We start from the raw sequence: 56,662 nt of genomic DNA, 5'->3' as shown, positions 1-56,662 counted from the left end.
GAGCGTTGTTTTCGGTTACGTTCGGTTTTATCGTACGTACGTAACGACACCCATCATCTTTATCGCGTACGTACATGTCAACGATCAAACGAGACAAAAGCCCTAAAGGAACCGGTTGGTCCCCTACCTTTCAGATTCGGATTACCCCGGAGCTGAAAGCGCAGTTTGAAGAGGCTGCCAAAGCGCAGGGCATGAGCCTTGGCAACTGGTTTAAAAATCTTGGGCGGGAAGAGCTGAAGAAATTAGGTATTGAGCCGAAAGGGTAATGCAGGCACTTAATAAATTCTGGTAGCCGTCAGTCTGGGTACTTTTATATATATGGCTTTTACCAGGTCATGGCGGTTTTCGCTATGATGAAATGCTCTGTGGCAATTCGGGCATACGGCTATGCAGTTCTCCGTTGTATCTGCGCCCCCGTCAGCCAGTGGGACTACATGATGAACTTCAAGAAAAGGAATACCGTCAGGTGTTTTAAACGGAGCAAAAGAACCACAACATTCGCACTTTCCCTCACTCTTTTTTAAGACCCATGCTTTTACTTTTGGATCACGATAATAAGTAGTTTGGTTGATAAATTTCTTTTCAGGACTAATGAAACCTTCCGGTTTTTCAACTCCCTTAACATATAAGGCAGCCACCTCTTTCTCATAATCCCTGTCTGCGTTTAGATAAATATTTTTTTCATTAAGTACAATAGACTCCCAAAACAGGCGATTAGCATTTTTGCAAACAAAAAGGATTCTTTTAGTTCTGTTGCCTGTTGGCTTTTCATTCATCAGGTTGTTTCCACTTCCAAACATCCCCTGAACTCTTCCTATTGCCGCACGCACTTCTTTTCCTGAAAAATATTCTATATTTATAGACTTATTATTATCAATTATTATTCTTCTGGCTTCAATGTCCGGCATTATTTTCTGTAGAAGAGATGTCACTAAATATGCTTCGATAGTTTTTACGCCGGACTCTTTTAAACGCTCGATTATAAGCTCTACAGCTCTATTATAGTCCCTGTTACGATCTTTCGGCCCCCAGGACTCGATCACTAAACCAAACATCCCTTCTTCAGTTAAAATTTTAACTTCTGAATTCAGCTCATTCCCAAAATCATCAATAACGTTCATTATAATCTCTTTTATTACCATCAACGAAAATAGATTATAATTTAAATAAACAGCATTTTAAATAAAAGATATTTCAATGTTGTCTTGCTTTTTGTTCTATAAGCGACCTTCTGACATTACCGGCCAATACAGCTTCATTCTTTTATTCAAAACCACTTTACTGTTTTATGCTTTGCCTGGACCCTTCACATCATTCCCCGTCCCCTGACTTTCCCCGGCTCATCAAAACTTCTCGTCACAAGAAAGCAAAAGGGCTGCCAGCCTGAACTGACAGCCCGTTTAAAGGCGCTCGCGGTATGCTGACCCATCCTGTAAAAGCGGGGTCGCCCCCGCTTTCGGGTTGCTACTTACCGGATTCGTAAGCCATAAGCGCAACAACCTCCCTGAATCCGTCCTTATAGCGAACGCCGCAGAGCGGGTTTCGCAGCATGAAAACGAGTAATAACAGCGTTACACAGACCATTAATGCTCGTAAGATCCGGGGGTTATGCGGCAGCTTCATAGCGTTGTCTCCTTGCCTTTCGGCTGGTAAGAGGCTACTCTGGATGTGTCGAGCATTCAGAGTGGGCCTCGTTGGTTAATAAAATGACCTTCGGGGCTTTCTTCTTTCTGCCTCAACACTATCCGCACTTCTGCCGACGGCCTGAAGCAAAAAGCCTCAAGCGCCGCCGCTATCATACTCTCCCGGCTCGTTGATACCTTACACAAAACCGCCCTGTTCACCCGCTGCTTTTTCTGAAAAATATCTATTACAGCAATAAGTTACAGGCAATAAAAAAGGAGACCGCAGCCTCCTTTTGTTTATATGAACCGCTCAATCAGAAGCTGTAGGTGCCGCTGACGGAGAAGTTGCGCGGCGCGCCGTATACACCATAGGTGCCCAGGTAGTTGTAATACTCTTTGTCGAACAGGTTATTGAGGTTCGCCTGCAGCGCAAAGTTTTTGGTGACCTGGTAGCGGCTGAAGAGATCGACCACCGCGTAGCTGCCCTGGGTGATGCGCTCATCGCCGTTCGGGCCGGCGACGTCACGCCAGGTTTTGTTCTGCCAGTTCACCCCGCCGCCCACGGCCAGCGCCGGCAGCATCGGCAGCTGATAACGGGTGAAGAGCTTCAGCGTGGTGCGCGGCTGGTCCGGGTTGACCGCCGTGCCGTTGTTCTCTTCCGCCACGTAGCGGGTGGCGCCGAAGGTGAGCTGCCAGTTGTCGGTGAGTGCGCCGTTCAGCTCGAACTCCACCCCGCGGCTGACCGCATCCACAGACTCATACGCTTCCTGACCACCGCTGTTCGGGATGTACTCGCCGGTGCCGACCGGCACCCCTTTCTGCTCGGTGCGGAAGACCGCAAGCGTGGTGGTCAACGCCGTGTTGTTCCAGTCCGCCTTCAGCCCCGCTTCGTAGCTGCGGCCTTTGGTCGGGTCAAGGAATTCGCTGTTGATGTCGCGCTGTTCCGTTGGCTGGAAGATAGAGGTATAGCTGGCGTAGGCCGACCAGGTGTCGTTGATATCGTAAACCAGGCCCGCGTACGGGGTTACGTCATCGAACTGACTGTTGCGGATCTCATCCGGTTTGCGCTCGAGGTTGTACTGCGCGCTCCAGTCGGTATAACGCGCGCCGACGATCAGGTGCAGCGGGTCGGCAAGCGAAAAGCGCGCAGAAGCGTAAAGCGATTTCTGACGAATGGTGTCGCGGCTGTAGAGCGCCCAGTCGGTCCACTGCGGGTCCGCCAGTTGGCTGCCGTCGTTGTAAGCGTTGCCAATCGGAATGATGCCCGCGCTCGGGTAAGAGTTATCATAGTTGTTGCGCTGACGGCTGTAGCTGCCGCCGACCATGATTTCATGCTGACGCTCAAACAGCTCAAAGCCGCCGCGTATGAAGGCATCCACCGCATCCTGTTTGCGGTTGCCGCGGTTCCAGCCGCCCCACGCGCCCTGATACGCCGCCGGGTCCATATAGCCGGTGGAGCGTTCCGGGTAACCGTCCCAGTACATCAGCTTGCTGTCGAAGTTGGTTTCGGTATGCATCGCGTTAACGCGCGCTTCCCAGCCGTCGCCGAAGCGCTGCACCAGGTTGGCGAAGACTTTGCGGGAATCGTTATCGGAATAGGCCCAGTCCGCCGCCGGGTTGAACTCGCGGTCATAATGGGTGCGGCTGCCGTCGCTGTACCAGGTCGGCCAGCCGCCCCAGGTCGGGCTGTCTTCGCTGCTTTCCTGATAGTCGTAACCGAGCGAGAGCGTGGTGGTGTCGGTCAGGTCCGCATCTACGATGCCGTAGAGGAATTTTTTGCGGTAGTGGTTGCGGTCAAGCCAGGTGTCGTTGTCCTGGTAGCCGGCAATGACGCGCCCGCGCACGTTGCCCGATTCGGTCAGCGGCGACTGCAGGTCCAGCACATAGCGCTGCTTATCCCAGCTGCCGTACGTGGCGGAGGCCGAGCCCTGGAACTCTCGGCTGTCGGCGTGCTTGCGCACGAGATTGATGTAGGCGGACGGGTTGCCGGTGCCGCTCATCAGCCCCGCCGCGCCGCGCACCACTTCCACGCGGTCATAAATGGCGGAATCAAGCGCGGTATCGCCGAAGTTCCAGCGGTCGCTGACCGTGGTCGGCAAGTCTTCGTAAGCGTAGTTGTTGATGAAGAAACCGCGCGCGTAGAAGGTGGTGCGGTTGCTGTCGATGGTATTGGTGGTAATGCCTGTGGTGTTGCTCAACACCTCGCCCACCGAGTCGAGATCCTGGTCCTTGATGCGTTGCTGGCTGATAACGCTGACGGACTGCGGAATATCGCGCGGCACCAGCAACAGCTTAGTGCCGGTGGTGGTAGTTTTCACGCTGTAATCGGTTGAGCCGTCGTCGGCGGCGGCCGGGGCGCTGCTTTCCACCACGACGGTGTCTTCGGTTTTGGTTTCAGCGGCCATCGTGGCTGCAGGCAGCAGCGCTAAAGCGATGCTGGCCGCCAGTAGCGAGGGCGCAACGGCAGGCTGAGCCTGCACCTTCCTGGAGCGAATAGTGAAAGACATCATTAACCTTTTTAGTATTTGAAATGATGACGCACCGCCAGCGCAACGGCGATAAGCGCGTGTGTGGTCGTTTTTATGCAAAGATTGCGCATGAAAATAAGAATGAGAAATATACTCATTTGGTTTAATGATGTAAATGTGCGAGACAGAATGTGTACAGCGAAACGCAAACGTTCACAAAAATCGGTAAGCAAGGAGTATCGAGAAAGAAGCGTTGCCGGGCGGCCTGATGTCGCATTTGATGATGCCCGGCGGCGTACCGCCAGGCCAGCGCGTTTAATGGTGCAGCGATAAGCCCTTAATGGCTTTATCTACCGCTTTTTTCGGCCCGCGCAGGGCCAGCCCCACCAGGTTTAAGTTGTCGGCGTCTTCCGCCATAAAGACCTCCCGGTTGGCGGCGTCATGGCCCGTTGAAAACATGGCGAAAACATAAGGCACCAGCGTCAGCTCCCGCTCAACCCCTACCCGGTGCGCCTTTTGCAGGCCCGCAAGGTCGCCTTCAAACACCAGCACGGGTTGCCCAAGCATATTGCCGTACTGGCGGCCTTTGGCATCGACATAGGGCTCTCCCATGGCGTCGGGCGCGGCGCAAGCAACGCCGGTCGCCAGAAAGGCCACGACGTTCAGGCGCTGCCAGACGGCCAGATCGTCACGGACAATAATCGCTACTTTGGTATCAAACATCAGGTTCTCCGGATTCATGGACGGCAAAAGCCCATCATCGGCATTCTGACAGGGTGAAATCTAGAACGTTTGTGCAGGAAGAAAACCGCAGCGCTTGCGCAGAGCGCAGAGGTTCACTGCGCGTTCGCACACTGGCGCTGATAGGCCGCAGGCGTTAGCCGGTAAGCGCGCTGGAACCAGCGACCCAGATGGCTCTGGTCGGCAAAGCCCACCTGCGTCGCCACCAGCGCAGGCTTAAAACCCTGCGCCAGCAGCGTGCGCGCCGTACGCAGCCTTAAGCGCACAAGGTACGTGTGAGGCGATAAGCCGAACGCTTTTTTAAACTCGCGGGTCAGCCGAAAGCGGTCGACGCCTGCGTAGCGGGAAAGCTCGTCAAGGCCGATATCCAGCGCCATGCCGTCATGCAGATAGTCGCGCACCCGCAGCATCTGGCTGGCGGCATCACTGTAAACTGACTGCGGCCGGGTACAGATGTGTTTTGAGAGCAGCGCCAGCAGGTGATCGAGCGTCTGGTCGCGGGCGAGCCGCCCTTCGCCATGGTGGATAGCCGAAAAAGCCTGCACGATGGCGTTATTGAGAAAGCTGTCGTCGGTAAGGGTATGTTTAAACGCCGCCTGTAGCGCAGACACGTCGCCCAGCCCGCGCCGGGCCAGTTTTTCCGCCACCCACGCCTGCGGCAGGTAGAGCATCAGATAAGTGAAGCCTTCCGCGTGCGGGGCGTGGCCGTCATGCACCGCGCCAGGCTCGATGAGAATCGCCCTGCCCGGCGTGCTGGTGTGCAGCGAGCGGTTGCAGTTAAAGCGTTGAAGCCCCTGCTGCGTAACGCCGACCAGAATTTCATCGTGGTCGTGCGGGTCGTACGCGTGGCCGCAAAAATGAGCATGCACGCTCTCTATTCCGGTTTCCCCGTCGCGCTGCAGGTGGATCCAGTCCCGGCTTGCGCCCTGTTGCCCGCCCGTTTTCATACGCCGTGCTCCGCCTTTTAAAAAACGCTGAACAGGAAGTATCCGCATTTGTGGGGCTTCATGCAAAACAGGAGTGGAAAAAAGCGCGGAAGCGGTTCCGCGCTCTGAGGGATTATCGCTGCGCCTGTTTCATGACCTCTTCGAATTTCTCCCACGGGCAGAAGCCGTTAGCGTCGGCCGGGCAGCCGTTCAGCTCAAGCGTCACGCGCTGAGGCGGGCTTGCCAGCGAAAGCGGCGCGGCGTTGCGAAGCTGTTCGGTGCTCTGGTAGACGTACTCCACCTTCATCAGGTTCTGGTTGGTTTTTTCGTCATGCCAGCGCTGGAAAACAATCTTCCCGCCAATCGGCGTGCGCTCGTACTGGTCGTGAAGTTGATAAGGCTTGAAATCGAGCGCCGTCAGCAGCGAGGCGATATTGGAGTCATGCCCCACCAGCACCGTCACCGGCGCGCGCGTTTTGTTCTCCACCAGCGCGCCGTCGATATATTTCACCAGCGGCGCCGCCACGTTGCGCGCCACCTCGGGCGAGGTGAAAAGCGTATCCTGGTAGCCGTTTTTCAGGGCGGAAAGCTGCCGCCACTGTTCTGGCGTTTTGATCTCGCCCCACGCCACCTGGTCTTGCGGGAAGCCTTCGTAATACTGCAGCGTAAAGGCGTCCGCCAGCGAGTTGCCCACCTTCAGCGGCCCGGAAACGCCCGGCTCTTCGCCCGCATTGGCTTTAAAACTGTCTTTGCCGTGAGCCAGGTCGCACTGCTGCTTCTCCTTGCAGGAGGCGGAGTCTTTGTAGTCGGTCACCTGCTCCAGCAGCTTATAGCTTTCGTCCAGCGCATAATTTGCGCGCTGCTTTTCCATCGCCTGCACGGCCTGCTGGCTAAAGGCGCTCTCTTTGTTAGTAATAACCGGGTTAAAGGTCGGGTCCATCTTGCCCATCGCCGCCTGATGATGAACGGTAATGTCGCAGCCGGGGAAGGCGCCGTTAGTAAAGAACTGCGCGGTGGCGACGGTACGCTGAAGGCTGTTGGCGTACACGTAAACGCTCGCCGGCAGCGGGCATTCGTTCTCTTTAATAAGCCCCTGCTGCGCCAGCCATTCGCGCATATAGTGGCCCATATAGACTTCGAGCACGCCGCCTTTGGTGGTCAGCTCGCCGCCCGGCACGTCCCACTGCGGCCATTGCCGGGTAGTGGACTGCTCCAGCACGCTGCCGTTATTGGCAAGCGGCGCGCGCAGGTTGTGGCGGCTCATCATCAGCACCTGTTTAAGCTGGTATCCCTGCGGCGCGTCCTGCGCCTGCGCCAGTGCGCTGGCGGATAAAGCGCTGATAAGCAAAGCGAGTGTTAAACGGGTCATGCAGGCTCCTTTTTTATAAGTAAAGTCACCCGAGAGTATGACGTTTTTGTGACACCCCGCCGTTACCGCGCTCCCATTTAGCCAGACGAAGATCGTATTGATGCGAAATAAGGGCTTAGCGTTGATAAATATCCGGTCGCGCAATTTGCCAGACAAAGTCCGGCGTGTTTACCGCCTTATACCCGACCTTTTCATAGAGCCAGGCGGCGGTGGAGGTCACGAGCATGATGCGTCGCAGTTTCGCCATCAGCGGATGGGACTGGCAGCATTCAATCAGCCACAACCCCAAGCCGCCGCCCTGGTGCTCCTCCAGCACATACACGTCGCACAGATAGCCGAAGGTGGCGAAGTCGGTCACAATCCTTGCAAAACCTATTTGCGCCTCGTCAGCAAACAGGCCAAAGCAGAGGCTGTTCGCCACCGACAGCCGCACGGTCTCTTTATCAATGCCCTCCGCCCAGGAGGAGCGGGTGAGATAAGCGTGGATAGCGTCAATATCGAGCCGCGTTTTATCGGTCGTGATGCAAAAACGCTCGCGGCGCCAGTTAAGCGGTGTGGTCATGTTAATCCTCAGGTTGCTTATCGTTGCAGTTCCGCCACCGTCATGGTGAAGCTCAGCGGCTCGTTGTTTTCATTGGCATATTCATGGGGAACGTCGGTACGCGCCACCGCCGCGCTCCCCTGCGTAAGCGCTGTGCGAACGCCGTCGACAATCAGCGTCAGCGTGCCCTGCTCCACGTGAAAGAGCTCAAACGTGCCCTGCGGGTGGCCTGGCGAAGCGAACCGCTCGCCGGGCGGCAGGCTCCAGCGCCAAAGCTCAACCATATCCGGCCCGCTGCTCCCTGCCAGCAGCCGCGCCGCGCCGCCCTTCTCGCCCGTCCACAGCACCGGAATATCCGCCTCGTCGATCACGTGCACGTGCGGTTTGCTGGCGACATCCACCATCTCTGCCACCGAAACGCCCATCGCCGCCGCCACTTTACAAAGAATGGCGATACTGGGATTGGCCATTCCCTTTTCCAGCTCCACCAGCATCCCTTTGCTGACGCCCGCACGGTGTGAGAGCGCATCCAGGGTGAGTTTCTGCTGTTTGCGCCAGGCTTTAATGCGCAGGGCCACCGCCTCGCTGACCGACTGCACGTCGGCGCCGCTTTCAGTCAGTATATTGACTTTATTGGTCACTAGTCACTACCATGAAATAAATTAGTCATTACAGGATTATCAAATGGTCGCCATTACGCCGTCAATCGATCCCCGTGTTACCGCTCTGGCGCCCGGCTTTCGCGCGTTGAGTATTGCTGTGCAGGCCGCGCCTGTGGTTAACCCGCAGGCAGGCGAAGCCGCGCTTGCCCTGGCCTGCCGGCAGGTGCTGGCCAACGACGCCGCGTGGGCGCAGGCGCACCTGGATGCCTGGGCCCACGTGTTCCGCCAGTTTGGCGCAAAACCGAACCGCACCCCCTGCTCCGCCGAAGCGCTGCGCAAACGCGTGTTAAAAGAGGGCTCGCTGCCCGCTATCGATCCGGTTGTCGATTTATACAACGCCGTCAGCCTTCGCTACGCCATCCCGGTGGGCGGAGAGAACGCCGCCGCCTACGTCGGACAGCCGCGCCTGACCCTCGCCGATGGTCGCGAGCGCTTCGACACCCTGAAAGCCGGCGAGCCCGTTTTTGAATCGCCGGAGCCGGGCGAGGTTATCTGGCGCGATGACGAAGGGGTGACCTGCCGCCGCTGGAACTGGCGCCAGGGCGTGCGTACCCGCCTCGGCGTGGAAGCTCAACAGATGTGGTTTATTCTGGAAAGCCTGCCCGCAATGCCGTTGGAAGCGCTTCATGAGGCTGGCGACGCGCTCACCGAAGGGCTGCGGCAGATGATGCCAGGCGCGCAAATCACTACCACGCTGATTGAAAGCTAAGCAACGCCGCGCGGTGGCGCTGAGTCCTTTTTGGCGGCTATACTCGCCCTGCCCCTGAATACGCTCATTAAAAGGACTGATAATGCTGACAAAAGGTGTAGTACGGCTGCTGGCCGCCGCCGCGGCGTTAGGGAGCGCCACGCTCAGCCACGCCGTCGATTTATCACAGCTAACCGCCGCCGCGCAGCAGGAAGAGAAAACGCTTAACGCCCGCCTCGGCGTGACGGTGCTGGACACCGCCACCGGCAAAACCGCCAGCTACCGGGGCGATGAACGCTTCCCGTTGAACAGCACCCATAAGGCGCTGCTGTGCGGCGCGCTGCTAAAGCAGGCGGACGAGAAAAAAGTCAGCCTCACCGAGGCGGTACGGTTCGATAAATCCCGGCTGGTGGAATACTCGCCGGTGACCGAAAAGCACACCGCCCCGCAATTCATGAACTGGCTGCAATTGTGCAGCGCGGCGGTCAGCTACAGCGACAACACCGCCGCCAACCTCATCAGCCAGAAAGCGGGCGGGCCGCAGGGGGTCAACGCGTTTTTACGCGCCAACGGCGACAAGACAACGCGCCTTGACCGCCTTGAGCCAGCGCTGAACGAAGCCCGCCCCGGCGACGAGCGCGACACCACCACCCCGCAAGCGATAAGCCGGACGCTGCAAACGCTGCTGCTTGGCGATGCGCTGTCCGAAGCGTCGCGTAAACAGCTCATCCGCTGGATGATGGACGATAAAGTCGCCGACGCGCTGCTGCGCAAATCGCTGCCGAAGGGCTGGACCATCGCCGATAAAACCGGCGCGGGCGGCTACGGCTCGCGCTCGATTATCAGCATGGTCTGGCCGGAAAAAGGCGCGCCGCTGGTGGTCGCCATTTATATCACCCAAACTGACGCTTCGCTCTCGCAGAGCAACGCCGCCATCGCCCGCCTCGGCCGCGTCATTTTCCAGCAACATTAAGGCCCTTGCGGGCCTGTTGCCGCCCAGCGCACCGCCCGTCAGAACCGGGGCCCCTTTAATAATCGGTGCGCTTAATCAGCGTGGTGTGGTTTTCGCCATCCTGCCGCGCAATGTTGAATTCATCCACGCTCAGCAGAATAAGCATCACGCCCCGGCCGCTTTCCAGATCCATCTCGCTGTCGCTGCCGATTTTGTTCCACGCCTTCTGGATGGCGCCTTCCGGCATCGGCGCGCCGCCATCGGTAAAATGTACGCGCACTTCGTCAGGCTGGCGCTCAAAAGTCGCGGTAAACGCGCAGTCGCTCTGCTCGTTCAGCGCGTGACGAATGATGTTCGCCGCCGCTTCGCACACGGCGAGATCGAGCGCATAGCGCCACGCGTCGTCCACCGGTAAAGGCGCCATGTGTTGCGCTAACCACTGCGCGATGTCAGGCAGCGAGCTTAGGGCTGCCGGAAACGTCACAGAACCGTTCATAACGTTACGGGTTAAAACGGGACAGCGCCGAGGCGCGGTCGGGACTGATGGTGAATATCCGGTCCATTCTGGTCAGCGCGAACATATTTTTAATGCCGGGATTCAACGCGCAGACCACCAGTTCGCCTTTGCCGTTCATCATCTTGAGCAGCGAAACCAGCGTGCCGAGGCAGCTGCTGTCGATAAAATCGACCCGGGTAAAGTCGATAATCATCGATTTCGGCTCTGCGTTGATTTCCCGCGCCACGCCTTCCCGAAACGCGGCGGAAACCGAGGCGTCAAGGCGTCTTACCGCTGGCGTCAACACGTTAACGGCGGGATGGCGTTCGATTTCGATATTCATTGGGCAACTCCTCTGCGTTCAATAATCAGCAATGACACATCGTCGGTCATCGTTCCGCTGTGGCGGCCCGCGTCGCTGCGCCAGTGGACCAGCTGCTCGCCAAAGCGCGACAGCAGCGCCTCTACCGTAAATCCGGCATGCTGCTGCAGCCACGCTTGCAGCCGGGCCTGGCCAAACTGCTCGCCCGCCGGGTTTTCACATTCGGTAATGCCGTCGCTGAACAGGCATAGCCGCTCGCCCTCATGAAGGGTAAAGGCGGTATCCTCCCACGCCAGATGCGAAAGCAGCCCCACCGGCGCGCCGCCGCCGCCGGTCTCTTTCACTTCGCCGGCCGGGGTCACGATAAAGGGGGTGGGATGCCCCGCCTGACACAGCCGCCCTACCCCGCTGCGCAGGTCGATGACGCCGTAAATCATGGTGAAATAGCTAACGATGTCCGGCTCTTCGCTACAGAACCTCTCGTTCAGCATGCGCACCACTTCCGCAGGTGACGTCACGCCGCCCTGCTCGTCAAACAGAAAACGCTCCACCACGCGCCCGTGTAAAAATTGCCGCGCCACCGCGAGCGACATCATCGCCGCGCCAACGCCATGCCCCGCCACGTCGACAAAATAGAACCCCAGATGGTTATCGAGCGGAAACAGGTTAAAGATATCGCCCGACACCCAGGCGGAGGGCAAAAACAGCCAGTCGGCGAAATAGTCCTGATAGCGCAGCCGATGCGACGGCAGCACCGACTGCTGCAGCCGCGCGGCGGCCTGCAAATCCTGCTCTATCTGCCCCAGCGCTTCGCTTAACCGCGTGTTATGCGCGGCGAGGCTCGCTTCAAGCTCAAGAATGCGGATGCCCGCGTGCAGCCGCGCCCGCAGTTCGCTCTGGTTCACCGGCTTGCTGAGGAAATCGTCGGCGCCCGCGTCAAAGCCTTCGGTCAGATCGTCGGCGCTCTCGCGGGCGGTGAGCAGAATAACGTAAACATAGTGGCCGAATTGCCGCTCGCGAATGGCGCGACAGAGCGTCAGCCCGTCCATCACCGGCATCTCCCAGTCGCTGATGACCATATTGACGGCGGTCTGCGCAAGGATGTTCAGCGCCGCTTCGCCATTTTCCGCCTCGCTGACCTGATAGCCCCATTGCGCCAGCATTTTCGCCAGCAGGCGGCGGTAGACCAGCGAGTCATCCACAATCAGTACATGTTGCGACATCGCGACTCCTTAAAGCGGTAAATACCAGATAAGGCTGACCGTGCCTTCGCGGAATCTGGCGTTGCCATTCTGATGGCCCGGAAAGCGCGTGCCGGCATAATTGGCGTACTGAATGGAGAACGAGCCGGGCGTATAGCCCGCGTAGCCGAAGCTGTAGCTGTAGTCGCCGTTCCAGGGCTGCTGCTGGCTGCGGTCGGGATACCAGAAGGCGGTGGCGCGGATAAAAAAGTGCTGCTTAAAGGTGTAGCCGCAGCCGCCCAGCAAGACGTTTTTATTTTTCTTCAGTCCGTTGCTTTCAACGTCATAGTAGCGAGGCACCCAGCTGTAGCCCGCCTGGCAGATAAGGGAATCGCCTTTGTTAATCAGCAGATGCTTTTCCAGCGGCTTCGGCAGCGAAAATTTATAAGCGAGCGTGACTGCGCCCTGCTCAAAGTAAGTGCGCCTGTCGTTGCCGGAAGGCCAGAAGTGGTTATCGCCATAGTTGCTGTAAACCAGGCTTACCGTGTTGGCGTGCCAGTCGTCATAGCCGAAGCTGTAGCGAAAATCCGTGGTGTAGCGGCTGGTATCGGTGACCGGCATTCGCGTGGTGATATTGGCGAACCAGTAGCTGTAAGGCGAATATTGCAGGCTCAGGTTCAGGGTCTGATTGATCTTCTTTTTCTGTTCGGCGCTTTGTGAGCTGTTCGGAATGGTGACCCACTGCTCTTTCAGGCCCGAACTGAAGCTTAACGCGCCGGAAAACGGCTTATCATTGCCGGAAAAAAGCCGTCCCCAGCGGCTGGTGAAGACCCCCGCCTGCACCGGCTCGCCCTGGCTGTCCCGCAGGGTTTCGTCATGGTTTGTCTGCGTTTGCGCCGCATACGCGGCGGGCGTCGCACTCAGCAAAACGCCTGCCAGCAAGACCTTTTCCCGCATCCTCTTTTCCCTCAGTTGGGTATCCAGCGCGCGCCGACGTCATATTTCGCCATTAACCACAGCACGCCCAGCGCCACAGCATGCACCAGCGTGTTGGTGAACCAGGCTTCGCGCCATAAATCAAAAGTGACCACCTGGCTTACCGCCAGTACCACGTACACATGCAAAATAAAGGTGTAAAGCGAATGCTGCCCCAGCGGGATAAAGAACCAGCCGGCAGCGCGCCAGAGGGGCGTCCAGCAATAAGTGAGCAGCAGGTAGACCGCCACCATCAGGCTGATGTCGTTCAGCACCCGCACCGGGCCAAGGCCGTTTTTCGCAGCCCAGGTGTGGTAAAACGCGTTGAAATCCGCAGGCGAAATAACGTGCATCAGCAAAGCGGGCGGCATAAACGGGTTGGTATGGTTTTGCGCCACGAATGCGAGCGCCAGGGCGATAACCACCAGCACGCCCACCGTGATTTTGCCCGGCGGCGTGCGGGCAAGAGAGAGCAACTCCGCCTTGTACCAGCCGCAGGTCATGCCGATAACGTAGATAAACTGCCAGGCGAGCAGCGGAAAGGCGAACTCAAACTCTGAAACGGTGACGCGCACCGGCCAGCGCTGCCAGAGACAATAGACCGCCAGCGACCCGGCGAGCAGCCAGGCCGCTTTACGCTTAATCAATAGCCATAAAAAGAGCGGGCTGACCAACAGCAGGCAAATATAGAGCCCCAGAATTTGCGTCTGGTGTGGGCCGATTTGCAAATAAAGCACGATGTTAAACCACGTCTCTTTAATTTGCGGCGTGGTGGGAAAAAGCGCCCAGGCGGCGCCGGAGTAGCGGTCGGTAAAATGGGTGACCTCAAAAGTATTAATAAACGGCAGGTGCGTTAACAGATAAATGGAAAGTATGATGATGATATTTACCTGATATATTTTCCACGCCCGCTGCCAGAGCCCCCAGGATACCGTTAATAAATACGCTTTCTGCAAACGCTGGCGGTTTAGCATTCCCAACATAAAGCCTGAAAGAATGACAAACCCTTCCGCCCCGGTGGTTAAACCAAAACGTTCCCAGGTAAATATATTAAATACCGACATCACCTCGGTATGCGCCACCACCATCATCACCAGCGCGATGCCGCGCATAAAATCGATGCGCAAATCGCGTTTGTCCGCCAGGGAATAGCGCCATGGCGTTGATTTCATCAGCCTTTCTTTCGCAAGCGAAGGTGCAGTCTGGCTTATGGACATGGCGATCAGCAGGCCTCAAAAAAACGATGCGGGATATAATTTAATAGCTCAGTTCGCTTTTAACGGCAAAATTCACGCTGTTTTAAAAAGAAAAAAATATATCCTTTAGCGCTGCTAACCATTAAATAAAGCAAAACTGAAAATTCAAATTGATTAGCGTTTCTGGAAAGTTAACGGCAGCCATCTACACTCACTATTAGGTTTATTTTCATCAGTTTTATTAAACACGGACAGGATGAACATTTGCTCTGGCAAATTATTTCTCCATGAATTATTAAAACATCAGGACACCGGTGGCTATGGGGTTTTATTTCTCGCGATTTGAATCACGCTTGCCGCCTGAACCATTGCAAACGCCGCGCTGGGTGAAAATCGCCTGGCAAATACTCGCAGTGGCCGGGCTTATTCTTGGCGCTAACTATATTCGCTGGCGCTGGATGTCCTCTTTGAATATGGACGCCCTCTGGTACGCCATTCCGCTGGCGCTGGCGGAAACCCTCGCCTGGATTGGCACGCTGCTTTTTACTATCAACCTGTGGAAAGAGGTGGACCCGCCGCAGCTCGCGCCGCCCGCCGATATCAACGAGTGCCTCGCGGAGCAGGACCATACCGAGCCGCGCCCGGTGAAGGTTGATCTCTTTATCGCCACCTACTCCGAAGATGTAGAGCTGGTGCGGCTCTCCATTCGCGACGCGCTGAAAATGGCTTATCCCTTTCCGCTGGATTATCGCATACACGTGCTGGATGACGGCCGCAGGCCGGAGATGAAAGCGGTCTGCGACGAAGAGGGGGTGAATTACATCACCCGGCAAACCAACATCGGCTACAAAGCGGGTAACCTGCGAAACGGCCTGGAGCAGACCGATGGCGACTTTCTGGTTATCTGCGACGCCGACACCCGCGTTTTTCCTACCCTGCTCAGCCATACGCTGGGTTACTTCCGCGACCCGGATGTCGCGTGGGTGCAGACGCCGCAGTGGTTCTTCGACCTGCCGGAAGGCGAACGCCTGCCGCGCTGGCTGGCCCGTCGGACGGGCAAACCGGGCTACGCGCTGGGCTGGACGCTGGAGAAAATCGTCGGCCCCGTCACGCTCGGACGCGACCCGTTTTTTAACGATCCGCGCATGTTCTACGACGTTATCCTGCGCCGCCGCAACTGGGCGAACGCCGCCTTCTGCTGCGGCGCGGCCTCTGTCCACCGTCGCGAGGCGGTGATGCAGGCGGCGCTCAGAAGCTATGTGTGGAATGTGGAAGAGGAGATTGAGCGCCACACCCGCGACATCCAGGACCCGGCGATGCGCGAAGCGCTGCAGGAGGCCATGCGCCCGCACGTGGCGTTTGACACCGAGCTGACGCCCTATAAATTTCACGTTTCGGAAGATATTTATACCTCCATCGTGCTGCACGGCGACGACGCGCGCCGCTGGCGCTCGGTCATGCACCCGCGCATTGAATCGAAGATGCTCTCGCCGCAGGATATGCTGACCTGGATAATCCAGCGCTTCAAATATGCCGCAGGCTCGCTGGATATTCTGTTTCACGACAACATCTTCAGCCGCCGCCGCTTTAAGCTTTCGCTGCCGCAAACGCTGATGTACGGCACCACCTTCTGGTCCTATCTCGCCTGCGTCTGGAACACGGTGTTTCTGATCTCGCCGATCGTCTACCTCTTTACCGGGATCCCGCCGGTTTCCGCCTGGTCGACGCCGTTTTACCTTCACTTTCTGCCCTTTTTTATTGTTTCCGAACTGGCGTTTATGTTCGGCACATGGGGGATCTCCGCCTGGGATGGGCGCGCCTCGTACCTGGCTTTTTTCTCCATGAACCTGCGGGCGTTGAACACCGTGCTCAAGGGGGAGCAGATCAAGTTCCACGTAACGCCGAAAGAGCGGCAGACCGGGCGGTTTCTCTACCTGGTGAAGCCGCAAATCGCCATCGTGGCGCTGACGCTCGCCGGGCTTATCTGGGGCGGCGTTCAGGTGGCGCGCGGCCAGGTGGATGACCCGTCGGGCTATGTGATTAACATCTTCTGGGGCGCGGTGAATATCGCCGCCATGCTGCCGCTTATTCTCGCGGCGATGTGGACGCCTGCCGACGAGGAGGCCTCGTCATGAAAACCCGGGAGGCGCTGCTGAGCGCCCGCAGCTATATCACTATTCTGCTCGGCTTTTTGCTTGGCTTCGCCATTGTGGTCTGGGTGGAGCGGCAGATGCCGACTCGCGTGGAGAGCAGCGCGGGCATGACGCTGAGCGAAGATTTCCCGCCGCTGCCGGCGCCGCGCGAACTGAACTTCAACGAAGCGGTCTGGGCGCGGGTCGCCTGGCAATACTTCGTCAACAACACGCAGCCCAATGGCCTCGCCAACGCCCATGACGGCGAACCCTGGCTGAACCTCTGGAGCACCGGCAGCTACCTGTTCGCCGCGCTCGCCGCCCGCCAGCTTGATGTCATCACGCAGGCGGAATTTGACGAACGCATCACCGCCGCGCTGTTCGCGCTGGGCCAGTTGCCGCTGAACGCGCAGGGCCTGCCCGCCGCCTATTACCACGCCGACACGCTTACGATCCTCGGCAAGCCCGACAGCTCCGCCATCGGCATGGGCCGCCTGCTGATGGCGCTGGAAACGCTGCTCTGGCGCTATCCGGGCCATGCGGCGGAGGTGCGGGATCTCTTCAGCCAGTGGCAAACCGGCGCGCTCATCACCACCAGCGCAACCACCCGCGACTCCCTGCCGGTGCGCCACTGGACGCTGGCGACGGACGAACCGCGCAACAGCTTCGGCTACAGGCTTTACGCCAGCCATACGCTGCGGCTTATCGACAGCGCGGCGGGGCTTGCCGTCACCAACCCGCCCGAGGGCCAGCAGATGATGGATATCGACGGCATCATGGTGCCGGACGAGGGGCTGCGCACGCCGTGGGGGCGTCAGCCATCGCTGGTGAGCCTGCCTTATCTGCTCACCGGCCTTGAGCGCGGCTTTGACGCGCAGAGCGGCGAAATCGCCTGGCGCATTATGCAGATTCAGCAGCGCCGCCACAGCCTGCGGGTGCGTAAGCCGCCCATCAGCACCGACTATGCCGAACCGGCGCCCGATTACACCCGCGATCGGCCCAATCAGCCACCGGTTAACGAGCCGCTGCTAAGCGACATGCCGCCGGAGCAGCGCGCCATCACCTCAACCCGCTCCGCCTTCGCCTGGTATGCGCTGTTTCGCAACGACTGGAGCGAGGCGCTGCGCCAGCAGGTGCAGGCGCTGCAGGTGCCGGGCAAAGGCTGGCAGCGCGGGCTGAACCTGAATAACAGCACAAATAACGTCATTGATGCGGATACGAACGCGGTGGTGCTGGAGAGCCTCTCCTTCATCGCGCATGGCCAATTGCTGTGCCTGGCCTGCCTGAACGACACCCCGCCCCGCCCCTCTTCTCTTGCAGGAGCTACGCCATGAAGCTGAACTGTTTGTCCCTGTTTCGCCGGTGGGTCGGCTATGCGGCGCTCGGTCTGTTGTTAAGCAGCGCCCAGGCCGCAACGGAGCTGCCCGCCTCCGGCTATCCGGTGCGCAGCGGCGAGCTCACCGCCCAGGAGATGACGATGGCGAAAAACGCCTGGCAATATTTCGTCGCCAACTATCAGCCGACTACCGGGCTTGTGAACGCGGTAAACAAATACCCGTCCACCACCATGTGGGACAGCGCCTCGTATCTTGCCGCCATGACCGCAGCTCGCGAGCTCGGCATTATTGATAAAGCGGAGTTCGACCGTCGCATGCTGAAAATTCTCGCCACGCTCAACACCATCCAGCTCTATAACAACGAGCTGCCGAACAAAGCCTACAACACCATCAACGGGCAAAAGGTGAACTACCTGAACAAGCCCGGCGATATCGGCTTTTCGGCGCTGGATATCGGCCGCATGCTCTTGTGGCTGAAAATCATCAAAGAGCGCTACCCGGAATATGGCAACAGCGTGGATAACATCGTGCTCGGCTGGGACTTCTCCCACGTCGTCGACCCCTGCGGCACGCTCTACGGCGCGGTAGTTGAAAACGGCAAACCGAAATATGTGCAGGAGGGACGGCTGGGGTATGAAGAGTACGCCTCGGCGGGCTACCAGCTCTGGGGCTTCAACACCTGCCAGGCTAACCGCCCGGAGCCTTACGATCTGGCGGAAATCTATTGCGTGATGGTGCCCTATGACTCGCGCGACCCGCGCCAGACCTATCAGCATAACTATGTCGTTACCGAATCTTATCTGCTGCACGGGCTGGAGCTTGGGTTTGATAACCCCACCGACCGCGACGACAGCCCGCGTAACTTTACCCACCCCTGGATGAAAAACTTCGCCGATCGCGTTTATCAGGCGCAGGAGAACCGTTACGCCATTACCGGGATTTTAACCGCCCGTTCCGAGCACCAGCTCGATAAATCGCCCTACTTTGTCTACGACACGGTTTTCAGCGACGGCTTTAACTGGAACACCATTACCGATAAAGGCCAGTACGTGCCCAATTCGGCGGCGGTGTCGCTGAAAGCGGCGCTGGGCATGTGGGCGCTGTGGGACTCGCCCTACACCGATCGCCTGCTGACCACCATTGAAAACGCCAGCCAGCAAGGGCTTGGCTACTACGAAGGGCTGTATGAAAACGGCGACGGCCCAATCAAGGAGTTCACCGCCAACAACAACGGCATCATGATGGAGGCGCTGCTGTTCAAAAAAGAGGGCAAGCTGCTGCGCTTTAACACCAACCAGCCCAAAAACAAAGATTTCGCCCCGTCGCTGTGGGAGAAAAAGCTGGTCAACCTGTTTGAGGAGAACAACACCCGCCGCAACCGTCCCTTTATCGACCCGACGCCGGGCGTGAAGAACTGGTGCGAGCAGACCGGCACCGCGCTGCGCGCAGCCCCCTCCTGCCAGGCGTGCCAGTGCGCCTCCTGTAAGGACGACGCGCCTGTCAAATTGCCTCCGGTGACCGCCTCATGCTTAAAACAGTAAGCCGCCTGCTGCTGCTGGCGCTCCTGATAGCCCTGCTCGCTTTTGCGTTCGCCGCAAGAGACGGCGCGGGCTGGCGCTGGCTCACCAAAGGAGGCTGGCACACCACGGCGCGCATCAGCGCCCTGACGCCGCAGGAGCGCGAGTGGGCCGCGGTTGCCTGGCGCTACTTCGTCAATAACACCCAGCCGCAGACGGGGCTGGTGAACGGCAGCGACCAGCAGCCGCGCGTTACCCTCTGGCAGATGGGCGATACGCTGATTGCGCTGCTCGCCGCCCGTGAGCTGGGGCTGGTGAAAGAGGCGGAGTTTGACGACCGTCTGACGCGCCTGCTCGGCACGCTCAACCGCCTGATGCTCTCAGACAGCCGCACGCCGGGGCGAATGTACTCCACCCAGTCCGCCACCCTGGTCGATTTCGCCGGCAAGCCGGTGAAAAGCGGCTGGTCGGCCCGCGATATGGCCCGCCTGCTGCTGGCGCTGCGCCTTACCGCCGACTGGGCGCCGCAGTATCAGGAGTACCTTGAGCGCATCGTACTGCGCTGGAATTTCTGCCCGGTTGTCGATAAGCACGGGGAGCTGTGGTCATCGATGCTGGTGGAAGGCGCGCCGACGCTTCGCGAAGAGCTGCGTCTTGGCGAAAGCGAGTATGCCGCCAGCGCGTTTCGCCTCTGGGGATTCGACCCGCAAAAAGCGCTGAACCCACCTTCGCAGAACGTCATCATTTACCAGCGCGCGCTGGCGGTAGACGCCCGCGACCCGCGCACCACCTGGCAGCCTTCGCTTATCTCCACCCTGCCTTACATGCTGCCGGGCCTGGAGTTCGGCTGGCAGCCGCCCGGCATCAACGACGAAATCAGTCAGTCGCTGCGCGAGCGGGCGAACCGGGTCTATCTCACCCAGCAAACCCGCTGGGAAAAAGAAAAGGTGCTGACCGCCCGCGCCGACTATTTTGTCGGCGAAGCGCCCTGGCACGTTGCCGACACCGTCTGGGGCAACGGCTTTGCCTGGAATACGCTTGGCGACGACGGCAAGTATTACCCGCGCCGGGCGCAGGTCACCACCAAAGCGGTGTTCGCGCTGTGGGCGCTCTGGGAAACCCCTTATACCGACGCCCTGATGCGCGTCACGCAGCGGATGTTCGACGACAAGCGCGGCTGGTACGAAGGCCGGGTGGAAGCGACCGGCGATTACAACCGCATGGTGACGCTCTCCACCAACGCCACGGTGCTGGAAGCGCTCTTCTATAAGGCGCACGGCGGCCCTTTGCTGCGCAGCGGGCTTATCGAAAGCGACAGCTACTTCAGCCTGCGGGCGCAGGACACGTTTACTTCGCCGGGCCTCTGCCTGCCGGGCGAGCGCCGTACGGAGGCCAGAAAATGAAATTCTACCGCGACCTGTTTGACGCAAGCCTGAGCCGGGTCTTTCCGCAGGATGACAAAACGCCCTTTTTCAACGCCTTTTACGAGAAATTCATCCATATGTCGCCGGAAACGGAGCGCCATTTCCAGGCGGTGAACGCTGATGACCTGCGCCGCCTTATCCATAAAAGCTTTTTCGCCATGCTGGCGGTGGACGGCTCGCTGTTCGTGCCAGACTTTCTCGAAAGCCTGGCCCGCGACCAGGGCAGCGGCGGGATTGGCCTACCGCCGGGCTTCTTCGCGCTGTGGCGCCAGGCGATGCTCAATACCGTGCGTGAACGCGACCCGCTGTGCGACGAAGAGGTGCTGACCGCCTGGGCGATGTCGATTGCGCCAGGGCTTGAGTATCTGCGCCGCCAGGCGGAGCTGCACTACCAGGCGGGAGCGCGGCCATGAACACCCCGTCGCTGTTCGATCTCAACGCCCTGCCAGCGGCGGTGATGATTTATGACGCCGAAGAACGGCTGGCGGCGTGGAATGAAAACATCACGCGCTTTTACCCGACTATCGCGCCGCATTTGCAAAAAGGGGCCACGCTCTCAGAACTGGCGGTCCGCTTTATTGACGCCGCCTACGATACCGAGCCGGGACGTCGCCAGGCGCTGGCGGCCTCCATCGTCGCCAACTGTCGCCAGGATAACCATTGCGAAGTGCGCCAGACGAGCGAGCGCCGCGTCTTTGTGCAACACCAGCGGTTGCCGGATGGCGGCATCGTCAGCCTGCACACCGACATTACGCGGCTCGACATGGCCCAGAACTCCCGCCAGTTGCTGCATGACGATTTTCTGCTGGCGGCGGAATCCATTCATATCGGCATCTGGGACTGGCAGGTCACGCCCGATATTTTGCAAGTTAACGACGCGCTGCTGATGCTCACAGGCCAGCCGCGCGGCGAGTGGCATTACAGCGCCCGCTTCCTGCTGGGGCTGGTACATGAAGAGGACCGTCCCGTGCTGCGTGAAGCGATGCAGAAGGCGCGCAAACACCACCAGCCGGTGTTTGAGTGTGAGATCCGGGTGCGGCATGCGCAGGGGCACTGGCGCTGGATGCTGCTCTCCGGCCAGGTGATCACGCTCACGATGGACGGCGAAATGGAGCGCGTTATCGGCACGCTGCAGGATATAACCCGGCGTAAAGAGGCGGAGCTTATCGCCATTGACGCCGCGAAAGCCGCCCGCCAGGCAAACGAGGCGAAGAGCGCCTTTCTCGCCAATATGAGTCACGAAATTCGCACGCCGATGAACGGCATTCTGGGGATGACGCAGCTGTGCCTGGAAACAGACCTCAACGCCGAGCAGCGCGACTATTTGACCCTTGTCATGAGTTCGGCGCAGTCGCTTTTGCACATCATCAACGACATCCTGGATTTCTCAAAAATCGAGGCGGGGAAAATTGAGCTGGAGGAGGAGGCGCTGGCTATTCGCCCCTTTATTCAGACGCTCATCCGCCCGCAGATGCCCGCCGCCAGTGAAAAAGGAGTGGAACTGCTGGTGGATATCGCCCCGCAGGTGCCGGACGTGCTGCGGTTCGACAGCGTGCGGCTGCGCCAGATCCTCACCAATCTCTTAAGCAACGCGCTGAAGTTTACGCATCAGGGCGAAGTGCTGCTGGCGATAGAGCCGGATAAACGGGCGGGCCGCTGGCGTTTTCGCGTGCGTGACAGCGGCATCGGCATTCCCGCTGAGAAGCAGCAGCTGATATTTGAAGCCTTCAGCCAGGCGGACAGCTCCACCACCCGGCGCTATGGCGGCACCGGGCTTGGGCTGACCATCTCCGCGCGGCTTGTCGGCATGATGGGCGGCCTGCTTGAGGTGACCAGCGCGCCGGGCCTTGGCAGCGAATTTTCGTTCTCGCTGGCGCTGGAAAGCGCCCTTTCCGTCAGCGACAACCGCAAAGAGCAGCGTTTCAGCGGTGAGCGCGTACTGGTGGTGGACGATAACGCCACCAACCTGCGGCTGCTGAACGCGATGCTGACAGCCATGGGCCTCGCGCCCCAGTGCGTGGATAACCCCCGGGAGGCGCTGGTTCAGGTGTCGCAGCAGCCCCCTTTCCCGGTGATTTTGCTGGATGCGCAAATGCCCGACATGGACGGCGTTTCGCTGGCGCTGGAGCTCTCCGTGCTGCCGCAGGCGCGACAGAGCCGCATCATCATGCTGAGCTCCATGAACCGTCATTTCGACATGAACACGCTTAAGCGCATCGGCATCGCCCATTACCTCCACAAGCCGGTGGATCAGAGCGAACTGCATCAGGCGCTCAGTGCGCTGCTGCGTCCCGCCGCGCCCGCCGCGTTGCCCGCCGCTTCGCCCCAGCCCGCGCCAGGTGAGACGCCACAGCGCCCGCTGCGCATTCTGCTGGCGGAAGACAATCTGGTGAACCAGCGGCTGGCGAACCGGCTGCTGGAGCAACTGGGGCACCATTGCGAGACGGTGGGCGACGGCGCGGCGGCGCTGCGGCTGTGGCAGGAAGCGCGCTGGGATGTGGTGCTGATGGATTTGCAAATGCCCCACATGGACGGCGAAACCGCCATCGCGCTGCTGCGCGAAAAAGAGCCCGCGGGCGCGCGCCAGCCGGTCATCGCCATGACCGCCCACGCCATGCAGGGCGATAAAGAGCGCTGTCTGGCGATGGGCTTCGATGGCTATATCGCCAAACCCATAACGCGGGAAGCGCTGACCGCTGAGCTTAACCGCGTGACGGCGACCGCGGCGCCTGCGTGCGCGCCGAACGCGCAAACGACGCCTGCGGACGAAGGGCTGCCGGAGGAAGCCGCGCTGCTTGAACAGTGCGGCGGCGACCCGCAACTGGTCACCGAGCTGATGGCGATTTTTCGTAGCGAAATAGCCTTGCTGGTGGCGGAAATAGAACTGGCTATCGCCGGTCAGGATCGGGAAGCGCTGCGCCGCGCCGCCCATAAGCTGCGCGGCGAAGCCATCACCCTTGATTTTAACCGGCTGGGCGAGCTGCTGCGCCAGCTGGAAACCGGCGCGAAAACCCTGAGCGAGACACACCTTAACCAGCTGTTACAGGCTTTGCGCCAGGAGCAAACCCGCGTCGTCGCCTGGCTGCAACGAAGAGAGGAGAAGCGATGAGACGTTACGCGCTTGCGCTGTGGTGTTGTGTTACCGCTTTCGCTCAGGCGACCGCGCTGCCGGTCACCTGGTCTCTTGCCGGCGACTGGCGCGCCCATGACGCCAACGACCCGGCCTTTGACGGCGTGCGAGCCCGCGACGACAGCTGGTCTCCTCTGCGCGTGCCCGCCAACTGGTACAGCGCGGGACGCGATCATCAGGGAGCGCTCTGGTATCGCCACGCCTTTACCCTGCCGAAACTTAGCGACGATACGCTGGCGACGCTCACCTTCGACGGCGTGGATTACTTTGCCGATGTGACGCTTAACGGACAGCCGCTCGGCCGCCACGAAGGCTATTTTCAGCGCTTCTCGCTGGATGCCACCGACGCGTTGCGCCGCCATAACCGGCTGGCGGTGAAAGTAGATAGCCCGTTTGAGGACCCAAAAACTATCTGGCCGCTGCATAAAAACATGGTCAAGGGCGTGCTGAACCAGCATGACACGCGCCCCGGCGGCGCCTGGTCGCCGCAGGGCCAGGACGCCAACTCCGGCGGCATCTGGGCGCCGGTGCGGCTGCACCTGAGCCGCGGCGCGGCGATTGACGAGGTCATCGTACGCCCCGACTGGCAGGCGGGCCTGGAGAAACCCCGCCTGCGGGCGGAGATAGTTTACCGCGCCCGCGAAAACCGCCACGCCACGCTGCGCCTGACGGCCTCCCCCGCTAACTTTGCCGGCGACAGTTTTCGTCTTGAGCAGCCCGTGACGCTCAACGCCACCGGCAATACGGCGCAGCGCCTGACAATCACGCTGCCAATGGACGGCGCGAAGCTCTGGTGGCCCGCAGGCTACGGCAAGCCGCATCTCTACCAGATTCGGGCGAGCCTGCACGACGCGCAGGGGGTGATGGACGTGGCGAAAACCCGTACCGGGCTGCGTAAAGCGCAGGAAATGCCCGATAACCAGGGCTGGCGGATTAACGACAAACGTATTTTCATCAAAGGCTCCAACTACATCGGCTCGCCCTGGCTTAGCGAGATGACGGCGAAAACATATCGCCGCGATTTTCAGCTGGTGCTGGCGATGAACGCCAACGCCATTCGCGTACATGGCCACGTGGCGGGACGGCCGCTTTATCAGGTGGCGGATGAGATGGGGCTGATGATCTGGCAGGATGTGCCGCTCCAGTGGGGGTATAACAACAGCGAGGCGTTTGCCGACAACGCCGCGCGCCAGACCCGCGAGATGGTGACGCAGTTTGGCAACTCCCCGGCCATTATCGCCTGGGGCGGCCACAACGAGCCGCCATGGAACTCGCCGTGGATGGAAAAACGCTTCCCGGACTGGCATAACGATCTCAACCGGATGTTGACGGAGCGCGTGGCGGACGCGCTGGCGGAGGACACATCGCGCATCGTCCACCGTTTCTCCGCAGTCGAGGAGCACTACTGGCAGGGGTGGTATTTCGGCACCATGCGCGACATGCTGGCGCCCGCCAAAACCGGCATCATCACCGAATTCGGCGCGCAGGCGTTGCCGGACCTGGCGACGCTGAAAACCATTATTCCGCCGCAGCTGCGCTGGCCCGCCACCACGGCGGCGGACGACCCGGGCTGGACGCGCTGGAAATACCATAACTTCCAGCCGTTCCAGACCTTTAAGTTCGCCCACATCCCGCGCGGCGAGAACCTGGAAACGTTCATCCATAATACCCAGCAGTACCAGGCGCAACTGGTGGCGCTGGCGGCAGAGAGCTACCGACGCCAGCGTTACCAGCCGGTCACCGCGCTGTTCCAGTTTATGTTTGTGGAGACCTGGCCTTCGATAAACTGGGGCGTGGTGGATTACCTGCGTAAGCCCAAGGCGGGCTATTACGCCCTGCAGCGCGCCTATCAGCCGCTGCTGCCCTCCATCGAACCGGTGACCGCCGTCTGGCAAAAAGGCCAGCCCGGCAGCGTTGGGCTGTGGGCCATTAATGACACCTTCGCCGATTGCCGGGCGTGCACGTTAAAGTGGACCGTGACGCACAATAACCGCACCCTGCTGGCGTCGCAGACGCGCCGGACGCTGGCCGCCGACAGCCTGAACAAGATTGAGACGCTGAACATCACGCCGCAGGCGGCGGGCGAGCTTCTGGTGAGCTTTACCATTTACGACGCGAAGGGAAAGGTGGTGGGGAAAAACCGCTATCGCGAAACGGTGAAAGAGTAAGGTTTATCGGGCAATGAACAGGCCGGGCAAGCCCCGGCCTGTATTGTCTGTCAGAAAGCGACGCCGCCGGTGCCGAACGCCTCGCTGTGGATTTGCGCCTGTGGGATCCCGGCGTTAATCAATGCGCGGTGCTGTTCCTGCATAAAAGGGAGAGGGCCGCAGAGATAATAGTCCGCCGTTTTCGGCAGATACGACGGCGGCACCGCGGTGAGATCGAGCCGCCCGTGCAGATGGTAATCCGCGCCCTGCACCTCATGCTCTTTCACCTCTTCATACGCGATAAACACATGCAGATTGCGGTTCTCTTTCGCGAGCGCCTTAATCTCCTTGCGCAAAGCGTGTACGTCGGAACCGCGGGCGGCATGCAGGAAATAGATCTGCTTTTTATTTCGCTCCGCCGCCGCCTCGCCGCCGTTTTGCCCCGGGTGGCTGTGCGGGTCGGCGGTTTCCGCCAGCAGATGGTTGACCATAGAGATCATCGGCGTCAGGCCGACCCCTGCGCTTATCAGCACGTTGTCTTTATCGGGGTTCAGCAGGTAGAAGTTGCCGGTGGGCGCGCTCAGCTCCACCGTGTCGCCTTCGTTAATGGATTTATGCAGCGTGGAGGAGACGTAGCCCGGGTCCTGCCCCGGCGCGCGGGCCTCTTCACGCTTGACGGAGATACGCAGGTAGTTATCGCCGGGGCTGCTGGAGAGGCTGTACTGCCGCGGCTGCTTCATGCCCAGCGCCGGAACGTAAATGCGCAGGGTGACATATTGCCCCGGCTTATAGTCAGGCAGCGCTTTACCGTCTTTCGCCACCAGGTAAAACGAGGTTATCTCCGCGCTCTCCTTGACCTTTTTATCCACCACGAAATTACGCCAGCCGAGCCAGCTTCCCTCGGTGTTCTGGTGCGCTTCGTAGATTTTCTTCTCGGTGGCGATAAAGATATCCGCCAGGTCCTGGTACGCCGCGCCCCAGGCGCCAATCAGCTCATGATCCATGGGGATGGTGAGCACTTCGCTTATCGAGTGCAGCAGGTTTTCGCCAACGATGTCGTAATCCGGCGCGTTGATATTCAGGCTCACATGCTTATGGCAGATAAGCTCAATGACCGGCGCCAGCACGCCAGGGTTATCAATATTCTCCGCATAGGCCAGCACGGCGCCCGCCAGTGCTTTCGCCTGCGCCCCGCTGCGCTGGTGCCCCATATTAAACACCTCTTTTAACTCAGGGTTCTTTCGCAACATGCGTTTATAAAAATAATCCGTTAACGCCACGCCATTCTCTTTAAGCACCGGCACGGTATCTTTCACTAATTGTTTTTGCGTTTCCGTCAACATAGGGCCTCACATTGATAGTTATCGTCATCGTGACGCTTTATAGGGAAGATCTCCTTAATCGCCGTAGGGCTATAACGAGTATAAGAGGAAAAGCAAGGCTCTGCCGGGAAGGGCGCGGATGCGCTGGCGCGCGGCGGCAAATGAAAAAGCTGCCGCCTGGTATGGCATTTGTGGCTGTCATTTTGCTTTTTATTTCGTTACTTAAGTGATGCTCATCAAAAATTGCAGTGCGTTATCAAATTCTTCCTCGCCTGTGCCGATAACGCTCTAAGGCGGAGCATGTCTCACGCCCGAATAATAAATAAAAAGAGGTTTGCATCAGGTGAGCATCATTTCTGTTAAGCATGCTGAGCCGTTTACGGGCCGCATCAGGGAAATTATTAAAAAAACGCTGGCGGTTATGGTATCGCTGCTGGGAGTTGTTTTTCTGGTGGCGATTTTCGCGCTGCTGAATATTGCCAACGACCTGAATGAGCACGCCGACGATCACAGCCGGTTGCTGCTGCGCAAGGCGCTGTTCAGCCGTCAGGAGAGCATTCGTTCCCATCTTCAGGACAACGCCGAATGGGGCGAAGCTTACGAGAACCTGCACCGGCGGGTTAACCCCGCGTGGGCCTGGGATAAGCAGAACCTCGGCGCCTCGCTTTACAGCAACTTTGGGTATGAAGGCGTTTTCGTGATCGACGGGAAAGACGAGACGCGCTACAGCATTCTTAATGGCAAGCGCCAGTCCCGGCCGCTGGCGGACTGGCTGGGAAAGAACCCGACGCCTGAACTGCGCCAGGCGCTGGCGCGCTCGCAAGGCAAACCGGTTTCCCGGCTCATGCTCGCCCAGGGCGAGCTTATTTTGCTGGCCGCCGCCTGGATTACGCCCGGCAGCGATATTAACGTGACGCCCATCCCCGGCGCCGCGTCAATGCTGGTTTTTGTCGATCGCCTCACCTTTAGCAAGCTGCAAAGCATGGGGCTTGAATATGGCATCCGCGATACGCAGGTGAAAACCCCCGCCGCGCCTGCGGCGAACTATCCGCAAGCGAGCCTGGCGCTGCCGGTTTATGGGGGCTATATCCAGCTCGTCTGGCGCAGCGACAACCCCGGCGGCGCGCTGCTGACCTGGGTGCTGCCGCTGCTGGTGTTCCTGATGTTCGCCACGCTGGTGTTCGCCTTTATGCTGATGCGCAATACGCTGTTGAAAGCGCAGCGCAACGATGAAAATACCTTTTTGCTGGAGCAAAGCCGCCTCGCGCTGGCGGCCAGCGAAAACCGTTTTCGCGATGTCGCCGAGGCCGCCACCGACTGGATCTGGGAGACGGACGAGCAGTTGCGCTTCACCTGGATTTCAGAGCGTTTTCCCGCCATTACGGGGCGTCGCGTCAGCGACTGGCTGGGCCAGCCGCTGACGGATTTTTTGCAAAACGACAGTTTCGCGCTGGAGAAGTGGCTGAAAGCGCCCCAGTCCGCAAGCCACCTGACGCTGACCCACTGCCGCTATCTTTCAGGCCAGCAGCGCCAGCGTTACTGCAACCTGACGCTGAAAAACGTCACCATGATGAATGGCCAGCGCGGTTTTCGCGGCACCGCGACGGACGTTACGCTTGAGATAGAAGCGCAGCAGCGGGTCGACTACCTTTCCCATCACGATGAGCTCACCGGTTTGCCGAACCGCGTGCAGATGAAAGCGTTTCTCGAAGGCAAACTGCGGGCCAAACCCACAACAGAGCGGCCGCTCGCCATGATCATGCTGGATCTGGATAAATTTAAACCGGTTAACGATCTCTTCGGCCACGCGGCGGGCGATGACGTGCTGCATGAAATGTCCAGCCGCCTGCGCCGCTGTCTGGGCGATAACGGTCTGGTGGCCCGGCACGGCGGCGATGAGTTTATCCTGATCGTGCCGGATATTCGCAGCCGGGCGGCGGTGGAAACGCTTTGCCAGCAGCTGCTTGCGGCAATCACCTGCCCCTACCAGATTAACGGCCACGAGATTTTTATCGGCGCGAGCATGGGCATCGCGCTGGCGCCGCAGGACGCCACCGACGCCAACGACCTGCTGCGCTTTGCCGATATCGCGCTGTATCAAGCCAAGACCAGCGGACATAACCTGTGGGTGTTTTACCAGCCCGATATGAGCGAGCAGATTGTGCAGCGGCGTGAAATGGAACAGGCGCTGCGCGAGGCGATACGCGCAGACCAGCTGCGGCTGGTTTATCAACCGCGCTACGACATTAAATCCGCCCGGGTTTACGCCGTGGAAGCGCTGGTGCGTTGGCAGCACCCTCGCCTCGGCCTGCTGACGCCGGATCAGTTTATTCCGCTGGCGGAAGAGACGGGGCTGATTATCGAACTAAGCGACTGGGTGATGCTGCAAGCGTGCCGGGCGATGCAGCAAACCTTACCGGAGCTGGCGCTGTCGGTGAATATCTCGGCAAGCGAGTTCCAGACGCCGGGGCTGGTTGAGCGGGTCCATAGCGTGCTGGAAAAGAGCGGCTTCCCGCCCTCGCGCTTTGAAATAGAAGTAACGGAAAACGCCACCCTGAAAGCGCCGGATATCGCGCTGGAGATGATGCGCCAGCTCAAGGCGATGGGCGTGCGTTTTCTGATTGATGATTTTGGCACCGGCTACGCGTCGTTGAGCTACCTGCGAACCTTCCCGTTCGACGGCATTAAGCTGGACCGCTCTTTTGTCATTCCGATGGCCGACTCCGAAAGCGCCCGTCTTATCGTCAAAAACATGATTGGGCTGGGTAAAGCCTATTCCCTTAACGTAACGGCGGAAGGGGTCGAAAACTCGCAGCAGCAAGAGCTGCTGAAAAAATATGAGTGCGACATCCTGCAGGGATATTACATTGGCCGCCCGGCGCCGCTTGAGCAGATCCGGGAGCAGCAGGCGCCCGCCGTCAGCGCCAAAGCGCGCCTTGCACTGGCAAAAACCTGAGCGGCGCGCCGGAGTAAGCAGTCAGGTTCGCTATTGGCTTTTCGCGTAAGCATAAAGCCTGTCGCGGGCGAGGTTTTTCATTTTGACTTCGCACATGATGTCGAAATCGGTAAACGAAAGCGCCCAGTCATTCAGCGTGGGGTTGAAGTAGTAATCGGAGTGGGCGCGCAGTTTGGTTTTCGGCACGCCGAGCGCGGCTTGTTCAGGAAAGCCCTGCGCCGGGATAAGCCCCTCCTGCGAAATGGAGTAGTGCAGCACGGGCCGCACGCCGCGCCAGGAGTCGATAACCTGCGCGATACGCGGGTCGTCAGGCCTGATAAAGGCATTCTCTTTTACCCAGTGGTGGTGAATATCCACCACTACCGGGCAGAGCGCCTGCGCCTGCAAAACATCATCCAGCGAGCAGGAAATTTCGTCGTTTTCCACCGTCAGCATCCGCCTCGCTTCCGGGCTCAGTTTGTTGAACGCGCGCGTAAACCCGGCGAATCCGGCTTTGCCGTTCATGTGAATATTGATTTTAAAATCCTGAAAGGTTTTGCCGTAGCCCATCAGCCGCGCGCAGAGGGCGTGATACTCCACATCCTCTATCGCCCTTTCCACCACGTCCGGGTTATCGGAGGCTAACACGGAATACTGGCCGGGATGAAAAGAGAGCCGGATGTCGTTCGCCCGGGCGAAATCGCCGCAGTCGGCAAACAACGGATAGAGATCGGGCAAAAATTCGTTATACAGCCGCGTCGCCTCCGGCACCGTATACAGCGGCAGCAAATCGCTGCCGATGCGCATCATGCGCAGGTCGGCAGGCGCAAGGGCAAGCTCCTGAAAGATAAGCCGCAGATTGGTGAGGTTGGCGCGGGCGAGTTCATAAAGCAGCGTGGCCCCGGTTTCGTTATCCAGGCTCAGGAATCGCGTGCGGGTCGTCGCTTTGAAAGGAAAAAGTTGTTTCTGTTCAGCGTTTAAAAATTTACAAGCGAAGCCTAATTTCATGATTCCTCCGGATTAGCATGCAATAAGTTTAGCAGTTGCAAACCGGCGGCTGCGGCGCGCATAAAAAAGCCCGAAACGGGTTCGGGCTTTGCCGCGTGCGTGATGAGGCTCAGAAGTTATAGGTTAAGCCCAGGGTATAGCGGCGGCCATCCAGAATGGTGTCGTAGGTGGCGTAATCAATCTGTTTATCGAAAACGTTATAGACCCCGGCGGTGAGCAGCAGATCTTTCGCGGCGTGATAACGCAGCCCCACATCAACCTGCGTGTAAGAAGGCGTGCCCTGCGCCATCGCGGTGCGGCTTAAGTATTCCGAGCTTTTGCCGCGCAAGTTGAGGCGGCTCCAGAAGCCGACATCCGGCGTTGCCTGCCAGTCGAGCGTGGCGTTGAACATATGCTTCGGCATCTTGTTCAGCGGCTTGCCGGAGAACTGCCCGCTTTTTTGCTCCGACTCGGTAAAGGTGTAGTTCGCCGTCAGGTTGAGGTCTTTCACCATCTCCCAGCCGAAGGTGGACTCTACGCCGCGCATGTTGGCTTTATCCACGTTGACGCGGTCGCTGACGAAATCGTAGCGGTGGTTGCCAATCTGACAGGCCGGGTCGGCGCTGCTGTTGCAACGGCGCACTTCGGTGATTTTGTCTTTAAAGTCCGTGTTGAAGAGCGTGACGCCCGCGTTCAGGTTATCGCCGTTATCCCACAGCAGCGCAATCTCTTCGCTCAGGCTCTTTTCCGGCTTGAGATCCGGGTTGCCGACGATAATGCCGTCAAGACGGCCGCCGCCGGTGACCTGTCCCCAGCTTGCGGAAGACTGGCGCAGCTCCGGGGCTTTATAGCCTGCGGAAACGCCCCCTTTCAGGGTCCACTGGTCATTGAGGTGCCAGACGCCGTAGCCGCGCGGCGTCCAGTTGGTGCCGTAGTTCTCGTCTTTATCCATGCGCAGGCCCGCCGTCAGCGTGAAGCTGTCGGTCATCGCCCACTCATCTTCCGAGAAGAGCGCCCAGCTCCAGCGGGTGAGTTTATTCAGGCCCTGCGCCGCTTCCAGCTGGTTGCCGTTGTCGCGCAGCTTTTCATAGCGATATTGCCCGCCTACCGTCAGCGTATGGTCGCCAAGGAAGATCTGGTTCTGGGTGTTGAATGTGGTGTTCCAGGCCTTCATTTCACGTTCCGGGTTGTTCGACGTCTCCTGCTGAATGTAGCTGGTGGAGTTGAAATCGTCGTAGTAGCCGTGGTGCGTCAGCGCGTACGTGGTGTGCTCGTAGCGGGTTTCGCTTTTCTCATTCGGCGTGCAGGTCGCGCCGCGGCACACTTCAGCCGCTGTCGACATGCCCGGCGTGCTGTTGCGGTCCTGCAGTTCGCGGGCGATATCAAGGTCAAAATCGTTTTTGTCATCCGGCGTAACGTTCAGCGTAACGGCGCCGTTGCGCATCCGCTGCTCGTTATAGCCGTTGACAATCTGGTCCTCCTGACGACGCGAGAAGAGCCCGCTCACCTTCACGCCCAACAGCCCGTCGATAATCGGCCCGGAGGCGTAAGCGTTGGTCTGGTAGAGATCGCCGGAATCGCGGTTCTCCTGGAAAGTGGCGTCGCCGTGCACCGAGCCTGTCCAGCTTTTGGTGTTCGACACCTTTTTGGTGATGACGTTAATGACGCCGCCCATGGCGTCGGAGCCGTAGAGCGACGACATCGGGCCGCGAATCACCTCAATGCGCTCGATAGACTCCAGCGGCGGCAGCCAGCCCTGCTCAATGCCCGAATTATCGCTGTTCGGGCGGGTGCTGCGGGTGCTGATGCGCTTGCCGTCCACCAGGAACAGCGTGTACTGGGAGGACATGCCGCGGATGCTAATGTCGCTGCTGCTCGCCCCGCCGGTGACTACCACGCCCGGCACGTCCCGCAGCGCGTCGGTGACGTCGCGATAGGCTTTATCTTCAATCTGTTGTTTGGAAATAACGGAGATAGAAGCGGGCGCATTCTGGATCTTCTGCGCAAAACCCGTTGCGGTAACCACCATCTCGTCTTGTTCAGCGCCGAAGAGGTAAGGCGAAGCCGTGGCGGCGCACAGGGCCGCCGTGATGAGTAAACTGCGGGACATAACGTGTTATCCATTCCATGTAATGAGCGAAAATCCACCAGAATTCACCCTTTTTATTCAACGGGTTTGCGACAGGCTTAGGCCTTTCTGATGGGAAAGCGGCGACAGTGTGCAGAAAAAAATAATTTGTGTAAACAAAAATGATATTGATTATCATTTGTATTGATGCGGTTATTGGCGCGTTCCGCAAGGTGCGAGGGCTGAAAAACAGCGTGTTTTATTGATGCGGTGAGTTAACTGCCGGTTTAACAGGCGGGTGTTTATTCATAACCGGTCTGCGCTTATCCGCCTTACCACTTTTTTCGCAATTGATTAGTTAACTTTACGCTTTCACCTTATTTTAAAGATGATAATGAGAATTATTGTGTTAATATCCGGTTATGTATTGGTAAAAACTGGATGTATGTGGCTGTAATCTAAGGAAGGAATGCCCGGTTGACAAACGGCTGGCCGACGCCCAACCCTGCATACATCCTGATGCCAGGAAAGACTTATGGATCCTATTGTTTACGTTGTAGACGATGATACTTCGGTAAGGCAATCGCTGGTCCGCCTGCTATCAGCGGAAGCGTATCGGGTGGCCGATTTCCCCTCTGCCGACGCTTTTCTGGCGCACGGTTTCAGCCCCGACCCCGCCTGCCTGATCCTGGATATGAACATGCCGGAAGCCGACGGGTTTTCCGTTACCGAAGCGCTCGCAAGGCTCGGCTATTTGATCCCGACGATCTTTCTTACCGGCTACGGCACCATCCCGCTTACTGTCAAAGCGATGAAAGCGGGCGCGTATGAGTTTATGACCAAACCCGCCGTGCCGAATCTGCTGTTAAAAGCGGTGGCGGACGCGCTGAAACTTTCCGAAACCAGAATGGGCGAAACGCGGGAATTACAGACGCTAAAAGCGCATTACGCCTCCCTGACGCCGCGTGAGCAGGAAGTCTTCCAGCTTGCTATCGGCGGCTTGCTCAATAAGCAAATCGCCACCGCGCTCGGTGTGAGCGAAATTACCGCGAAAGTGCATAAAAAACGCGTGATGGAGAAGATGCAGGTTCGCTCGCTGACGGATCTGGTCCGCGCGGCGGAGCGTCTTAATATCGCGAAAACACAAAGCCGTTAATCCATTTGCCGCGGCCTCGCTGCGGCGGTCGCAAACGTTGATACTCCCAGGAGACCTCATGACCACCGACCCCATCGCCGAGCCGCGCGCGCAGCTTAAAGCCCTCTCCTCCACCCTCCGAAAATTGCATAAAGCGCTGGTGGATTTTGAAACCGTGCGCTTTGGCGACCCGGGCAGCGCCTTTGAACATTTGCAACTGCTCACCAGCCACCCGCAGTTCGCCTGGCTGCGACAGATTTCGGAAATCCTGGTGGAGATTGACGAGCGGCTGGATAACAAAGAGGAGCCGGTAGACGCCGCGGCGCTGGAAACCGTGCGTAAAACCGTGGGCGCCCTGCTGGCGCTGGGACCGGAGAACGGCAGCGAGTTTCATCAGAAATACCTCGATGCCCTGCAGGCCTCGCCCCAGGTGGCGATGGCGCACGGCGAGCTGCGCCATCTGCTGGCGGCGTCCCGCCCGTAATAACAAGGCCCGACCGTCGGGCCTTTTACTCATCGTCGCTGTCGGTCGGCAGAATAAAGGTAAAGACGCTGCCGTAAGGCTCGCGCGAGTGCGCCGTGAGCTTCCCTCTGTGCTTTTCAATAATGTCGTGGCTGATGCTAAGCCCCATCCCCATGCCGTGCGCTTTAGTGGTGTAGAACGAGTCAAAAAGCCGCGCTTTCACCTCCGCGCTCAGCCCGCAGCCCGTATCGGCGATATCTAACTGGATCTTGCCCGGCTGCGGGTTCTCAGAGCGGATCGTCAGAATGCGCCCCCGGCTGTGGATCTCCGCCATCGCGTCAATGGCGTTCACAATCAGGTTCAGCAGCACCTGCTGGATCTGCACGCTGTCGCCGTAGATAAACGTCTGCGTCGCCCTGAGCTCATACTCCAGCAGAATTTGCCGCCGCTCCAGTTCGCTGCGCGAAAGGGTCATGATGTGGTAGACGATATGGTGCAGGTTGACCCGCGAATAGCTTGTCGTCTGGTTGCGCGTCAGCGCCTGCAGGCCGCGAATAATGTTCCCGGCGCGCTCCCCTTCGCTGATTATCTCCTCAAGGCTTGCGCGCGCGTTATCCAGCATCGCCGGTTCGCGGCTGAGCCAGCGCAGGCTGGCGCCCGCATTGGCGACGATGGACATCAGCGGCTGATTGATCTCATGGGCGATAGAGGCGGTAAGCTGGCCGACGGTGGTGGCGCGGGACACGCGGGCGAGATCCGCCTGCGCCATGCGCACGGCGTCTTCCGACTGGCGGCGCGCCGTGATGTCGGTGATAACGCCGAAATATTCCGCCACGCTCGCTTCATCGCCCACCGGGTTGCCGACGCCGAGAATGTAGCGGCAGTCGCCGTCGGGGCGAAAAACGCGAAACTCCGCCCGCATCGGCACGCCGTTGCTGACGCTGTCGGTCACAAGCTTGCTGATGCGCGGATAATCTTCCGGATGCACCAGCGTCAGGAAATCCGCCATGGAGAGCGTGCGCTGGCGCCCCGGCAGCCCGAGAATGCGGGCGTATTCGTCAGAGACGAACATCAGGTCCTGCTCAAGATCCCAGCGCCAGGTGCCGGTGTGGCTGATGCGCTCGCCCAGCATCAGCGAGGTCTGGCTGGCGCGCAGCTCTTTTTCCACCCTGCGGCGCTGGATGTTCTCTTCCAGCAGCTCGGCGTACAGGCGCGCCGTCTCCAGCGACACCGCCGCCTGGGCCGCGAGCATGCCGACGATGCGCGAATGCTCGGCGGTAAACATCTCCGGCATCACCCGGTTTTCCAGATAGAGCACGCCCACCATTCGCGCCTGCTTAAACATCGGCACGCACATCACCGCCGCGCCGGAGGTCACCAGGTACGGGTCCTGGCCAAAGGGGCTGAAGATCTCCGGCTTGCTGGTGCGGATCTCCTTACCGGTGCGCATCACCGCGGCAAGAATCGAGAGCGGCAGGTCGGTGGCGCCAGGCGCCTCTTTAACAATGCGCACCTTTACGCCGTCTGAGGAGGTTTCCGCGCAGGCCTGGATTTCGGCAATGTTGCTATCGGAAATGCGAATCAGCAGCCCGCGCTGCGCCCCGGCGCGCTCCAGCAGCATGGTCATCAGCGTGTGGATCAGCCGGTCGAGGTTGATCTCTTCGGTCATGGCGCGGATAGCCCGCAGCGCGCTTTCGAGATCGTGTATCACCTCGTTCTGGGCGAAGGCGATGGTGTCGTAAGGGGTGCTCTGCCCGCCGGGGGCGAGATGCGGATAGCGCCGCTCAAGCTGGCGCAGTTTCGCCGTCGCGCCCCAGCGGCGCCAGGCGCTGAACGCGCTGCGAAAGTAGGCTTCCGAGGCGATGTGATAACCGCAGGTCCTGGCAAAACGCCCGGCCATCTCGCAGGCGAGCCCGTTGATGTGGTGAAACTCCGCGCCGCCGGAGAGCTGGATGGCTTTCTCATAGTGCGCGGCGGCCACGTCGTTCTTCTGCAACAGGCGCGCCAGCTCGGCGGCAATCAGCGCCTCTTTGTCGGCAAAAGTCGCCGGATTATGGCGCGCCCACAGGGCGATTTGCTCATAATGCGCCGTGATTTTCGCCAGCTCCGCCGCGGTCACGCGTCCCGGCGCCAGGGAGAGGGTCAGCGAAAGCGCGCTGTAGAAGTGGTAATCGAGCAGGTGAATATAGCCCGGCACCGCGCTGGCGAAGGGTTCGGCTCGCGCCAGACAGCGGCGAGCGTCGCTGAGCTCGCCCGCCATAAAGTGCGCCATGCCCCGGAAGAGCCAGAACCAGAACTGCGTCAGCGGCATCGGCTGATGCCCTTTTTCGCCCTCTCTTCTCAGCAGCGAATCCGGAAAAAGATCCGTACCGGTAAAGCCGTCGGCAGCGCCGCTGCGCAGCTGCGTCACATAGATACGCTGAAGCTGCAGCAGGATCTCCACATCCGGGAAGCGCAGCTTGCGGATAAAGGTCAGCCCGCGTTCGATGGTGGTCATCACGCTGTCGAGATGCTCGCCGCGCGTGAGGAAATTCATGGTCTGATGGCGGATGATAAAGCAGGCGACGGTCAGGTCGCCCTGCTCCACCGCCGTGGCGAAACACGTTTTCGCGCTCTCCACCGCAAAGCTCAGCGGCTGTTTCCAGGCGCTCGCCAGATCCACCGCCAGCAGCGTTCTGCTTTTAAAAGGGTTGAAGTGGTGCTCCATCACCAGGTCGCGTCCCAGCAGGGCGTAGCGAAAGCCGCTGTTGTACTCATCATAGCGGCGGCCGATAAGCACGCCGTACCAGGCGAGCGCGGAAGTAGAAGCGCCGCACAGGCCGCTGTCGAGCGTCATGTGCATGATTTTACACAGCAGCAGAAAATGCAGCCGTGGCGAGGCGAAGGCCGCGAACATGCTGGCGCTGAGCAGCAGGCTCATGATCGCCTCGGCTTCGCTGTCGCCACAACGCGCCAGCTCGCTGAACGTTTTAAACGGATTTTCACCCGCCCGCGCCTCTATCTCCCGCCATGCCGCCTCGCAGTCGCCGTCGTCGGGGTGACGGTTCAGGTGAACGCCGAAGGCGGCAAGCCACGCCAGCGCCGTTTCAAGCGCCAGCGGCATATCGGACTGCCGCATATGGATTTCCGCCATCATGCAGGCGGCCACCGCTTTTTGCTGCGGACTGCCGCGCGTGGCCATCAGCTGATTGCAGAGCGTAAGCGCGGCAGAGAGGTTGCCCTGCAGGAATTCGCACTCCGCCTCTTCAAAACCAAGCAGGAACGCCTCGTCGGGCGCTTTCACTAACGCATCGTCATGCAGGCTTTTGGCCGTACCCAGATAGCGCACCGCAGAGGCGTAATCGCCCGTGCTGCGCGCCCGCCGGGCGGCGAGCTGGCAGGCCGCCCGGTAGCGGTCGCGCTCCGGCGAAAAGCGGATATGCCGTAGCGCGCGGGTAATATGGTGTACGGCCAGAAAGAGCTGTTCGTTGCTTTCGTTCTGGCTCAGCGCCTCGGTAAAAAGGCGGGCGGCGGCGAAATTAAGCCGTTCGATTTCGTCAGGCTCGAGCAGCGCCTGGGCCGCTTTGTGCACCCGGTCGTGGGTGAAGGCGTATTCATCGCCGGAAAAACGAATCAGGCGCGCGGCGACGGCGGGCTGCAACTGCTCCTGGAGGCATTCCGGCGCAAGGCCCTGCATCTGGCTGAGCAGCGCCAGCTTGCCGGTTCCGCCGACGCAGGCGAGGCAGCCCAGCAAACGGCGTGCGGCCAGCGGCATCTCCTCAAGCTGCTGCAACACCAGGCTCGCCACATTTTCCGTATAGTTGCGCGCCTTGATGGCGGGCAAGTCGTAGTGCCACTTGCCGTGCAGCTTGTTGTAGCTGATAAGCCTGTCTTTGACGATACGCTGAAAAAACTCATGGGTGAAGAGCGGATTGCCGTCGGTCTTTTCATGAATCAGCGCCGCCAGCTCGCCAAGCCCCGAAACGCGGGCCTGGAACAGCTCGGCAAGCCAGCGCGATACCGCCTTTACGCTAAGCGGCGCGGGGCGGATATCCACCAGCAGGCGCGCGCCGGCGCGTAATTTCTCCAGATAATGCGCGGCGTTGCCCGTGGGGAACGCCTCCGGCTCGCAATGCGAAACCACGATCAGCAGCGGCAGCGATTCGCTGTTGCTCACCAGCGACTCCAGCAGATGCAGGCTCGCCGGGTCGATCCATTGCAAATCCTCAATCACTAAAATCAGCGGGCATTCGCGGCTCGAGAGCGCCGCCACCAGCCGCGCCGCCATCTGATTGCAGCGGGCGCGGGCATCCGCCGCGCGGACGTCGGCGGGCATAAAGGTTTTGCTTTCAAGCAGCAGCCCCAGCTCCGGCACCAGGTTCACCGCAAGCCCGGCGTAGCTGCCGAGCGCGTGCGCCAGACGGCGCTTCCAGAGCGCCACCTCCTGCGCGTCAAGCCCTAACAGGTGCAGCGCCAGCGACCGAAACGCGCCGGCTATCACCGAATAAGGCAGCACCGCGGAGTATTGATCCGCTTTGCTGACCGCAAGCAGCGCGGGCTGGTGGCTAAGCTTTCGCAGCGCAGAGGCGATAAGCGAGGATTTGCCGATGCCGAGCGGCCCGCTGACCGCGGCGAGCGTCAGCGTCCCGCTGGCGGCGACCCGCTCAAACGCCGCCGTCAGTTCGTTATCCTGCGGGTGCGCCAGAAACAGGTTATCGGGCCGCAGCCGCGCGGGCACGCCATCCTGCAAGCCCGGGGTGAAGGTCGTAATCTCGCCGTTTTCTGCAAGGTGCGCCTGGCAGCGGCGCAGATCGGCAATCAGCCCTTCCACCGTCTGGTAGCGCCTGTCCGGCGACTTCTCAAGCAGGCGTAAGATAATGGCGCAGAGCATCGCCGGCACGGCGGGACGCACCTCCTGCAACGGCCGGGGCGCGGAGGCGATATGGTGATGCGCCCACTCCGCCTGCCCGCCTTCGCTGAGGTCAAAGGGCAGCGCGCCGGTCAGCAGTTCGTAGAGCACGATGCCAAGGCTGTAGAGATCGCTTCGGCTGTCCACCGCGTCCCGGGTGCGGGCGGTGTGCTCCGGCGACATATAGGCGAGCGTGCCGCCCGACACAATCAGGCGCGTTTGCGTGGCGATATCCGCCGCCCCGCTGGCAAGCCCGAAACCCGCCAGCCGGTAGCTGCCGCCCGGGTCGAGGAAAAAATTGCCGGGCTTGATATCGCTGTGAATAAGCCCCTGCGCATGCATCTGGCGCAGCGGCGCGCACAGACGAATGGCGAGCGAGAGAAAGTCGGCGATGCCGCCCATTTTTAAGTGAGTCGACTGCGCCAGCGTGCGAAAAGGAAACGGCGCGTAAACCAGCGCATAGCGTCCGTGATGGCTGGTGGAGCTGATGGGCTTCACCGCCCACGCCCCGGAAAGCTGCATGCGCAGCGCGAATTCATTTTTCAGCAGCTGGGTCGTCTGGTAAACCGCCTCTTCGCTGGCCGCGGCGGCGCTTGCGAGAATAAAGCTGTCCGCGGCGTGCAGCGGCTGGCACAGCGTCCAGGCGATGCCGCCTTCCTGCGCCAGCGGCGTGAACAGGGTATCGTCAGTGAGGGTGAAAACCTCACCCTCCATCACGCTTGCGGCGGCGGACAGTTTTTCACTCATAGCAATCCTCACGCAGCGAGTTCCCGGCGAATATATTCCAGCAGCGTATCAATATTGATGGGTTTGTGTAAAAACGCGACGGCGCCGCAGCCGAGGGCGTAGCGCTGCATATTTTCATCGCCGTGGCCGGAGATAAATATCACCGGCGGCGGGGCCGGTTGCAGGATGAGGTTTTGGTAAAGCTCAAGGCCGCTCATGCCGCGCAGTTTAACATCGAGAATGAGCAGGGAAGCCTCAGCCAGCGCCGCCTCGTCATGGAGAAACGCCTCCGCGGACTCGAAGGCGCAAGTATCATAACCCTCCGACAGCAGAAGATTGCTAAGTCCGCTGCGAACGGAGCGTTCATCGTCAACAATGACAATGCGTGCTGACAGCGTCATGCTGTGGTCCTCGGTCTGGGCTCACGCGACGGTGAGCGGCGCTCCTTCAGGGTGCTTTTTTGTCTTGCGCAGGCGGAGTGCCGCTGATTTTGGGCACGCATTCATGACGAAACCATGCCAGTGTAACCGGTTGACGGTTAAGCAGCCGTCGGCCTACCGGAATAAGCTGTTCACCCACCAACATGCCGAACAGCCCCAACAGCGCGATGACCGGGGGGGCGGGCGAATGAACCTGCATTGCGCCGTAGATGACACCCGCCAGAAGACCGGTCACCAGGGAAACAAGATAGGATTTCAACATAGTCAGCCTGTCCGTGTATAGCCCGACGCGGGGTTCGCCGTCTGAGAAGGCGCGGCCTGCGAGGCGCGCGGCTCGTTATGCGAGACGAGCGCGGAGGTGACCTGCTCGCCAACCAGCATCCCCAGCAACCCCACCAGCGCGATGGCGGGGGGTGCGGGGGAGCGAACTTTTAACAACGCATAGACGAGGCCGATCAGCACGCCCGCGCCAAGAGAGATAAGCCCTGTGCTCATGGGGTTCTCCGTAAAAAGGGAAAGGCTGGCGCGCGGCCAGCCCTTTCGTCTTATTTGTTGGCCGGAACCGGCGCCAGGGTATGGTGCGAGCCTTTGGCGCGGGCTGGCGCTTTGTGCACCATGGTGTAGGCGTAATCCACGCCCATGCCGTAGGCGCCGGAGTGCTCTTTCACGATGTCCATCACCGCGTTGTACGTCTCTTTATGCGCCCAGTCGCGCTGCCACTCCAGCAGCACCTGCTGCCAGGTGACCGGAATAACGCCCGCCTGGATCATGCGCTGCATGGCGTAGTCGTGCGCCTCTTTGGAGGTGCCGCCAGACGCGTCCGCCACCATGTAAATCTCATAGCCGCCTTCCAGCATGGCGCACAGGGCGAAGGTGTTGTTGCACACCTCAGTCCACAGGCCGGACACCACCACTTTTTTCTGGCCGTTTTTCGCCAGCGCGTCGCGCACTTTCTGGTCGTCCCAGGAGTTCATGGAGGTGCGCTCAAGAATGTCGTGTTCCGGGAAGACATCCAGCAGTTCCGGGAAGGTGTTGCCGGAGAAGCTTTCGGTTTCCACGGTGGTGATGGTGGTGGGAATGTTGAAGACTTTAGCCGCTTTCGCCAGGCCAACGACGTTGTTTTTCAGCACCTGACGGTCGATAGACTGCACGCCAAAGGCCATCTGCGGCTGCTGGTCGATGAAAATCATCTGGCAATTCTGAGGAGTCAGTACTTCAAGCTTTGTGTTGGTCATGAGAATACCCATAGTCGTTAAGTAGCAAGTAAACCGCGAAAGAGAAAGCGGAAGGAAACTGACAGTGACCGGGGTATCGCTCATCTGGCGTAACGCTTTCGCCGGTCCGGCCCGAACGTCGCTGTCGGGACGGATAGTAAAAGTCCTTTTCCGGCAGAACTATTATCTCTGTGTATAACTATACGTTCGTATACCTATACCTTCGTATAACTAGACGCCGTTTTCTCCTGCTGAACATAATCCCGCCAGCTTCGATGCTCTGCTGCGCCAGGGCACACCATCTTACCGTCCGGCGGCGCGCCGCCTTTTGGACGTCTCAGACAGGAGGACTTATGGTTTCGCTCGGTAAAGCAGAGCTGATTTTACTCAACGGCAAGTTTCACACCGTGGACAGGGAGAACCCGCTCGCCGAGGCGGTCGCCATCCGCGACGGCAAGTTTCTGGAAGTCGGCAGCGAAGCGGATGTGATGCAGCACCAGGCCGAAGGCACGAAAATTATCGACCTCAAAGGCAGCACTGCCATTCCCGGCCTCAACGACTCGCACCTGCACCTGATTCGTGGCGGGCTGAACTACAACCTGGAGCTGCGCTGGGAAGGGGTGCCTTCGCTTGCCGACGCGCTGCGGATGCTGAAAGCGCAGGCGCTGCGCACGCCTTCGCCGCAGTGGGTGCGGGTGGTGGGCGGCTGGTCGGAGTTTCAGTTCGCCGAGCGCCGCATGCCGACGCTGGATGAAATTAACGACGCGGCGCCCGACACGCCGGTATTTATTCTTCACCTCTACGACCGCGCCCTGCTTAACCGCGCGGCGCTGAAGGTGGTGGGCTATACCAAAGAGACGCCCAACCCGCCGGGCGGCGAGATCCAGCGCGACAGCAACGGCAACCCCACCGGCATGCTGATAGCCCGTCCGAACGCCATGATCCTCTACGCAACACTGGCTAAAGGGCCGAAGCTGCCGCTGGAGCAGCAGGTCAACTCCACCCGCCAGTTTATGCGCGAGCTGAACCGACTGGGGCTGACCAGCGCCATCGACGCGGGCGGCGGTTTCCAGAACTACCCGGATGACTACGAGGTCATCAGCGAACTGCACGCCAACAAACAGATGACCGTGCGCATCGCTTATAACCTCTTCACCCAGCGCCCCGGCCACGAACTGGAAGATTTCGAAAAATGGACCGACATGCTGACGCCGGGCCAGGGCAGCGACTTCTTCCGCCACAACGGCGCGGGGGAGATGCTGGTCTTCTCCGCCGCCGACTTTGAAGATTTTCTCGAGCCGCGCCCTGACCTTGCGCCGGGCATGGAGGAGGAGCTGGAGCGCGTGGTGCGCCATCTGGTCGAGCACCGCTGGCCGTTCCGCCTGCACGCCACCTATAACGAATCGATAAGCCGCATGCTGGATGTCTTCGAAAGAGTGAACCGCGACATTCCGTTCAACGGCCTGCACTGGTTCTTCGACCATGCCGAAACGGTAACCCAGGCCAACATCGACCGCATTAAAGCGCTGGGCGGCGGCATCGCCGTGCAGCACCGCATGGCGTTTCAGGGCGAGTACTTCGCCGAGCGTTACGGCATGGAGGCGGTGCGCCACACGCCGCCGGTGGCGAAAATGCTGGAAACCGGCGTGCCGGTGGGCCTTGGCACCGACGCCACCCGCGTCGCCAGCTACAACCCGTGGACCGCGCTCTACTGGCTGGTTTCCGGGCGCACCGTCGGCGGCATGCAGATGTATGACGTCAACGCGCGCCTCGACCGCGACACCGCGCTGATGCTCTGGACCCAGGGCAGCGCCTGGTTCTCCAGCGAGCAGGGCAAAAAGGGGCAGATTAAAACCGGCCAGCTCGCGGATCTCGCCGTGCTGAGCAAAGACTATTTCCGCGTGCCGGAAGAGGAGATCAAGGGCATCGAATCGGTGCTGACGGTGGTGGGCGGCGATGTGGTTTACGCCGCTGGCCCTTTCAGCGCGGAGGCGCCCCCTTCCCTGCCGGTGCTGCCGGAGTGGTCGCCGGTGGTCAACGTGCCGGGCCATTACCGCAGCGCGCCGGTGCAGCAACGCCGCGTGGGGCTGACGCCCGCCGCGCACCATTGCAGCGGCCCGTGCGGCGTACACAGCCACCAGCATGACGTGGCGCGCCGCTCCTCCGTTCCGGTTTCAGACGATAACGCCTTCTGGGGCGCGCTCGGCTGCAGCTGCTTTGCCTTCTGACGCCTATGAAAAGTTCATCGGCTGTGCCGCCCCGCGTTGATGCGGGGCTGTTCTTCCTGCGCCTCACCGGCAGCCTGCTCCTGCTTTACGTGCACGGTCTGCCGAAGGTGATGCACTTTGGCGAAGAGCTAACCCGCATTGAAGATCCGTTCGGCCTGGGGCCGTGGGCGAGCCTGCTGCCCGCGATTTTCGCGGAGGTCATCTGCCCGCTCTTTATCATTCTCGGCGTCGGCGCGCGGCTCGCCTGTCTGCCTGTCATCGGCGTGCTGCTGGTGGCGATGCTGGTGGTGCACCCCGACTGGAGCATCGCTGAAGGGCAGTTCGGCTGGCTGCTGCTGATTATCTTCACCACGCTGGCGTTAACCGGCCCGGGCCGCTGGCGGCCAGGCTTCACCCAGACACGGGAGCTGCGGTATGGCGCAGGTAAATGATATCCACGCGGCGACGGCGCAAGCCGCCGCACCGCACCCGGCGCCTGCCTCCTCCTGGCAGCCGCTGCGCAACCGCGTCTTTCGCATGCTGTGGATTGCCACGGTGGTCTCCAACATCGGCTCCTGGATGAACGACGTGGGGGTGAACTGGACGATGCTGACGCTCAGCGCCGACCCGCTCTCCGTGGCGCTGGTCCAGGCGGCGAGCAGCCTGCCGATGTTTCTGTTCGCCCTCCCCTCCGGGGTAATGGCGGATATCGTCGACCGGCGCAAGTATTTGCTCTTTTCGCAGCTCTGGGTGTTTATCGCCGCCGCCGGGCTGACGCTGCTGTCGTTTACCGGCTACGTCACGCCGGGCGTGCTGCTGGTGGCCGCCTTCCTGCTCAGCGCCGGGGCCGCCATGAGCTCGCCGCCGTTCCAGGCCATCGTGCCGGACCTGGTGGAGAAAAACGAACTGGCGCCCGCCGTGGCCCTGAACTCGCTTGGCATTAACATCAGCCGCGCCATCGGCCCGGCGCTGGGCGGGTTTATCCTCTCTCTTGCCGGACCGTGGGTGGTGTTCGCGCTGAATGCGCTCTCCGTGCTGGGCGTGGCGTGGGTGCTGTACCGCTGGAAAACGGAGCCGAACATTCAGCGGCTGCCGCCGGAGCACTTCTTCCCCGCCGTGCGCGCCGGGCTGCGTTACGTTCACGCCGCCCCTGTGCTGCGCAACGTGCTGGTGCGCACCGTGGCGTTTTTTCTCTTCGGCAGCGCCAGCTGGGCGATGCTCCCGCTGGTGGCGCGCCGCGAGTTGGGCCTCGGCCCGGGCGGTTACGGCGTTCTGCTGGCGTTTATCGGGCTGGGCGCCATTTGCGGCGCGGTGGTGCTGCCGCGCCTTCGCCGCCATCTCGACCCGGACCGGCTGATGGTGGCGACCAGCCTGCTGTTCGCGGCAAGCACGCTGGCGCTCGCCTTCGTGCGCCATTTCTGGCTGCTGAACGGGTTTATGTTCCTGACCGGCTTCGCCTGGATTGCGGTGCTCTCCACGCTCAACATGGGCGCGCAGCGCAGCGCGGCGAAATGGGTGAAAGCGCGCGCGCTGGCGGTTTATCTCACCGTCTTTTTTGGTTCGATGACGGTAGGCAGCGCCATCTGGGGACAACTGGCTTCGCACTTCAGCATTCCGTTTTCGCTCTGCGTGGCGACGGTGGGCATGGTGCTGGCGAGCGCGACGACGCTGCGCTGGCGGCTCAATGAGAACCCGGACCTGAACCTCGACCTGCGCGACGTGGATAACCACGCCCGCGAGCTGGACGTGTCGCTCGACCGTGGTCCGGTGATGGTTATTTATGAGTATCAAATTGATGAGGACGACGTGTATGACTTCGTGGTCGCCATCCAGGAGATGCGCCGCGTACGCCAGCGCGGCGGCGCGCTGAGCTGGTCTGTGTATGAAGATATTCAGCGCCCCGGCATGTTTATGGAGACGTTCGTGCTCGGCGCGTGGATAGAGCATCTGCGCCAGCAGGAGCGTCATACGGTGAACGACCTGCTGCTCATCGGCAAGGTGCAGGCGTATCACCGGGGCGGGGAACCGCCGGCAGTTCGCTATCTGATAGCGCCCATTACATCAACGTCACTCCCTTAAGCCTTTTACTCACATTGAGGATTTGTTATGAGCACGATTAAGACGCAGGATGGCACTCAGATCTATTACAAAGACTGGGGTTCAGGCAAACCGGTACTCTTCAGCCACGGCTGGCCGCTGGATGCGGATATGTGGGACAGCCAGCTGAATTTCCTGGCCGAGCGAGGCTACCGCGTTATCGCCTTTGACCGCCGCGGCTTTGGCCGCTCCGACCAGCCGTGGGAAGGGTATAACTACGATACGTTCGCCTCTGACATCAACGATCTGATTAACCACCTCGACCTGAACGACGTGACGCTGGTGGGCTTCTCCATGGGCGGCGGCGACGTGACGCGCTACATTGGCCGCTACGGCAGCGCCCGCGTCAACGCGCTGGTGCTGCTGGGCGCGGTGACGCCGATTTTCGGCAAAGCCGCCGACTACCCGCAGGGCGTGGATCAAAGCGTGTTTGCAGGCATTCGCGACGGGCTGCGTAAAGACCGCGCCCAGTTCATCAGCGACTTCTCCACGCCGTTCTACGGCCTTAACGCCGGGCAGACGGTCTCTCAGGGCGTGTTGACCCAGACGCTGAACATTGCGCTGTTGGCCTCGCTCAAGGGCACCCTCGACTGCGTTAGCGCTTTCGGGGAGACCGATTTCCGCCAGGATATCGCGAAGGTCGACGTGCCGACGCTGGTTATCCACGGCAGCAATGACCAGGTCGTGCCGTTTGAAAGCACCGGCAAAGTGGCGGCGGAGATGATCCGCGGCGCGCAGCTTACTGTCTATGACAACGCGCCGCACGGCTTTGCCGTGACGCATCAGGATCGGCTGAACGAAGACCTGCTGGCCTTCCTGCAGTCGCTGTAACAACCCGGGGAAAGCTCCCCGTCGGATCTTCATCATTTTCGCTGTTTTAACAGCGCTGGCTTTCTGTCCCACCCGCGCGCCGTCAGGCGGCACGCGGAGCAAAGCCTGTTGCCGGTTCCCCTACGCAAAGGGCAGCCGGCTTTTTTATGGCTGGCGCTAAGCGAGGCTGAGCCGCATCGCGCAGCGCGTGTCATACGCGAAGCCATGCGCCGCTTCCGCCAGCAGCACCGCTTTCAGGCGCGCATCAAGCTCGCTTTCCTCCAGCACGCGAAACCCGGCCCGCTCATAGAAAGGCTGGTTCCAGGGGACGTTTCTGAAGGTCGTCAGCGTCATCGCCGTCACCCCCTCTTTTTGCGCATCGGCGATGGCCCGGTTTAACAGCGCCCGCCCCACTCCGCGGCCCTGTATGGCGCGCGCCACCGCCAGCCCCTGAATATGGCGTTCGCTTCCCCGCCGCTCTGCGATGAGAAAACCCACGGGGCTGTTTTGCTCATCCACGGCCACAATCGAATAGCCGTCGTTAATCCGCTTTCTGTGCTCGTCCTCAGACCAGCCGCCGTCCCGGGCAACCCAGGCGAGCTCCGGCAGCGTCAGAAACGCCTCATCCGCCGCGCTTTCCACCGCAGGCAGCAGCGGCGCATCCTCCGGCGTCGTTTTTCTTATCAGCAACGATCTCTCCTTGTGTAATGAAGCGCACTGTCAGGCCGCGCGCTGTGTTAAAACTATAAACAGAATGAATGGGCGAACGCTGTCGTCAAGCCATACCGCCCCTCGCACCGCTTTTAACTGTCCCTTGTGAAGCAACTGTCATCATTTTAAGGAGTGATTATGAACCTACACGCGTGGCTGAACGCCCTGCATATTATCGCCGGCATGCTCTGGGTCTTCGGCCTGCTGCTGATGGCTTTCGCTTATACGGTAGCGGCGCGCAATCTGCAAGGCCACGGCGCGCTGCTGGAAGGAGTGCGCCGCTGGAGCAGGCAGGTTACTACGCCGTCGATGATTGTGCTGTGGGTGGCGGGCGTGGCGATGCTGGTGATGTACGGCCAGTTTCCCCACGCGTGGCTGGTGCTGAAGATTGTCGTGGTGGTGGCGCTCTCGGCGCTGCACGGCCTGCTTACCGGGGCGCTGCGCCGTCTTAACAGCGGCGAGCGTTCGCGCTTTACCTGGCTTAGCCAGACGCCTGCGCTGCTTATCGCTGCGGTCATCGTCATTATCGTGCTGGCGATCGTCCGGCCGTTTTAAACACCCGCGTCGTGAAAAGGCGTCCGCAACCGGTCGGACGCCCGCGGCTTAAAGAAAGTGAATATGCTTTTTGCCGTGGTAGGGCGAAACTTCAATGCGGGTCTCGACATGAAACACCTCCCGCAGCATCGCTTCGGTCAGCACCTCGTCGGGCGTGCCGCTCGCGACGACCTCCCCTTTCAACATAACGATAAGCGCGTCGCAGAACATGGCGGCATGGTTGAGATCGTGCAGCGCCACGATGCTGGTGACCGGCAGCGCGCTTATCAGCCGCATCAGTTGCATCTGGTGGTGAATATCAAGATGGTTGGTCGGCTCGTCCAGCAGGATCTCTGAAGGCGACTGCGCGAGCGCCCGGGCGATATGCACCCGCTGGCGCTCGCCGCCCGACAGGCTCTGCCAGCCCTGCTCGCTGCGATCGCGCATCTCTACCCGCTCAAGCGCGGCGCTGATAATCGCCTCGTCCTCCTGCGTCCAGGAAGAGAGCGGCGAGTGGTGCGGTATGCGTCCAAGCTTTACCACGTCGCGCACGCGAATATTCGCCTCCGTCATGGTGTGCTGTTCAACAAAGGCGACCCGCCGCGCCACGCTTTTCTTCGCCATGCCGGCGATATCGCGCTCATCAAGCAGCACCCTTCCTGCGCAGGGGCGGCGCAGCCCGGCGAGGATGCGCAACAGCGACGATTTTCCCGAACCGTTCGGCCCCAGCAAGCCCAGCGTCTGCCCGTTTTTCACCTCAAGCGAGACGTTGTTGACGATACGTTTTTTCCCGGCGCGCCAGGAGATATTTTCTGCGCGAATACTCATGCTGCGGTCCTTGAGCGGTATAAAATCACGGCGAAAAACGGCACGCCGACCAGCGCGGTAACCACCCCGACGGGCAGGCTCTGCGGCGCGATAGCGGTGCGTGAAACAATATCCGCCAGCACCATGAAAATGGCGCCCATCATGGCGCACGCCACCAGCAGCGTGCGGTGCAGCGGGCCGAAGAAGTAGCGCATCACGTGCGGCACCACCAGCCCGACAAAGCCTATCGACCCCGCCATGCTAACGATGGTCGCGGTCATCAGCGCGGTCACGGCGAAGAGCATCAGGCGCACATAGCCCACCGGTATGCCGAGCGACGCCGCGGCGTCATCGCCAAAAATAAACGCATCGAGCGCTTTGGCGTAGTAAAGGCAGACCGCAAGCCCCAGCAGGACCACGACCAGCACCAGCTGAAACTCCGGCCAGCGCACGCCGCTGAAGCTGCCCAGCAGCCAGAACATTACGTCGCGCGCCTGCTGCGCGCTGGCGGAGGTGCTGATGGTGTAAGCGGTAATGGCGTTGAAAAGCTGCGACGCGGCAACGCCAGCCAGAATGGTTCGCTCATTGCCGCCCCGCGCGCCGTTGGTCAGCACGGCCACAAACAGGAAGGCGAGAAACGCGCCGGTGAAAGCGCCCGCCGAGAGCGACACCGCGCCGGATCCCACGCCCAGCACCACCACTGACACCGCGCCGGTGGACGCGCCTGCGGAAACCCCCAGCACATACGGCTCCGCCAGCGCGTTTTTCAGCAGGCTTTGCAGCACCGCGCCGCAGATGGCGAGCCCGGCGCCGCTGCAGGCCGCCACCAGCGCGCGGCTTAAGCGGAAATCCCAGATAACGGTTTCATGTATGCGGTTCAGCGGGATAGCGGTAAGCCCCAGCCGGTTAGTGATGGCCAGGAGGGTGCTCTTAAGCGGAATGGAAAGCTCGCCCACCCCGACGCCAAAGGCGATAACCAGCCCGAGCAGCGCCGCCGAGGCGAGAAACAACCCCAGCCGCTGCGCCGTTTTCCGCGCCTGATGCGAAACCGCCGTCATCGTCATTATTTCAGCCCCAGTTTCTCAAGCTGCCCGCCCACCTGCTCCGCGCCGTACAGGGTGCGGATGGTGGGGTTCATCGCCTGGCCGTCCATCACCACGATGCGCCCTTTTTTCACCGCCTCAAGCTGGCTGACCGCCGGGTCGCTCTTCAGGAACGTAATTTTCTCCTGCGCGTTATCAAGCGCCCAGCGGTTACGGTCGAGGTTCGAGACCACAATCACATCCGGATTGGCGGCGATAATGCTCTCCCAGCTTACCGTCGGCCATTCGCTGTCTGACTGTATGGCGTTCTTGCCGCCAAGCAGGCTCGCGATAAAGCCCGAGGCGCTGTTTTTACCACCCACGTAGGCGCCTGAGGAGGGCGAAGCGCTGGAGAACCAGAACAGGTAAGTGGTCTCTTTGCCGGCGTGGCCGAATTTCTCGCGAAGCTTACTTTCACGGGCTTTGAAATCGGCTATCAGCGCCTTGCCCCGCGCTTCGACGTTGAAAATGGTCGCCAGCTCTTCTATCTCCTGGTAGAGCAAGGCCATATTCCACAGCTTGCTGCGGCTGCCGTAGATATCGCCGGTGTTCTTTTTCGTGACGCAGACGCCGGGCGAGAGGTAGCTGTTTATTCCCACCGCCGCGAAATCTTCGCGCTTCGCCACTTTGCTGTCCGGCCCCAGCAGCAGCGGGAGCTGCGCGGCGACAAAATCGGGCGACTGCGCGAGAATGGATTCAAGCGTCGGGATCTCCACCGTCAGCACCTTAACCTTTTCGTTCTGCTTCGCAAGCGCTGGCAGCACTTTCGTCGGCCAGAAGGCGCTGGCGACCATTTTGTCCTCAAGCCCCAGCAGCAGCATTATCTCGGCGGTGTTCTGCCCGAGGGCGACCATGCGCGCCGGGGGCTGTGTAAAGGTGACTTTCTCGCCGCAGTTCTCAAGCGTCAGCGGATAGACTGTCGCAAGCGCAGCGCCGCTGCCCGCCATCAGAAGCCCTGCCGCCAGCAACAGCGTTTTTACCCTTCTCATCATTAACCTTTCTTTTTTATCTATCTCTTACGCCTGCGCCCGTGCCGGAGCAAGCCTTGACCGCCTGGCCTTCGCGCTCGTAGCGGCGCTTTTTTGCAGCCAGGGCCGCTCACTGCGAGGATGTAAATGAAACTCATTCGTAGCGAATGAGCGGTTATACCGGGGCCTCCGGGCCCTGTCAATCAAGGCGCCGCGCCGCTTAAGGGCGACTAAATAGTTTCATTTCCAATTATTTTCAGCATAACGATTGCGCTAACCCAATGCGGCGCAACGCGCCGATTCCTGTTACGCTTTTGCGCCGCTAATGGACAACGCAGATGGATGGAGCATGCCTGCCTTTTTTTATCGCCCCCCTTCACGCCTCTGGCCGCCCTTGTTGTTAGGCAGTCAGCTGGTTTTTAACATCGGCTTTTACGCCGTGGTGCCTTTTCTGGCGATTTTTCTGCGCGACGATCTGCGCCTTTCCGGCTGGGCCATCGGGCTGGTGATTGGCTTACGCACCTTCTCCCAACAGGGGATGTTTTTACTGGGCGGCGCGCTGGCGGACCGCTTCGGCGCGCGCGGCGTTATCCTCTGCGGCTGCCTGGTGCGCATTTCTGGCTACCTGCTGCTGGCGTTCGGCGCCACGCTCTGGCCGATAGTGCTGGGCGCCTGCTTAACCGGCATCGGCGGCGCGCTCTTCTCCCCGTCGATTGAAGCGCTGCTGGCGAAAGCGGGCACGCAAAGCGAAGCGGTGGGCAAGCGCAGCCGCGCCGAATGGTTCGCCCTGTTCGCGGTCTGCGGCGAGCTTGGCGCGGTGCTTGGCCCGGTGCTCGGTTCGCTGCTGGCGGGGTTCGGCTTCCAGCGGGTGGCGCTGGCGGGAGCGGGCGTATTCGTGATGGCGCTGCTGGCGCTTTTCTTCACCCTGCCGCGTACGCCGCGCAAGCAGGCGGCGCTGCACATCGCCCCCTGGTGGCAGACCTTCCGCAACCGCCGTTTCGTGGCGTTTATCGTCGCTTACAGCGCTTATCTTTTCAGCTACAACCAGCTCTACCTGGCGCTGCCGGTGGAACTGCGCCGCTCCGGCAGCAGCGAGACCGACCTCGGGCCGCTTTTCGTGCTCGCCTCGCTGCTGATTATCGCGCTGCAACTGCCGCTGGCGCGCCTCGCCCGACGCTACGGCGCGGCGCGCATCCTGCCGCTGGGCTTTGTGCTGCTGGCCGCCGCCTTTGCAAGCGTGGCGCTGTTCGCCGCCGCCACGCCGCCCGCAGGCTGGCAGCGGTTGCTGCCCGCCATCTGCATGGTGACGCTGCTGACGCTCGGGCAGATGCTGATTGTGCCGGTGGGCATGGACTTAATTCCCCGCTTCGCAAGCGACCAGAACCTTGGCGCGCATTACGGCGCGCTGGCTTCCATGGGCGGCCTTGCCGTGCTGGTGGGCAACTTTGCGCTGGGCGGCCAGCTTGACCATGCGTTGACCCCTTCGCCGCAGGCGGCGCTGCCCTGGCTGTGGCTTGCCGCCGTGCCGCTGTGCAGCGCGCTGGCGATGGTGTTTATCTGTCGTCCGTTTACGCAAGCCGCCCGCGCAGGAAGTCGATAAACGCGCGTACCTTTTCCGACACGTGCCCGGTGTCCGGGTAGACCGCGTAAACGCCCTGCGCCGGAAAGCGGTAGTCCGGTAGCAGATGGCACAGATCGCCGGCTTCCAGCGACGGTCGCGCCAGCCAGTCGGGCAGCAACGCCACGCCGCCGCCTTCCCGGGCGAACGCCAGCAATGCCGAGGCGCTGTCTGCCGACAGCACAGCGGGCCGGGTGATGGCAAAATCCAGCGTCTGCCGCTGCGGGCCGGTGAGCTGCCAGCGCAGAGGCGAAGGCAGACGGCTATGGATTATCCATTCTGCTTGTGCCAGCGCTTCGGGCGAGGCAATGGGGTTCTCTTTCAGCCACTGCTGCGAGGCGACGGGCAACACCTCAAAACGGGTGAGCAGCGCCGCGCGGTAGGTAGAGTCCGCCAGCGTGCCAAGCCGTATCGCCACATCAAAGCGTTCGGCGATCAGATCGGCATGCTGCGACGACGAGACGTGGCGGATGCACAGCGCCGGATGCGCCCGCCGAAACGCCGCCAGCGCCGGAATGACCACCTGCGCGCCATACTCGCTGGTACTGGTGATGCGCAACTCGCCGTGCAGCCCGCCGTGATGACGCTGCGCCTCTTCCCGCATCGCCTGCGCCTCCTGCAACAACGCGGCGGCGCGCCGGTAAAAGGTTTCTCCCGCCTCCGTCAGCGCCAGCCGCCGCGTGGTGCGCAGCAAAAGCGACACGCCTAACTCTTTTTCCAGTTGCCGGACGTTAAAACTCACGACCGCTTTGGTCATCCCAAGCGCGGCCGCCGCTGCCGTAAAGCTGCCCGCCTCCGCCACTGCCACAAAGGCCGCCACCCGCTGCAAATTCAGCATACCTGCCCTGCCGATTGTCAAAATAAGGTTGACAGTGTATCAGCCCGTCCCCCGTTTATCCGCCCTGTACCGCCGCTTACAGTAGGCATCTACCGGAGGAGGCGTTATGTCTTATCGCAGCAAAGTGGCCGTGGTTTACCTGCTCGGCTTTTTCATCGACCTGATTAATATGTTTATCGCGAATGTCGCTTACCCGGCGATAGCGCATAGTCTGCGGGCTTCCGTCGCCGGACTTGCCTGGGTCAGCAACGGCTACATTATGGGCCTGACGCTGGCCATTCCCCTGAGCGCCTGGCTTACGCAGCGGGCCGGGGCGCGGCAGGTTTTTCTGCTCTCGCTGGCGCTGTTTACCCTTGCCACCGCCGCCGCCAGCTTCGCGGGTTCCCTCAGCGCTCTGGTGTTCTGGCGCGTGGTGCAGGGCGCGGGCGGCGGGTTGCTTATCCCGGTAGGCCAGGCGCTGGCCTGGCGGCTTTATGCGCCGCATGAGCGGGCGAAAATCGCCTCGGCGGTCATGCTGGTGGGCCTGCTGGCGCCGGCGCTTTCGCCCGCTGCGGGTGGCCTGTTGATTACGGCGCTCGGCTGGCGCGGGGTCTTTTTCGCCAGCCTGCCGCTGGCGCTGGCCACGCTTGCGCTGGCGTATTGCTGGCTGCGCCGCGAAGCGCCTGCCGACCGGTCGGCCCCGCCAGACGCCGCCGGGTTAGCCCTGGGGTGCGGCGCGCTGTTTCTACTGCTGTTCGGCCTTACGCGCCTTAGCGGCTCGCACGCAACGGGGCTTGCGGCGCTGCTGCTGTTGGCAGGCGGAACCCTGCTTGCGCTGTTTGCGCGCCGCTGTCGTAAACGCCCCGCCCCTGTGCTCAACCTGAACCTGCTGGCCGACCCGCTGCTGCGCTTTTCTATGGCGGTGTACCAGGGCGTGCCGGGCGTGTTTATCGGTATCAGCCTGGTCGCCATGCTCTGGCTGCAAAACCAGCTCGGCCTGACGCCCAGCGCCGCGGGCATGCTGATGATGCCCTGGTCGCTCGGCTCGTTTCTGGCGATTTGCCTGACCGGCAAAACCTTCAACGCCCTGGGGCCGAGGCCGCTGATTATGGCGGGCTGCCTGTTGCAGGCGGCGGGGATCGCGTTGCTCACGCAGATTGAGAGCGGCGAGCAGCACGCCGCGCTGGCTGGCGCCTTCGCACTGATGGGCGTGGGCGGCAGTTTGTGCAGCAGCGCGGCCCAGAGCAGCGCCTTTCTTAACACGCCGAATGCCGCCCTGCCGGACGCCGCCGCGCTGTGGAACATTAACCGCCAGCTCAGCTTTTGCTTCGGCGTGGCGCTTTTTACGCTGCTGCTTGACCAGCTCTGCGCGCACTTCGCGCTGGCGCAGGCTTACTGCTGGACATTCTGGTGCGCCGCGCTGGCGACGCTGCTGCCGCTGCCGCTCTGCTTTCGTCTTGATAACCGCGCGGTTAAGCTGCGCCTTGTACCGAAACAGGAGACCTCATGAACCCTTATTTCACCGAAGTGCTGCAAGCCCATGTCGCGATTGAAGCCTGGCTAGGCAAAGGCGATGGCGACGTGAACGACCTTATCGCCCGCTTTATCCCGGACTATTCCATGATTACGCTTTCCGGCGCGGTGCTGAACCACGACCAGCTGAGCCAGTTTTTCCTGGCGCAGCGCGCCGCAAAGCCAGGCCTGCGCATTGAAGTGGATGAGATGCGCCTGCTCGCCGAGTGGCCGCAAGGTGCTGTGGTGAGCTACCGCGAACGCCAGAGCCTGCCGGGACAGCCCGCGACCACCCGCAGCTCTACCGTCATTTTCACCTTAAAAGAGAGCCAGCCGCTGTGGCGCCACCTGCACGAGACGGCAGAAAGCTAACCTCCCCGGCAGCAAAAGCGGTTTACGCCCATACTCAAACGCTGTGCAGTTTTGCTTTCAGCGAAGGAGGAAGCGATGAATAACATCAGCGGCAAAGTGGTGGTGATTACCGGCGCCAGCAGCGGCATTGGCGAGGCGACGGCGCGGCTGTTGAGCGCGCAAGGGGCAAGCGTGGTGCTGGGTGCGCGCCGTCTGGAGAAGCTTGAAGCCCTGAAGCAGGCGATTACGCAGGCGGGCGGGAAAGCGGAAGTGGCGCAGACGGATGTTGCAAAGCGCGAAGAGGTGCAGGCGCTGGTGCAAAAGGCGCTCGACGCGTTTGGCCGGGTGGATGTGCTTATCAACAACGCCGGAATTATGCCGAACTCGCGCCTCGACCAGCTGCGGGTGGAAGACTGGGAGCGCACCATCGACATCAACCTGAAGGGCACGCTTTACGGCATCGCGGCGGTCCTGCCAGCAATGAAGGCGCAAAAAAGCGGGCACGTTATTACGATTTCCTCGCTTTCCGGCCACCGGGTGCGCCCGACCAGCGCGGTCTATTCCGCCACTAAGTTTGGCGTGCGGGCAATTGCAGAAGGACTGCGCATGGAGATGACGCCGTGGAATATCCGCAGCACGATTATCTCCCCCGGCCCCGTAGATACGGACCTGCCCGGCAGCGTCACGGATGAAGCGGTGGCCGAGCAGGTGCGCAAGGTGCACGAGATGGCCATTTCCGCCGACACGCTCGCCGAAACCATCGCCTTCGCCATCAGCCAGCCGGAGTCGGTAGATATTAACGAGATCCTGCTGCGCCCGACGGCGATGGAGTGAACGTGACAAAAAGCCGGGCTTACCCGGCTTTTTGCGTCACGCGGTTGGCGCTTTTATGCCGCGACGGGCGTCAGCGCCGCCGCCATCGGTTGCTGCGGTTTTTCATTGCCGTTAGTTGGCAGCTGGAAAGTGGAAACGGAGGTGTTCAGCTGCGTCGCCTGGTCTTGTAAAGACTGCCCGGCGGCGGCGGATTCCTCAACCAGCGCCGAGTTGTGCTGCGTCATGGCGTCAATCTGGTTCACCGCCTGGCTCACCTGCTGGATGCCCTCGCCCTGCTCTCTGGAGGCGAGCGCGATTTCGCTGACGA

General features: G+C 60.5%; 49 protein-coding genes (1 of these 49 only partly in view). 22 read left to right on the top strand and 27 right to left on the bottom strand.

Annotated elements, in window-relative coordinates; all coding sequences use genetic code 11:
- Positions 1 to 74: 74 nt before the first annotated feature.
- Positions 75 to 266 (top strand): toxin-antitoxin system HicB family antitoxin, encoded by a 192-nt coding sequence (locus ACU4F7_RS04890; protein ID WP_024557772.1) that lies wholly within the window; start codon positions 75 to 77, stop codon positions 264 to 266.
- Positions 267 to 275: 9 nt separating this feature from the next.
- Here the strand turns inward: ACU4F7_RS04890 and ACU4F7_RS04885 are convergent, their stop codons facing one another.
- From ACU4F7_RS04885 to ACU4F7_RS04850, 8 genes are all read right to left on the bottom strand, one after another.
- Positions 276 to 1,121: an HNH endonuclease gene (locus ACU4F7_RS04885; protein WP_481638155.1), complete on the bottom strand. Its 846-nt coding sequence runs from the start codon at positions 1,119 to 1,121 to the stop codon at positions 276 to 278.
- Between the two features lie 343 nt (positions 1,122 to 1,464).
- The gene (locus tag ACU4F7_RS04880) at positions 1,465 to 1,551 is read right to left on the bottom strand and encodes a Hok/Gef family protein (protein ID WP_481638695.1); all 87 of its coding nucleotides are present in this window, start codon (positions 1,549 to 1,551) and stop codon (positions 1,465 to 1,467) included.
- Positions 1,552 to 1,939: 388 nt separating this feature from the next.
- Positions 1,940 to 4,132, bottom strand: coding sequence for a ferric-rhodotorulic acid/ferric-coprogen receptor FhuE (fhuE, locus tag ACU4F7_RS04875; RefSeq protein WP_035887571.1), 2,193 nt, complete (start codon positions 4,130 to 4,132; stop codon positions 1,940 to 1,942).
- 276 nt (positions 4,133 to 4,408) lie between these two features.
- A complete protein-coding gene (locus tag ACU4F7_RS04870) occupies positions 4,409 to 4,816 on the bottom strand; it encodes a DUF2000 family protein (protein ID WP_024557769.1) in 408 nt (135 codons plus the stop codon).
- Between the two features lie 113 nt (positions 4,817 to 4,929).
- Complete coding sequence (locus ACU4F7_RS04865) at positions 4,930 to 5,781, bottom strand: helix-turn-helix domain-containing protein (protein WP_481638154.1); 852 nt, start codon at positions 5,779 to 5,781, stop codon at positions 4,930 to 4,932.
- Positions 5,782 to 5,893: 112 nt separating this feature from the next.
- A complete protein-coding gene (gene agp, locus ACU4F7_RS04860; protein ID WP_481638153.1) occupies positions 5,894 to 7,129 on the bottom strand; it encodes a bifunctional glucose-1-phosphatase/inositol phosphatase in 1,236 nt (411 codons plus the stop codon).
- A gap of 115 nt (positions 7,130 to 7,244) precedes the next feature.
- Entirely contained in the window at positions 7,245 to 7,691 is a 447-nt protein-coding gene (locus ACU4F7_RS04855) for a GNAT family N-acetyltransferase (RefSeq protein ID WP_481638152.1), read from the bottom strand.
- Positions 7,692 to 7,708: 17 nt separating this feature from the next.
- Positions 7,709 to 8,311: a helix-turn-helix domain-containing protein gene (locus ACU4F7_RS04850; RefSeq protein WP_481638151.1), complete on the bottom strand. Its 603-nt coding sequence runs from the start codon at positions 8,309 to 8,311 to the stop codon at positions 7,709 to 7,711.
- Between the two features lie 43 nt (positions 8,312 to 8,354).
- Between ACU4F7_RS04850 and ACU4F7_RS04845 the strand changes: the two genes are divergently transcribed.
- Positions 8,355 to 9,041, top strand: a complete 687-nt coding sequence (locus ACU4F7_RS04845; RefSeq protein ID WP_481638150.1) for a B3/B4 domain-containing protein — start codon at positions 8,355 to 8,357, stop codon at positions 9,039 to 9,041.
- Between the two features lie 82 nt (positions 9,042 to 9,123).
- Positions 9,124 to 9,993: a class A beta-lactamase gene (gene bla / locus ACU4F7_RS04840; protein ID WP_481638149.1), complete on the top strand. Its 870-nt coding sequence runs from the start codon at positions 9,124 to 9,126 to the stop codon at positions 9,991 to 9,993.
- Between the two features lie 55 nt (positions 9,994 to 10,048).
- Here the strand turns inward: bla and ACU4F7_RS04835 are convergent, their stop codons facing one another.
- From ACU4F7_RS04835 to opgC, 5 genes are all read right to left on the bottom strand, one after another.
- A complete protein-coding gene (locus ACU4F7_RS04835) occupies positions 10,049 to 10,396 on the bottom strand; it encodes an ATP-binding protein (protein WP_481638148.1) in 348 nt (115 codons plus the stop codon).
- Between the two features lie 76 nt (positions 10,397 to 10,472).
- On the bottom strand, positions 10,473 to 10,811 hold the full coding sequence (locus ACU4F7_RS04830; RefSeq protein WP_029590903.1) for an STAS domain-containing protein: 339 nt from the start codon (positions 10,809 to 10,811) through the stop codon (positions 10,473 to 10,475).
- Entirely contained in the window at positions 10,808 to 12,013 is a 1,206-nt protein-coding gene (locus ACU4F7_RS04825) for a PP2C family protein-serine/threonine phosphatase (protein ID WP_481638147.1), read from the bottom strand. Before ACU4F7_RS04825 ends, ACU4F7_RS04830 begins: the two co-directional genes overlap by 4 nt.
- A 9-nt stretch (positions 12,014 to 12,022) precedes the next feature.
- On the bottom strand, positions 12,023 to 12,928 hold the full coding sequence (locus tag ACU4F7_RS04820; RefSeq protein ID WP_029590900.1) for a hypothetical protein: 906 nt from the start codon (positions 12,926 to 12,928) through the stop codon (positions 12,023 to 12,025).
- A gap of 11 nt (positions 12,929 to 12,939) precedes the next feature.
- Positions 12,940 to 14,118, bottom strand: coding sequence for an OpgC domain-containing protein (opgC, locus tag ACU4F7_RS04815; RefSeq protein ID WP_414842460.1), 1,179 nt, complete (start codon positions 14,116 to 14,118; stop codon positions 12,940 to 12,942).
- Between the two features lie 344 nt (positions 14,119 to 14,462).
- Here opgC and ACU4F7_RS04810 point away from each other — a divergent pair, with 344 nt between their 5' ends.
- Genes ACU4F7_RS04810 through ACU4F7_RS04780 form a run of 7 tightly spaced genes read left to right on the top strand, consistent with a single transcriptional unit; the run spans position 14,463 to position 25,850 of the window.
- On the top strand, positions 14,463 to 16,277 hold the full coding sequence (locus ACU4F7_RS04810; protein ID WP_481638146.1) for a glycosyltransferase family 2 protein: 1,815 nt from the start codon (positions 14,463 to 14,465) through the stop codon (positions 16,275 to 16,277).
- Positions 16,274 to 17,608 carry a DUF3131 domain-containing protein gene (locus ACU4F7_RS04805; RefSeq protein ID WP_481638145.1) on the top strand — a complete coding sequence of 445 codons (1,335 nt, stop codon included), beginning with the start codon at positions 16,274 to 16,276 and terminating at the stop codon, positions 17,606 to 17,608. Before ACU4F7_RS04810 ends, ACU4F7_RS04805 begins: the two co-directional genes overlap by 4 nt.
- Complete coding sequence (locus ACU4F7_RS04800; RefSeq protein WP_481638144.1) at positions 17,605 to 19,152, top strand: DUF3131 domain-containing protein; 1,548 nt, start codon at positions 17,605 to 17,607, stop codon at positions 19,150 to 19,152. Before ACU4F7_RS04805 ends, ACU4F7_RS04800 begins: the two co-directional genes overlap by 4 nt.
- Complete coding sequence (locus tag ACU4F7_RS04795; RefSeq protein ID WP_481638143.1) at positions 19,137 to 20,531, top strand: DUF3131 domain-containing protein; 1,395 nt, start codon at positions 19,137 to 19,139, stop codon at positions 20,529 to 20,531. Before ACU4F7_RS04800 ends, ACU4F7_RS04795 begins: the two co-directional genes overlap by 16 nt.
- Positions 20,528 to 20,965 (top strand): globin, encoded by a 438-nt coding sequence (locus ACU4F7_RS04790; RefSeq protein WP_029590893.1) that lies wholly within the window; start codon positions 20,528 to 20,530, stop codon positions 20,963 to 20,965. Before ACU4F7_RS04795 ends, ACU4F7_RS04790 begins: the two co-directional genes overlap by 4 nt.
- Positions 20,962 to 23,661 (top strand): hybrid sensor histidine kinase/response regulator, encoded by a 2,700-nt coding sequence (locus tag ACU4F7_RS04785; protein WP_481638142.1) that lies wholly within the window; start codon positions 20,962 to 20,964, stop codon positions 23,659 to 23,661. The genes ACU4F7_RS04790 and ACU4F7_RS04785 overlap by 4 nt, the downstream gene beginning before the upstream one ends.
- Positions 23,658 to 25,850: a glycoside hydrolase family 2 protein gene (locus ACU4F7_RS04780; RefSeq protein WP_481638141.1), complete on the top strand. Its 2,193-nt coding sequence runs from the start codon at positions 23,658 to 23,660 to the stop codon at positions 25,848 to 25,850. Before ACU4F7_RS04785 ends, ACU4F7_RS04780 begins: the two co-directional genes overlap by 4 nt.
- Positions 25,851 to 25,900: 50 nt before the next feature.
- On the opposite strand, the gene ACU4F7_RS04775 is transcribed toward ACU4F7_RS04780, so the two are convergent.
- Positions 25,901 to 27,172, bottom strand: a complete 1,272-nt coding sequence (locus ACU4F7_RS04775; RefSeq protein ID WP_481638140.1) for a globin domain-containing protein — start codon at positions 27,170 to 27,172, stop codon at positions 25,901 to 25,903.
- Between the two features lie 322 nt (positions 27,173 to 27,494).
- On the opposite strand from ACU4F7_RS04775, the gene ACU4F7_RS04770 reads away from it, so the two are divergent.
- On the top strand, positions 27,495 to 30,107 hold the full coding sequence (locus ACU4F7_RS04770) for a bifunctional diguanylate cyclase/phosphodiesterase (RefSeq protein ID WP_481638139.1): 2,613 nt from the start codon (positions 27,495 to 27,497) through the stop codon (positions 30,105 to 30,107).
- A 30-nt stretch (positions 30,108 to 30,137) separates the two neighbouring features.
- Here ACU4F7_RS04770 and ACU4F7_RS04765 read toward each other — a convergent pair whose 3' ends face one another.
- Together ACU4F7_RS04765 and ACU4F7_RS04760 are read right to left on the bottom strand one after the other, a co-directional pair.
- Complete coding sequence (locus tag ACU4F7_RS04765) at positions 30,138 to 31,094, bottom strand: UV damage endonuclease UvsE (protein ID WP_029590888.1); 957 nt, start codon at positions 31,092 to 31,094, stop codon at positions 30,138 to 30,140.
- A gap of 109 nt (positions 31,095 to 31,203) precedes the next feature.
- Positions 31,204 to 33,183, bottom strand: coding sequence for a ligand-gated channel protein (locus ACU4F7_RS04760; RefSeq protein WP_029590887.1), 1,980 nt, complete (start codon positions 33,181 to 33,183; stop codon positions 31,204 to 31,206).
- Positions 33,184 to 33,676: 493 nt separating this feature from the next.
- Here ACU4F7_RS04760 and ACU4F7_RS04755 point away from each other — a divergent pair, with 493 nt between their 5' ends.
- Together ACU4F7_RS04755 and ACU4F7_RS04750 are read left to right on the top strand one after the other, a co-directional pair.
- Positions 33,677 to 34,297, top strand: coding sequence for a response regulator transcription factor (locus tag ACU4F7_RS04755; RefSeq protein WP_481638138.1), 621 nt, complete (start codon positions 33,677 to 33,679; stop codon positions 34,295 to 34,297).
- A gap of 58 nt (positions 34,298 to 34,355) precedes the next feature.
- A complete protein-coding gene (locus tag ACU4F7_RS04750; protein WP_029590886.1) occupies positions 34,356 to 34,760 on the top strand; it encodes a hypothetical protein in 405 nt (134 codons plus the stop codon).
- Between the two features lie 25 nt (positions 34,761 to 34,785).
- Here the strand turns inward: ACU4F7_RS04750 and ACU4F7_RS04745 are convergent, their stop codons facing one another.
- From ACU4F7_RS04745 to ACU4F7_RS04725, 5 genes are read right to left on the bottom strand one after another with little or no spacing between them, the layout of a single operon-like run.
- Positions 34,786 to 40,374, bottom strand: a complete 5,589-nt coding sequence (locus ACU4F7_RS04745) for a trifunctional serine/threonine-protein kinase/ATP-binding protein/sensor histidine kinase (RefSeq protein ID WP_481638137.1) — start codon at positions 40,372 to 40,374, stop codon at positions 34,786 to 34,788.
- A gap of 8 nt (positions 40,375 to 40,382) precedes the next feature.
- Entirely contained in the window at positions 40,383 to 40,754 is a 372-nt protein-coding gene (locus tag ACU4F7_RS04740; protein ID WP_029590884.1) for a response regulator, read from the bottom strand.
- A gap of 46 nt (positions 40,755 to 40,800) precedes the next feature.
- Complete coding sequence (locus tag ACU4F7_RS04735) at positions 40,801 to 41,055, bottom strand: XapX domain-containing protein (RefSeq protein ID WP_024557742.1); 255 nt, start codon at positions 41,053 to 41,055, stop codon at positions 40,801 to 40,803.
- A gap of 2 nt (positions 41,056 to 41,057) precedes the next feature.
- A complete protein-coding gene (locus ACU4F7_RS04730) occupies positions 41,058 to 41,288 on the bottom strand; it encodes a DUF1427 family protein (protein ID WP_029590883.1) in 231 nt (76 codons plus the stop codon).
- Between the two features lie 50 nt (positions 41,289 to 41,338).
- On the bottom strand, positions 41,339 to 42,028 hold the full coding sequence (locus tag ACU4F7_RS04725; RefSeq protein WP_024557740.1) for a hydrolase: 690 nt from the start codon (positions 42,026 to 42,028) through the stop codon (positions 41,339 to 41,341).
- Positions 42,029 to 42,360: 332 nt separating this feature from the next.
- Between ACU4F7_RS04725 and ACU4F7_RS04720 the strand changes: the two genes are divergently transcribed.
- Genes ACU4F7_RS04720 through ACU4F7_RS04705 form a run of 4 tightly spaced genes read left to right on the top strand, consistent with a single transcriptional unit; the run spans position 42,361 to position 47,142 of the window.
- Entirely contained in the window at positions 42,361 to 44,235 is a 1,875-nt protein-coding gene (locus ACU4F7_RS04720; RefSeq protein WP_481638136.1) for an amidohydrolase, read from the top strand.
- Positions 44,236 to 44,240: 5 nt separating this feature from the next.
- On the top strand, positions 44,241 to 44,666 hold the full coding sequence (locus tag ACU4F7_RS04715; protein ID WP_481638135.1) for a DoxX family protein: 426 nt from the start codon (positions 44,241 to 44,243) through the stop codon (positions 44,664 to 44,666).
- Entirely contained in the window at positions 44,650 to 46,293 is a 1,644-nt protein-coding gene (locus tag ACU4F7_RS04710) for an MFS transporter (protein WP_481638134.1), read from the top strand. The genes ACU4F7_RS04715 and ACU4F7_RS04710 overlap by 17 nt, the downstream gene beginning before the upstream one ends.
- 27 nt (positions 46,294 to 46,320) lie before the next feature.
- Positions 46,321 to 47,142, top strand: a complete 822-nt coding sequence (locus tag ACU4F7_RS04705; protein ID WP_481638133.1) for an alpha/beta fold hydrolase — start codon at positions 46,321 to 46,323, stop codon at positions 47,140 to 47,142.
- A gap of 156 nt (positions 47,143 to 47,298) precedes the next feature.
- On the opposite strand, the gene ACU4F7_RS04700 is transcribed toward ACU4F7_RS04705, so the two are convergent.
- A complete protein-coding gene (locus ACU4F7_RS04700; RefSeq protein WP_029590878.1) occupies positions 47,299 to 47,811 on the bottom strand; it encodes a GNAT family N-acetyltransferase in 513 nt (170 codons plus the stop codon).
- Between the two features lie 159 nt (positions 47,812 to 47,970).
- Between ACU4F7_RS04700 and ACU4F7_RS04695 the strand changes: the two genes are divergently transcribed.
- A complete protein-coding gene (locus ACU4F7_RS04695) occupies positions 47,971 to 48,387 on the top strand; it encodes a CopD family protein (RefSeq protein WP_029590877.1) in 417 nt (138 codons plus the stop codon).
- Between the two features lie 48 nt (positions 48,388 to 48,435).
- On the opposite strand, the gene eitC is transcribed toward ACU4F7_RS04695, so the two are convergent.
- The 3 genes from eitC to eitA are packed head-to-tail and all read right to left on the bottom strand — an operon-like array spanning position 48,436 to position 51,244.
- Positions 48,436 to 49,194, bottom strand: a complete 759-nt coding sequence (eitC, locus tag ACU4F7_RS04690; RefSeq protein ID WP_029590876.1) for a siderophore ABC transporter ATP-binding protein EitC — start codon at positions 49,192 to 49,194, stop codon at positions 48,436 to 48,438.
- Positions 49,191 to 50,231 carry a FecCD family ABC transporter permease gene (locus ACU4F7_RS04685; protein ID WP_029590875.1) on the bottom strand — a complete coding sequence of 347 codons (1,041 nt, stop codon included), beginning with the start codon at positions 50,229 to 50,231 and terminating at the stop codon, positions 49,191 to 49,193. The genes eitC and ACU4F7_RS04685 overlap by 4 nt, the downstream gene beginning before the upstream one ends.
- A 5-nt stretch (positions 50,232 to 50,236) precedes the next feature.
- A complete protein-coding gene (gene eitA / locus ACU4F7_RS04680) occupies positions 50,237 to 51,244 on the bottom strand; it encodes a siderophore ABC transporter substrate-binding protein EitA (protein WP_481638694.1) in 1,008 nt (335 codons plus the stop codon).
- A gap of 328 nt (positions 51,245 to 51,572) precedes the next feature.
- On the opposite strand from eitA, the gene ACU4F7_RS04675 reads away from it, so the two are divergent.
- The gene (locus tag ACU4F7_RS04675; RefSeq protein ID WP_481638132.1) at positions 51,573 to 52,823 is read left to right on the top strand and encodes an MDR family MFS transporter; all 1,251 of its coding nucleotides are present in this window, start codon (positions 51,573 to 51,575) and stop codon (positions 52,821 to 52,823) included.
- Here ACU4F7_RS04675 and ACU4F7_RS04670 read toward each other — a convergent pair.
- Positions 52,792 to 53,679 (bottom strand): LysR family transcriptional regulator, encoded by an 888-nt coding sequence (locus ACU4F7_RS04670; protein ID WP_481638131.1) that lies wholly within the window; start codon positions 53,677 to 53,679, stop codon positions 52,792 to 52,794. The two genes, ACU4F7_RS04675 and ACU4F7_RS04670, sit on opposite strands and share 32 nt — an antisense overlap.
- A 106-nt stretch (positions 53,680 to 53,785) precedes the next feature.
- Between ACU4F7_RS04670 and ACU4F7_RS04665 the strand changes: the two genes are divergently transcribed.
- The 3 genes from ACU4F7_RS04665 (at position 53,786) to ACU4F7_RS04655 (ending at position 56,355) form a co-directional block, all read left to right on the top strand.
- Entirely contained in the window at positions 53,786 to 55,168 is a 1,383-nt protein-coding gene (locus ACU4F7_RS04665; RefSeq protein ID WP_481638130.1) for an MFS transporter, read from the top strand.
- Positions 55,165 to 55,542, top strand: a complete 378-nt coding sequence (locus ACU4F7_RS04660) for a DUF4440 domain-containing protein (RefSeq protein WP_481638129.1) — start codon at positions 55,165 to 55,167, stop codon at positions 55,540 to 55,542. The genes ACU4F7_RS04665 and ACU4F7_RS04660 overlap by 4 nt, the downstream gene beginning before the upstream one ends.
- A 75-nt stretch (positions 55,543 to 55,617) precedes the next feature.
- The gene (locus tag ACU4F7_RS04655) at positions 55,618 to 56,355 is read left to right on the top strand and encodes an SDR family oxidoreductase (RefSeq protein WP_029590870.1); all 738 of its coding nucleotides are present in this window, start codon (positions 55,618 to 55,620) and stop codon (positions 56,353 to 56,355) included.
- 53 nt (positions 56,356 to 56,408) lie between these two features.
- Here ACU4F7_RS04655 and ACU4F7_RS04650 read toward each other — a convergent pair whose 3' ends face one another.
- Positions 56,409 to 56,662 carry the final stretch of a methyl-accepting chemotaxis protein gene (locus ACU4F7_RS04650; protein WP_481638128.1) on the bottom strand. Its footprint extends 1,330 nt past the window's final position, so the window shows 254 of its 1,584 coding nt (coding positions 1,331–1,584); its start codon lies beyond the right edge, outside the window; the stop codon is at positions 56,409 to 56,411.

Source organism: Franconibacter pulveris, from assembly GCF_056780215.1.
Note: the sequence above shows the minus strand (reverse complement) of the source record. Positions and strands in the feature narration are given on the sequence as shown.

What these genes read in the sequence shown, in the direction of transcription:
- ACU4F7_RS04890 (WP_024557772.1), top strand. Translation starts at nt 75, where the DNA reads ATGTCAACGATCAAACGAGACAAAAGCCCTAAAGGAACCGGTTGGTCC.
- ACU4F7_RS04720 (WP_481638136.1), top strand. Translation starts at nt 42,361, where the DNA reads ATGGTTTCGCTCGGTAAAGCAGAGCTGATTTTACTCAACGGCAAGTTT.
- ACU4F7_RS04765 (WP_029590888.1), bottom strand. Translation starts at nt 31,094, where the DNA reads ATGAAATTAGGCTTCGCTTGTAAATTTTTAAACGCTGAACAGAAACAA.
- ACU4F7_RS04820 (WP_029590900.1), bottom strand. Translation starts at nt 12,928, where the DNA reads ATGCGGGAAAAGGTCTTGCTGGCAGGCGTTTTGCTGAGTGCGACGCCC.
- ACU4F7_RS04865 (WP_481638154.1), bottom strand. Translation starts at nt 5,781, where the DNA reads ATGAAAACGGGCGGGCAACAGGGCGCAAGCCGGGACTGGATCCACCTG.
- ACU4F7_RS04870 (WP_024557769.1), bottom strand. Translation starts at nt 4,816, where the DNA reads ATGTTTGATACCAAAGTAGCGATTATTGTCCGTGACGATCTGGCCGTC.
- ACU4F7_RS04755 (WP_481638138.1), top strand. Translation starts at nt 33,677, where the DNA reads ATGGATCCTATTGTTTACGTTGTAGACGATGATACTTCGGTAAGGCAA.
- ACU4F7_RS04855 (WP_481638152.1), bottom strand. Translation starts at nt 7,691, where the DNA reads ATGACCACACCGCTTAACTGGCGCCGCGAGCGTTTTTGCATCACGACC.
- ACU4F7_RS04745 (WP_481638137.1), bottom strand. Translation starts at nt 40,374, where the DNA reads ATGAGTGAAAAACTGTCCGCCGCCGCAAGCGTGATGGAGGGTGAGGTT.
- ACU4F7_RS04665 (WP_481638130.1), top strand. Translation starts at nt 53,786, where the DNA reads ATGTCTTATCGCAGCAAAGTGGCCGTGGTTTACCTGCTCGGCTTTTTC.
- ACU4F7_RS04825 (WP_481638147.1), bottom strand. Translation starts at nt 12,013, where the DNA reads ATGTCGCAACATGTACTGATTGTGGATGACTCGCTGGTCTACCGCCGC.
- opgC (WP_414842460.1), bottom strand. Translation starts at nt 14,118, where the DNA reads ATGAAATCAACGCCATGGCGCTATTCCCTGGCGGACAAACGCGATTTG.
- ACU4F7_RS04750 (WP_029590886.1), top strand. Translation starts at nt 34,356, where the DNA reads ATGACCACCGACCCCATCGCCGAGCCGCGCGCGCAGCTTAAAGCCCTC.
- ACU4F7_RS04805 (WP_481638145.1), top strand. Translation starts at nt 16,274, where the DNA reads ATGAAAACCCGGGAGGCGCTGCTGAGCGCCCGCAGCTATATCACTATT.
- eitA (WP_481638694.1), bottom strand. Translation starts at nt 51,244, where the DNA reads ATGAGAAGGGTAAAAACGCTGTTGCTGGCGGCAGGGCTTCTGATGGCG.
- ACU4F7_RS04845 (WP_481638150.1), top strand. Translation starts at nt 8,355, where the DNA reads ATGGTCGCCATTACGCCGTCAATCGATCCCCGTGTTACCGCTCTGGCG.
- ACU4F7_RS04830 (WP_029590903.1), bottom strand. Translation starts at nt 10,811, where the DNA reads ATGAATATCGAAATCGAACGCCATCCCGCCGTTAACGTGTTGACGCCA.
- ACU4F7_RS04725 (WP_024557740.1), bottom strand. Translation starts at nt 42,028, where the DNA reads ATGACCAACACAAAGCTTGAAGTACTGACTCCTCAGAATTGCCAGATG.
- ACU4F7_RS04685 (WP_029590875.1), bottom strand. Translation starts at nt 50,231, where the DNA reads ATGACGGCGGTTTCGCATCAGGCGCGGAAAACGGCGCAGCGGCTGGGG.
- eitC (WP_029590876.1), bottom strand. Translation starts at nt 49,194, where the DNA reads ATGAGTATTCGCGCAGAAAATATCTCCTGGCGCGCCGGGAAAAAACGT.
- ACU4F7_RS04885 (WP_481638155.1), bottom strand. Translation starts at nt 1,121, where the DNA reads ATGAACGTTATTGATGATTTTGGGAATGAGCTGAATTCAGAAGTTAAA.
- ACU4F7_RS04760 (WP_029590887.1), bottom strand. Translation starts at nt 33,183, where the DNA reads ATGTCCCGCAGTTTACTCATCACGGCGGCCCTGTGCGCCGCCACGGCT.
- ACU4F7_RS04710 (WP_481638134.1), top strand. Translation starts at nt 44,650, where the DNA reads ATGGCGCAGGTAAATGATATCCACGCGGCGACGGCGCAAGCCGCCGCA.
- ACU4F7_RS04780 (WP_481638141.1), top strand. Translation starts at nt 23,658, where the DNA reads ATGAGACGTTACGCGCTTGCGCTGTGGTGTTGTGTTACCGCTTTCGCT.
- ACU4F7_RS04695 (WP_029590877.1), top strand. Translation starts at nt 47,971, where the DNA reads ATGAACCTACACGCGTGGCTGAACGCCCTGCATATTATCGCCGGCATG.
- ACU4F7_RS04655 (WP_029590870.1), top strand. Translation starts at nt 55,618, where the DNA reads ATGAATAACATCAGCGGCAAAGTGGTGGTGATTACCGGCGCCAGCAGC.
- bla (WP_481638149.1), top strand. Translation starts at nt 9,124, where the DNA reads ATGCTGACAAAAGGTGTAGTACGGCTGCTGGCCGCCGCCGCGGCGTTA.
- ACU4F7_RS04795 (WP_481638143.1), top strand. Translation starts at nt 19,137, where the DNA reads ATGCTTAAAACAGTAAGCCGCCTGCTGCTGCTGGCGCTCCTGATAGCC.
- agp (WP_481638153.1), bottom strand. Translation starts at nt 7,129, where the DNA reads ATGACCCGTTTAACACTCGCTTTGCTTATCAGCGCTTTATCCGCCAGC.
- ACU4F7_RS04675 (WP_481638132.1), top strand. Translation starts at nt 51,573, where the DNA reads ATGCCTGCCTTTTTTTATCGCCCCCCTTCACGCCTCTGGCCGCCCTTG.
- ACU4F7_RS04785 (WP_481638142.1), top strand. Translation starts at nt 20,962, where the DNA reads ATGAACACCCCGTCGCTGTTCGATCTCAACGCCCTGCCAGCGGCGGTG.
- fhuE (WP_035887571.1), bottom strand. Translation starts at nt 4,132, where the DNA reads ATGTCTTTCACTATTCGCTCCAGGAAGGTGCAGGCTCAGCCTGCCGTT.
- ACU4F7_RS04810 (WP_481638146.1), top strand. Translation starts at nt 14,463, where the DNA reads ATGGGGTTTTATTTCTCGCGATTTGAATCACGCTTGCCGCCTGAACCA.
- ACU4F7_RS04740 (WP_029590884.1), bottom strand. Translation starts at nt 40,754, where the DNA reads ATGACGCTGTCAGCACGCATTGTCATTGTTGACGATGAACGCTCCGTT.
- ACU4F7_RS04880 (WP_481638695.1), bottom strand. Translation starts at nt 1,551, where the DNA reads ATGCTGCGAAACCCGCTCTGCGGCGTTCGCTATAAGGACGGATTCAGG.
- ACU4F7_RS04670 (WP_481638131.1), bottom strand. Translation starts at nt 53,679, where the DNA reads ATGCTGAATTTGCAGCGGGTGGCGGCCTTTGTGGCAGTGGCGGAGGCG.
- ACU4F7_RS04705 (WP_481638133.1), top strand. Translation starts at nt 46,321, where the DNA reads ATGAGCACGATTAAGACGCAGGATGGCACTCAGATCTATTACAAAGAC.
- ACU4F7_RS04730 (WP_029590883.1), bottom strand. Translation starts at nt 41,288, where the DNA reads ATGAGCACAGGGCTTATCTCTCTTGGCGCGGGCGTGCTGATCGGCCTC.
- ACU4F7_RS04835 (WP_481638148.1), bottom strand. Translation starts at nt 10,396, where the DNA reads ATGGCGCCTTTACCGGTGGACGACGCGTGGCGCTATGCGCTCGATCTC.
- ACU4F7_RS04715 (WP_481638135.1), top strand. Translation starts at nt 44,241, where the DNA reads ATGAAAAGTTCATCGGCTGTGCCGCCCCGCGTTGATGCGGGGCTGTTC.
- ACU4F7_RS04660 (WP_481638129.1), top strand. Translation starts at nt 55,165, where the DNA reads ATGAACCCTTATTTCACCGAAGTGCTGCAAGCCCATGTCGCGATTGAA.
- ACU4F7_RS04775 (WP_481638140.1), bottom strand. Translation starts at nt 27,172, where the DNA reads ATGTTGACGGAAACGCAAAAACAATTAGTGAAAGATACCGTGCCGGTG.
- ACU4F7_RS04735 (WP_024557742.1), bottom strand. Translation starts at nt 41,055, where the DNA reads ATGTTGAAATCCTATCTTGTTTCCCTGGTGACCGGTCTTCTGGCGGGT.
- ACU4F7_RS04800 (WP_481638144.1), top strand. Translation starts at nt 17,605, where the DNA reads ATGAAGCTGAACTGTTTGTCCCTGTTTCGCCGGTGGGTCGGCTATGCG.
- ACU4F7_RS04790 (WP_029590893.1), top strand. Translation starts at nt 20,528, where the DNA reads ATGAAATTCTACCGCGACCTGTTTGACGCAAGCCTGAGCCGGGTCTTT.